Here is a 57,671-nt window from a genome sequence, read left to right on the forward strand (position 1 = left end):
CGCACCAGGGGATCGGGCGTCTTGGCCGGGCTGTGGTGCGGCCGCGAGCTGCGGTCGGCCATCCCGGCTTCGCCCTCGAGCCGGTAGCGCTCAGCCCATTTACGTGCTGTTCTGACCGAGGTCATGAACATTCTCGCGGCCTCGGCGGGACGCCAGTTCTGCTCGACGACCAGACGCGCCAGGCGCAGCCGGGCACGCGGCGTCAGCGCCGCGTTAGGGTGGGACACGAAGGCCTCCGGGTGGTGAAGCGGTTCCTAGACAGCTCCACTTCACATCCAGAGGCCTTCACCTGTCTTCACGACAGGCCGTCACCCGCCCAAACCGGAACAACGTCCCCGGACATCACATCTAGCGGGTGACGGTCAGCGTGAACGTCGTCGTGCCGGTCTTCCCGTCGGCCGAGGTGGCCTTGATGGTGATCGGGTAGGTGCCGGGCGGGGTGGAGAAGTTGGTGAAGATCCAGACGTTGCTGGTGCCGTTCTGGCCGATCGTGGCCGGGTTGAACGAGAGCTGCGCCCCCGTGGGCACCCCGGACGCGGTCAGCGTCAGGTTCCCGGTGCCGCCACCGGCCTTCACCGACGTCTGGGCCAGCAGGCCCTGCTTGACGCTCGCGGACGACGGCGTCGCGGTCACGGTGACCTCACCGGTCGGCGGTTCGCTGCCTTCCACCGTGAGCGAGACCGTTGTGGTGGCCGTCTTGCCCGCCGAGTCGGTGCCGGTGACCGTGATCGTCGAGGTGCCGGCGGTGGCCGTGGACGACACGTCCAGCGTCAGCTTGGACGAGCTTCCCGCACCGATCGAGGTGGGCTGGAACGTCGCCTTCACGCCGTTCGGCACACCGCTCGCGGACAGGGTGATCGTCTGGCCGTCACCGTTGCTCGACACGGTCGTGGAGACGTACTTGCCCTTGGCCGCCTTCACACTGCTCGGCGACGCGCCCAGCGTGAAGTCGCCCGGCTGCGGGTCGCCACCACCGGTGACGGTCAGCGAGTACTTGCCGGACGCGGTCTTGCCGCTCGAGGTCGTGCCGGTGATCGTGACCTCGTAGGTTCCGTTCGGTGCCGAGGTGGTGGCCTCGAACGTGACCTTGGCCGAGTTGCCGGTGGTGACCGACGTCGGCTGGAACACCGCCTTCACCCCGCTGGGCAGGCCGCTCGCCGACAGCGTGGCGTTCTCCGCGCCACCGGAACCGGCGGTCGTGGTGATGCCGGCGGACAGCGTCTTGCCCGCCGCCACGGAACCGCTGCCGGGCGCGACGGTCAGGCCGAAGTCGCCGACCGGGGGCTGCTCGCCGACCTCGTTCCTGACCCAGTCGCCCATCTCGTTGTCGAGGCGGCCGTAGATCGAGTACCACTTGAAGTCGGACCGGCTCCACGACGCGACGCCGTAGATCTTGCCGTCGACCACCAGCGGGCCGCCGCTGTCACCGGGCAGGATGGTGATCCGGCCGTCGGAGTAGCCCGCGCAGATCATGGTCGCCGACTTGAAACCCGCGCCCACGCCCTGGCAGACGCTGTCGCCGTTGACGATCGGCAGGCTCGCCTTGTCGAGGGTGACATCCGCCGACGTGTCGTTGAAGTCCTTCTTGCCGTAGCCGAACCCGACACCTGTCCTGCCTGGCGCCGCACCACCGGCATCGGCTGAGGTGGCGAACTTCGGGTACGCGGCGCCGCCCTTCAGGGCGATGTCGCGGTCCACGGTCACGACGGCGACGTCGTAGCCCTGGTCGAAGTTGACGTACTTCGGGTGCTTCTTGTAGCTGACGACGTTGACGGCGAACCCGGTCCCGTTGCCGCCGTTGAAGTCCTTCAGGTCGTCGAGGCCGTAGACGAACCTCTTCTCGCCCTGGGCGTCCGCGCAGTGGGCCGCGATCAGGATCTTGCGCGGGGCCACGACCGTGCCGGAGCACGTCTGGCCCTCCGGCCGGGTGCCGCCGGCGCGGATGCCGGCGATGATGCCGGGGAACTCGCTGACGGTGGCGTTCTGCCCGCCCGCGAAGAAGGGCGAGGCGTCACCGAGGTTCGCGGGGACGGTGTCCCCCAGGTAGTTCGCCGCAGGGGCGTTCGGCGGCGCGGCGTTGGCGACGCTGACGGGCGTCAGCACCGAGGCCGCGACCAGGGCCACCAGGCCCCATGACCGTGTTCTCGTCACGTTGGTTCCTCTCCGGATCTCAGGAACGCCCACCTCAGGGCAGGGACGGCGGCCGTTCGCTGCGATCACTGTCGGAGTGGAGCACGTGCGGAACAATCAGGGACCGCATCCGTAGGGGTACTGCTCTTTCTGCCTGGGACCCGGCCTACGACCTGCGGAAGATCGTGATGGAGTGGCCGACGACGTCGATCGGTGTGCTCGTGTCGACCAACGCCCGCAGCTCCGCGTCGGCCTTGGCGATGGCCGTGTTGGACACGATCAGCAGCCCCTTGACCTCGTCCGGCGGTGCCTCGCGCGGGTCGGAGGCATGGATCCCGTGGTGCTCGGGCACGCCGGCGCCCTTGTAGACGAGCCACTTCCGCTCGCCCAGGTAGCGCTTCAGCCGTTCGGCGAGCCTGCCGAGGTCCTGGCCCCAGTCGACGTTCGAGTCGTGCAGGTGCAGAGCCGTCTTGGACGGGCCGCCGAACACCTCGTTGGAGTACGGCAGGTAGTACGGGAACGTCCACAGTGAACTGACGGCGGCCAGTGCGACGGCGACCTTCGCGTACCGGCGGTGCGCGACCACCGCGGCGGCGACGGCGAGGAACATCGGCACGAAGATCGCGTAGCGGACGCCGAGGTCGCGGTTTCCCGTCATGGCCACGGCCAGCAGCGCGGCGGCCGGGGCGAGGACGTACGCGGCCGCCGGGTGCTTGACCAGGGCGGCGGTTCCGGCGGCCCAGAGCAGCAAAGCGCCCAGCGGTGTCTTCACCAGCAGGGCGGCCGGCAGGTAGTACCAGTGCGAGCCCTCGTAGTGCGTGCCGAAGAGGTAGCCGCCCCAGACGCGGTCCTCGAACGCCAGCTGGGCCCGGATGCCGTCGAGGTAGGCCCGCGGGAACGACACCGACGGGTCCACGGCCGCGTGCGAGATCCAGACGACGGCGATCGCGGTCAGCAGCACGCCGAGCGCGGCCCGCCACCGCGAGTGCCACCACACGAGCGCCAGCAGGACGGGAACCGCCGCGAGGGTGTTCGTCTTCGTCGCGAGGGCCGCGCCGAGCGCCAGTCCGGCCAGCGGCAGGTGCGGTGCGGGGCCGGTGCGCGCCCGCCACAGCAACCAGGCCGCCGTCAGCAGGAATCCGGCGGCCGGAACGTCCAATGTGGCCAGTGAGCCGTGCGCGATGACGTCGGGCGAGAACGCGTACAGCGCCAGGGCGGCGATGCCTCCGGTCCGGCTCTTCGAGATGTCGGTGGCAAACAGGAGGACGACCACGCCGAACAGGAGCGTGAGCACGATCATCGGCAGTCTGGCGGCCAGCAGGAGCGTGCCGGGGTCGTTGCCCGACTCGTAGAGCACGTGCCGGCCGAGTTCGGTCTGGTCGCCCCGGAAGTCCGGGTCCAGCCGCACGCCGGCGAACGCGAGACCGGTCGCCATGGCGAGTTTGCCGAGCGGCGGGTGTTCCGGGTTGTAGCGCAGGCTGTGCTGCTGCGCCTGGACGACCGCGGCGCCGATGTACACGGGCTCGTCGACGGTCGGCGTCTGCTGCACGGCCGTGGTGGTCATCGCGATCGCCATCTGGGCCAGGAGCACCGCCGCCACCAGCACGAACGGCCACCGCCGGGGTGCGGCGGCCCGCGCCGGCGGCAGGGGTGCCCCGGTGGGGCGCTGGATGGTGGCGAGCGACAAGACCGCTCGGTCCTCTCGAGTGGGGTGGACGAACCCGACACTTCCTGAACGCCGACGCCCGGCGGACGGGTTGCCTGGACATTTCGCTACAACTCGTCGCGGAAGCCTCTACCGCAATTGAGCTACACCTTGTAGCTTTACTGGCCCCCGGACGAGGGAGACCAGCCGTGACCACGTTGAACACCACCCGCTCGACGGCCGTCCTGGCGGCACTGGCCGTCACGATCGGCGCGCTCGAGAGCATCCCGTTCCCCGCGTTGCCGTTGCTGCAACGCGAGCTCGGCCTCGACCCCGCCCAGGCCGGCCTGCTGTCGACGACGCTGATCATCACGTCGGCCATCACCATGCCGGTCGTCGCGAAGATCGCCGACGACCGCGGCGGGCGCCGGACCCTGCTCGCACTGACCTGGTGCATCGTCGCGGGCGCCGTGCTGTCGGCGTTCGCGACGACGTTCCCGGTGATCCTGCTCGGGCAGTTCCTGCAGGGTCTCGGCGGCGGCGTGCTGCCCGTGTCGTTCGTCGTGGCGCGGCAGGTCTTCCGCGACTCCACACCGGTCGCGGTCGGGGTGCTCACCGGCCTGTTCACCGTCGGCACCGGCATGGGCGTGCTCGTCGCCGGACCTCTTGCGGACGCCCTGTCGCGGCAGTGGATGTTCCTGCTCCCGGCGCTCGTGGTCGCCGCCGTCGCGCTCGTCGCGCCGTTCGCGCTGCCCGGACCGGAGAACGTGCGGCGGGCGCGGCTGGACTGGCCGGGCGCGACACTGCTGGCGTTGGCGCTGGCCACGCTCATGCTGGCCCTTTACCTCGCGCCGCAGGCACCTCCCACGGCACTGGTGCTCCTGGCGTTCACCGCCGCACTCGGTGCCGGATGGGTCGTGGTCGAGCGGCGCGCCGCGCACCCGTTGGTCGACCTCGGCATCCTGCGCACGCGTGGGGTGTGGACGGCGAGCGTCACGGCAGGGGCGCTCGGCGCGAGTTACTCGGCGACCTACTTCCTGGTGCCCCAGCTGCTCGCCGGATCCGGCACCTCGGCGAGCGAGATCAGCCTGCTCCTCTTCCCCGCCGTGCTGGTGGCCCTGGTGGTGGGGCCGTCGTCCGGAGTGCTGGTCCGTCGCGCCGGGGCCCGTGCGGTCGCGGTGGCGGGTCTCGTGCTCGTGTTCGCCGGCACCTCGTTCGTGGCCTTCTGGCACTCCCCGTGGCAGATCGCCGTGGGTGTGCTGGTGGCGCTCGGCATCGGCGTCGGCACGGCGTCCACCGCCCTCTACACCGGCGCGATCGCGTCCGTCGGCGAGCAGGACACCGGCGTCGCCACGGCGGCGTGCGGCATCGCGCGGGCGATCGGCGCGGCCGTGGGGGTCCAGCTCGCGGCGGCGTTGCTCACGGGATCGGCCGGGACCGGCGTGTTCCACCTCGGGTTCCTCCTCGCGGCGGTCGTCGCGCTGGTGCCGCTGGCCGTGCAGCGGAAAATCCGTTTCAGCGACGCGGTGGCGCGGGGCTAGCCTGCGTCAATGTCGTTGGCAGACCTGGACAAGATCGCTCTCGAGACCGGCTTCTCCGGCGTGGTCCAGGTCGACCGCGCCGGGGAGGTCGAGTTCGCCGCCGCCTACGGCCTGGCGAACCGCGCGTACGGCGTGCCCAACACCGTCGACACCCGGTTCGGCATCGCCAGCGGTGGCAAGGGGTTCACCGCACTGGCCGTGCTGTCCCTGGTCTGCGAGGGCGGGCTCGCGCTCGACACCACCGCCCGCTCACTGCTCGGGGACGACCTCCCGCTGATCGCCGACGACGTGACGGTCGAGCACCTGCTCACGCACACGTCCGGCATCGGCGACTACCTCGACGAGGAGGGCGACTGGGCGGTGGACGACTACGTGTCCGGCGCGGTGCACGTGCTCACCACGACGGAGGCGTTCCTGCCGCTGCTCGACGGACATCCCGCGAAGTTCAAGGCGGGCGAGCGGTTCTGCTACTGCAACGGCGGTTACGTGGTCCTCGCGCTGCTCGCCGAACGCGCCGGCGGGCAGAGCTACCACGACCTGGTCCGCTCCCGGGTGCTCGCCCCGGCGTCGATGACGAGGACCGACTTCCTGCGCTCGGACGAACTGCCCGGCGACGCGGCCGTCGGCTACCTGGAGGGCCTCGACCGGACCAACGTCTTCCACCTGCCCGTCCTGGCGAACGGCGACGGCGGCATCCACACCACCGCGGGCGACATGTCGAAGTTCTGGCGCACGCTCTTCGCGGGCGACGACGCCGAGTTCGTCACGAGGCCGCGCCACGACGTCCCCGAGGAGTCGATGCGGTACGGGCTCGGCTTCTGGCTGCACGAGACCGACGACACCGTGATCCTCGCCGGGTACGACGCGGGCGCGTCCTTCAAGTCCGTGCACGACCCGCACACCGGCACCACGAAGACGGTCTTGTCGAACACCTCACCCGGCGCCTGGCCGATCGCCGCACTGTTCTGAACGGGTGATGGATGCGAACATGTGTTCGTGAGCACCCCGATCCTGCACGCCGACCTCGACGCGTTCTACGCGTCCGTCGAGCAACGGGACGATCCCCGGCTGCGGGGCCGTCCGGTGATCGTGGGCGGCGGGGTCGTCCTGGCCGCGAGCTACGAGGCCAAGGCGTACGGCGTGCGCACCGCGATGGGCGGCGCGCGAGCCAGGCACCTGTGCCCGCACGCCGTCGTCGTACCTCCGCGGATGTCGGCCTACTCGGCGGCGAGCAAGGCGGTGTTCGAGGTCTTCCGCGACACGACACCGCTGGTCGAGGGCCTCTCGATCGACGAGGCGTTCCTCGACGTGGGCGGCCTGCACCGGATCGCGGGCCCACCCGAGGTGATCGCCGCACGCCTGCGGGCGGACGTGCTGTCGCGGGCCGGCCTGCCGATCACGGTCGGGGTGGCGCGCACCAAGTTCCTCGCCAAGGTGGCCAGCGGGGTCGCCAAGCCGGACGGGTTGCTGGTCGTGCCGGCCGACCGCGAACTGGAGTTCCTGCACCCGCTGCCCGTCGAACGGCTGTGGGGCGTCGGCGAGGTGACGGCCGGCAAGCTGCACGGACTGGGGCTGCGGACGGTCGGTGAGGTGGCCGCGCTCGGCGAGGCCGCCCTGGTGTCGATGCTGGGACGGGCGGCCGGACGGCACCTGTTCGCGTTGGCGCACAACGAGGATCCGCGCCCCGTCCAGACCGGGCGACGGCGGCGGTCGATCGGGTCCCAGCGCGCCCTGGGGCGGCGGGAGCGGTCGCGGTCGGACCTGGACGCGGTGCTGGCCTCACTGGTCGACGGCGTCTCCCGCCGGTTGCGTTCGGGCGACCGCGCCTGCCGGACGGTGGTGTTGCGACTGCGGTTCGCCGACTTCTCGCGCGCCACCCGGTCCCACACGTTGCGCAGCCCCACCACGGAGACCTCGGTGCTGCTGGCCATGGCCCGGGAGTTGCTGGGTGCCGCGATGCCGCTCGTGCGCGGGCGGGGGATCTCCCTGCTCGGGGTGTCGTTCACGAACCTGCAGGACGACTCGCCCATGCAACTGGTGCTGCCGTTCGAGGAGCAGAAGCCCGCGGCCCTGGACGCCGCCCTGGACGGGGTGCGGGAGCGGTTCGGGGCCCGGTCGGTCACCAGGGCCGTGCTGCTGGGACGGGATCCCGGCGTGTCCGTGCCGCTGCTGCCGGACTGACGAGGTCCGGCTTTACACCCGATGGACCCTTGTAAACTGAAACGTGTTCTAGTTAGTCTACCGGCATGATCGCCACAGTGGTGTGGGGCACCGGGAACGTAGGTCGTGCCGCGATTCGCGCCGTCGAGGCCCATCCGGCACTCAAGCTGACGGCCGTCGTCGTCCACAACCCGGACAAGGTCGGCCGGGACGCGGGCGACCTCGCCGGACTGGATCACGAGCTGGGAGTCGCGGCCACCGCCGACATCGACGCCGTGCTGGCCACCAGCCCGCGGGCCGTCGTGTACGCGGCGTCGGGCGACATCAGGCCGGACGACGCGCTGGCCGACATCACCAAGGCGATCAGGGCGGGCGCCGTCGTCGTGACGCCCTCGCTGTACGCGCTCTACGACCATCGCAGCGCACCGCCCGAGTTGCGAGAACCGGTTCTAGCCGCGATCGCGGACGGGGGCGGGTCGCTGTTCGTCTCCGGGGTCGATCCCGGCTGGGGCAACGACGTGCTGCCGTTGATGGTCAGCGGGCTCGGCAGCACGATCGACGCGGTGCGGTGCCAGGAGATCTTCGACTACTCCACCTACGACCAGCCCGACGCCGTGCGGTGGCTGATCGGGTTCGGGCAGCCGCTCGACTACCAGGCGCCCATGCTGATGCCCACCGTGCCGACGATGGTGTGGGGCGGGCAGATCCGGTTGCTGGCAAGGGCTCTCGGGGTCGAGCTGGACGAGATCCGGGAGACCGTCGACCGGCGTGCGCTCGACGAGACCGTGACCACCCGGACCATGGGCGAGTTCGAGAAGGGCACGCAGGGCGCCATCCGGTTCGAGGTGCAGGGCATCGTCGGCGGTGAGCCGTTGATCGTGATCGAACACGTCACGCGCATCCACGCCTCGTGCGCCACGGACTGGCCCGTGCCGCCGTCCGGGGACGGGGCGCACAAGGTGATCATCGAGGGGCGGCCGAGGATCGAGGTGTCGGTCGAGGCCGTGGACGAGGGCGAGAACCGGTCCGCCGGCGGGAACGCCACTGCGGTCGGGCGGATCGTCAACGCCATCGACTGGCTCGCCGCCGCGGAGCCCGGGCTGTACGACGCGCTCGACGTCCCGCTGCGGCCCGTCGCGGGCAAGCTCGGAAGGAGCAGGCCGTGAACATCGACATCCCCGAGGGCAAGGACCCCATCGGGTACGTGTGGGGCGAGCTGGTGCCCGGCATCGGCATGGCCGCGGCCAACCTCTCGCTCGCCGTGTACCAGCACACGACACTGGGGCTGCGCGAGTTCGAGGCGGCGCGGCTGCGGATCGCGCAGATCAACGGGTGCATGTTCTGCCTCGACTGGCGGACCGAACGCGACGGCGTCAAGGTCGAGGACGACTTCGCCGACGCGGTGACCCAGTGGCGCACCACCGACGCCTTCGACGACCGGGCGAGGCTGGCCGCGGAGTACGCCGAGCGGTACGCACTGGACCACCACGGTCTCGACGAGGAGTTCTGGGCCCGGATGGCCCGGCACTACACGCAGGTGGAGATCGTGGAACTCACGATGAGCATCGGGGCCTGGCTGGTCTTCGGCCGGTTGAACAGGGTGTTCGGCCTCGACGCGATGTGCGTGCTGCCGAAGTTCTGACAGTCCACACGCGACAGGTCAGAAGTCGGTCGCGATGATCTTCTCGATGTTCCTCTCGGCGAGCGCCGTGATCGTGACGAACGGGTTGACCACGGTGCAGCCGGGGATCAGCGACCCGTCCGTGACGTACAGGCCCGGATAGCCCTGCAGGCGGCCGTAGTTGTCGGTCGCCTTGTTCAGCACGGCGCCGCCGAGCGGGTGGTACGTCAGGTGGTCGCCCCAGATCTTGTAGACGCCGAAGAGGTCGGTCCGGTAGATCGTCCCCTCCTTTGAGTTGATCTTGTCGAAGATGGTCTTCGCGGCGTTGATCGAAACGCTCTTCCAGGCGGTCTGCCAGTTCAGGTCGACCTTGCCCGCGGCGGCGTTCCAGGTGAACTGGGCGCGGTTGGGGGTCCTCGTGATCGACAGGTAGAACGACGCGTAGGTCTCGATGCCGGTCGGGAGCGGTGCCACCTCGGCGAAGGCGCCGCCCGCAGCCCAGTTGTCGATGCCCAGGGTCGGGATCGACGACTGCAGCGCGCCGGTCGGGTCCCACAGGTGGTTGGCGCGGCCGCACATCACGTTGCCGTTGTCGCCCCAGCCCTTGCCGACCTCGCCGTTCAGGTTCGGCAGCGCGCCCGTGGCCTTGAGCTTGACCAGGAGCTTGCTGGTGCCGACGCTGCCCGCCGCGAAGAACACCTTCGCCGCGGTCACCTCCTTGACGGCGATCGGGTCACCGGTGGTGTTGAGCTGCTCGATGGTGACCTTGTAGCCACCCGTCGCGGGCACCACCGACACGACCCGGTGCAGCGGCGAGATGGTGACGCGGCCGGTCGCCCTGATCTTGGAGATGTAACTCTTCTGCAGGGACTTCTTGCCGTAGTTGTTGCCGTAGAGGATCTCCCCCGCCAGCGCCGACTTCGGCACCGTCCCGGCGGCCTCCTGTTCCATGTAGTTCCAGTCGTACACGGTGGGCACGAAGACGTACGGGAAGTTCGACCGCTGGGCGTGCTTCCGGCCGACCCGCGCGTACTGGTAGGCGTCCGTGGTGTCGAACCACGCCGGCCGGATCAGGCCGACCCCGAGCTCCGCGTTGGCACGCGGGTAGTAGGTGTTGTACATCTCGTCCGGGTTCACCGTGGGCAGGACGTCGGCGAAGTTCTCCCGCTTCGGCGTCACGGCCATGCCGCCGTTCACGAGCGACCCGCCGCCGACACCGCGTCCCTGGTAGACGGTGATGCCGGCGAACTCCTCGGCGTCGAGGATCCCGGTGTACTTCGGGATCGTCTTGTCGATCGGGAAGCCGAGGAAGTTGCTCAGCGGCTGCTTCGTCCTGGTCCGCAGCCAGAAGGACCGCTGGTCCGGCGTGGTGGTGTTGGCGAAGATCTTCCCGTCCGCGCCGGGGGTGTCCCACGCCATGCCCATCTCGACCATGTGGACGTCGACACCGGCCTGGGCGAGGCGCAGGGCCGTCACTGAACCGCCGTACCCGGTGCCGATCACCAGTGCGGGCACGACCGCCGCGTCCGCGATCGACGTCGCCGCCCGTGCCACCGGAGCGACGCCACCGAGGGCCACAGCCCCGAGAATAGAACCTGTTCCAGCCATGAACGAACGTCGTGAAGGACCCTCGAAACCGTTGTCACACGTCGTTGTGTGGGTCATGTGATCTTCCTCACTGTGGGCGCATGAGAACAAGTTATACCGACGGTTGTAGATCAAGTCACTACCTGGTAGTCCCGGTTCCCTCGGGGAGCGCAGCGCAGGTCGCGGTCTCGGAGCCGCGATTCGGAACCGTCGCGGACGACCCGGACGGCCCAGCGCGAACACACGATCCGGGAATGTTCGGACACGCATGGTCGCCCGACAATCGAGCGATGCCAGAGGTATCCGGTGGTGAGGACGCGAGAGCGAGCGTCGTGGTGGTGGGTGCGGGGACGTCCGGCCTCGCGGCGGCGCGTGCGCTGCGCGAACGGGGTCATCCCGTCACGGTCCTGGAGGCCCGCGACCGGGTCGGCGGCCGGATCTGGACCGACGAGCACGGGGTGGACCTCGGCGCTCACTGGATCCACGGCACGGACGGCAACCCGATCACCGACCTGGTCGAGGAACTGGGGATCCCGTACAGCTACGTGGGCGGGGACAGTGCCTACACCGGCGGGTTCGACAGCCTCGACCTCTTCGGGGCCGACCGGCGGGCGATGAACCACCGCTACAAGAGCCGCACGCTCGCGCTGGCCGACGAGGTGCTGCACGAGCTGGAACACCGGGCGGCGTTGGCGCGCAAGGAAGACCAACCGGACACACCGCTGGGTGAGGCGGTGCGGCAGATCCTCGCTGGGCTCGACATGTCCTCAGAGGACGAACAGGCCGTGCGGTACCACCTGAACGTCATCCTGCGCGAGGACGCGGCGGAGGACCCGGACAAGCTCTCGCTGAAGCACTGGGAGGAGGGCTACCTCGTCTACGGCTACGGCGACAGCACGCTGCACCAGGGGTACCGGTCCGTTGTGGACGCTTTGGCCGAGGGTCTCGACATCAGGCTGGGGCACGTGGTCACGCGCGTCGAGCACGGCCGCGTGACGACGGACCGGGGCGTCTTCGAGGCCGACAAGGTGCTCGTCACGCTGCCGTTGGGGGTGCTGAAGGCGTCGGCCGTCGAGTTCGTGCCGCCCCTGCCCGAGGCTAAGCGGTCGGCGATCGCCCGGCTCGGCTACGGCACGCTCAACAAGATCGCGCTGCACTACGACGCGCCTTTCTGGCCCACGGAACAGTACGTCTTCGGCTACCTGTGCCGGGACACCGACCGCTACCCCACCGTCGTCATCAGCATGTGGAAGTCGCACGGCAAACCGGTCCTGGTGATGCTGCTCGGCGCCTCCCTCGGCCGCGAGGTGGAGACCTGGTCCGAGGACGTGGTCTCGGCGTACGCGGCCGATGTCGTCCAAGACCTCTTCGGCGAGAACGCGCCCGCCCCCCGCAGCGTCTCCCGCACCGCATGGTCCTCGGACCCGTACGCGCTGGGCTCCTACACCTGCATCGGCGTCGACTCGTCGGCCAAGGACATCGCGACACTCGCCGAACCGATGGGCGACAGCCTCTTCTTCGCCGGCGAGGGCACGAACCCGTACCACTGGGGCTGCGTGCACAGCGCCTACGAGTCCGGTCTGCGCGAGGCGGCGCGGATCAGCGGCGACCACGACCTCTACACCCCGCCGAGCGCCGGCAGGTCCCGCGCGCAGTCGCGCAACACCGACAGGATGCTGCGGTTCGTCAGGATGCGGATGAACCACCTCACCTCGTCCGAGCTCTCCGAACGGGTGGCGTGCCTGCGCGACAGCGTCGACCCGCACGGCGTCCGCCTCTTCGCCGCGCTCGCGGACTCCGAGCTCGAGACGCTCGCCTCGATGTTCGACGAGATCCCCTACAGCGCGGGAGACGCGCTCTTCCGCGAGGACGACGAGGCGCACGGCGTGTTCCTGGTCGCCGGCGGCCGGGTCGAGATCGACTTCGGCGGCATCTACGACCGCTCGGTCCTGGGCCGCGGCGGCCTGCTCGGGCACTACGACATGTTCTTCAACGCCCGCACCACGTCGGCGACGGCGGTGACGGACGACGTGATGGTGTTCTACCTCGACCACTACCGCTACCAGAACTTCCTGCACGCGTTCCCGGAGGTGATGATGCTGATGCTCTCGGACCTGGTGACGCGGTGGGAGCAGCTGGAAACGGTGCTGGGATCGACGATCCGGTTGACCGGTGGCGGTCCCGCCGTGAACCTCACCTCCGCGGCCGAGTGCTGAGCGCCCCTGTCAGGGTGGTGGCGACGCCGGGACTTCCACCGTGGACCAGTGCCTGACGGCGGGTCTGGTCGACGGCGTGCGTCATCAGGCGAACGGCAGCGGCGGTCCCGGGGTGCGCGCGACGATCGCGGCCGTGGCGATCAGGTCCCAGCCGGGTGCGTACTGGTTGCCGGTGCTCATGTGCGGGGCGTGCTTCTCGTAGCGGTCGAGCAACTCCCACACGGAGTCGAAGACCGCCTTGTGCGGGTGGCCGGACGGGACGTGGCAGCAGTGCCGGGCGAGGTCCAGCGTCTGGCCGGGGGACTCGCCGCGCTTCGTGGCCTCGACGCCCGCGGCCAGGTAGACGTAGAGCCTCTCCAGCAACGGGTCCAGCCTCGGGACGCGCATCGGCGCGGGCCCGAGGTCGGCGAGGTCGTCGCGGGCGATCAGCCTCCGCGTCTGTCCACCTAGGACACTCGCGACCTCCTGCGCGGTGAGGCCGGCGTACTGCGCGCAGCGGGCCGTCGCGTGCGCGCCCCACGTCGGCGTCGAGTACGGGACGTCGCTGCCGAACAACACCTGGCCCGGCGGGATGGTGCCGAGCGCCGTGACCAGGTCGGTGGGACTCCACCACGACGTGTCGAAGAACAGGTTCCGCCTGGGGTGGCCGGACAGCCACGCGAGGTCGGTCAGTCCGGCGTGCGCCAGGACGATCCGCGCACCGGGGAACCGTTCGAGGACCGCGAGCAGGGTGTCGCCGTAAGGGTTCACCTCCGGTCCCGCGTGGAGCACCACCGGCAGGCGGAGTTCGTGGGCGAGCCCGAGGACGCCGTCGAGCCGGTCGTCGCCGAGGTCGAACTCGTCGCTCGCCGGGTGGAGCTTGATCCCCGCCGCCCCGGCTTCCACGCAGCGCGCCGCCTCCCCCGGATCGTCCGGCGTGACGCGGCAGAAGGCGACCAGCACGTCGTCGGCCTCGGCGAGCACGGCGTCGTTGGCGGCGCGGTACCCGTCCGGTTCGGTCAGCGGGAACACCGCCGCGCGGGCGTCCAGAGTGGACAGGGCGGCGCGCAGCTGCGGCACGGTGGCGGAGAACCCGCTCGGGTCGTTCGTGCCGACGTGCGTGTGGACGTCGAAGAGCGGGTCTTCGACGCCCAACGCGTCCCACCAGGGCCTCACCAGATCGTCCGCGTACATCCGCTCTCCCGTCGTCACGGCCTGAATGCCCGGATGATCACCGGGCAAACCGCTGAGCCGTTCGCCAGTTGAGACGGTGCGCCAAGTGGCCTCTTGATCGCTCAACACGCGCACGCCAAGGTGAGGAAGGTTCAGCTACCTGAACACCTCGGAAGCCGACGGCGTCAGACGAGGAGCACGAATGCGGAAACGCACGACGATCGTCCCTCTGCTAGCCCTTCTGGGCCTGGTCCTCCCCGCACCCGCGACCGCCCAGCCGAACGGCACGGTCACGTCGGGACAGGCCAGGTTCCAGATCCTCTCCCCCACCCTCATCCGGTCCGAGTTCGCCGGAGACCGCGTCTTCGAGAACCAGGCGACTTACAACGTTGTAAACAGAACCTTCCCCCGCACGGCCTACAGCACCCGGACCGAGAACGGCTGGCTGGTCATCACCACCTCGGCGATGACCCTGCGCTACCGCGTCGGTTCCGGGCCGTTCCGCGCGGACAACATCGAGCTGAAGACCGGGAGCACGACCGCGTCCCCGTGGCGGCGGGTGGTCTGTGCGACCGGACAGCTGTGCGAGGCCGAGGACCAGCACCGCGAGGGCATGCTCGTCGCGGCGGACCACGCGGGCCACACCGGCTGGGGCTTCGTCGCCGGGTTCTCCTACGTCAACAACGGCGTCACGGCCACCGTGCGCGCGACCAGTGCGGGCAGGCACCGGGTCGTCGTGCGGTACGCGAACGGGCAGGGCGGCGACGGCAAGCACGAGAACCGCACGCTCGGCCTCAGCGTCGACGGGCAGGCACCGCGGCAGATCACGCTGCCGAGGACGGCGAACTGGGACGACTGGCAGCAGGTGGCCACCGAGGTCGACCTCTCGGCCGGTGAGCACCGCGTCTCCCTCACGCGCGGCGCCGGCGACTCGGGCAACGTCAACGTTGACAGCCTCGCCCTGCTCGCGGCCGGACAGGCCTATCCCACGACCAGAGCGGTCGACGACTGCCGGTTCGGCACCAGCTGCGAGGCCGAGAACGGGGTGATCGGCGGCCCGGCCAAGATCGCCGACGAGCACGCCGGCCACGCGGGCACCGGGTTCGTCGCCGAACTGCGGGGCGGCACGCTGCTGACCCAGCGCGTGAGCAGCGTCCCGGCCGCCGGCACGTACCCCGTGGTCCTGCGCTACGCCAACGGTGTCGGTGGCGACGGCAAGCACGAACCGCGGACCGTGTTCCTCAACGGCCAGGCGATCACGTTGCCCACCACGGCGAACTGGGCCACGTGGGCCACGGCGACCGCGCAGGTCCCGTTGCCCGCCGGCACCTCCGACCTGAACGTCACGTGCCCGGACAGCGGCTGCCACGTCAACCTCGACACCGTCGGGGTGAACAACTCGGCGCAGCACATCGCGCTCGGCGGGTACCGGCGGTCGCTCGACGGGTACACCGGCACCAACGGCGATCCGAAGCTGTACCCCGGCCTGATGTACCGCGACGGCTGGTACGCGCTGGACGACACGTCGTCCGCCCTGCGCAACGGGACCCCGCGCGCGGACCGGGGCGCGCAGCCGTACCAGGACGGTTACGTGTTCGGCTACGGCCAGGACTACAAGACCGCCCTGGGCGACCTCGCGACGCTGACCGGCGGGCCGAAGCTGTTGCCGCGCTGGGCCTACGGCGTCTGGTACTCCGAGTACATCGACAGGACCGCGGCGGACTTCCGCGACCGGATCCTGCCCGCGTTCCGGCAGCACGGCGTGCCGCTGGACGTCCTGGTGGTCGACACCGACTTCAAGGGCCACAACCTGTGGAACGGCTGGCGGATGGACTCGTCCAAGTTCCCGGATCCGCAGGGGTTCCTGGACTGGGCGCACGGCGAGGGTCTGCACAGCACCCTCAACATCCACCCGAGCATCCAGGGCGACGACCCGGACTTCGCGCGGGCGCAGGCCACCGCGAAGGGCAAGCTGGCCAAGGGCAACTGCGCGAACTGCTACCTGTTCGACTGGGGCGACCCGGACCAGCTGCGGGCCTACGTCGAGCTGCACAGCAAGATGCCGACCGACTTCTGGTGGCTCGACTGGTGCTGCGACGGCTCGGGTTCGTCGTTGCGCGGCGTCACGCCGGACACGTGGATCAACGAGCAGTACTCGAAGATGGGCTCGTTCGCGTTCTCGCGCGGCTTCGGGTCGTTGCAGGCGGGCGGTTACAGCGGCGCGGGTCCGCTGCCGACAGGGCCGTGGGCGGAGAAGCGCACGACGCTGCACTTCACCGGGGACACGTCCTCGACGTGGGGCGTGCTGAAGGGCACCATCGGCTACACCTCGGCCGAGGGCGTCTCGACGGGCATGTCGAACATCAGCCACGACATCGGCGGCCACAACGACACCACCGGGCTGCGCGGGTCGGAGCAGTACCTCGACAACGGCCAGCTCCGCTACACCACCAAGATGCCGGACGACATGTACGCGCGGTGGGTGCAGCTCGGCGCGTTCCAGCCGATCACCCGACTGCACAGCAACCACGGCGACCGGTTGCCGTGGCAGTACGGACCGGCCGCGCAGGCGTCGGCGACGAAGTTCCTGAACCTGCGGGAACGGCTCGTGCCGTACCTGTACACGCTGGCGGAGCAGGCGAACCGCACCGGTGTGCCGATGGTGCGGCCGGCGTGGCTCGAGCACCCCGGCAGCCCCGAGGCGTACTCCACTGTGGACAGCCAGTTCCTGCTCGGGCAGGACGTGCTCGTCGCGCCGATCACCACGCCCGGTGACGTCGGTGAGACGCGGGTCTGGTTCCCGCCCGGCAGCCAGTGGACGGACTACTTCACCGGCCGCGTGTACCAGGGCGGCACCTGGGCCACGGTCAGCGCGGGCTGGGACACCATGCCGGTGTTCCTGCGCTCGGGCGGGATCCTGGTGGAGCGCACGAACAACGTCGCCAACGACGCGAAGAACCCGGCCAACGAGCTCACCGTGCACGTGACGGCGGGTGCCAAGGGCGAGTTCACCCTGTACGAGGACAAGGGGAAGCGCACCCGGATCAAGCAGTCCGGTGACGTGCTGACCGTGCAGTCGCCCGCGTTCTCCAAGAAGAAGTGGACCGTGGTCGTGCACGAAGCCGACGGCTCGACCCGGACCGTGCAGGGCTCGGGGAGGCCGGTGATCAGTCTTCGGGCACCCAGGTGAGCAGCCGGACCTTCGCGACGGTCCGGACGTGCTTGCGCATCGCCGCGGCGGCCTTCTTCGGGTCGCCCGCGGCGATGGCCTCGTAGATCGCCGTGTGCTGCGCCAGTGACCGGGACGGGCGCCCCGGCTGGCGCAGCGACTCGGTGCGGCTCTCGGTGATCTGCCGGGCGATGGTCTTCATGAAGTCGGCCAGCAGCGAGCTGTGGGCGGCGGCGGTGACGGCGGCGTGGAAGCGGCGATCCCCCTCCACGCCGTTCTCCCCTCCTGCGATCTCGTCGCGCATGTAGTCGAGCGCCTCGCGGATCGTCTCGAGCTCGGCGTCGGTGCGGCGTTCGGCTGCCAGTTCGGCCAGCTTGGTCTCCAGGGCCTCGCGGGCCTCCAGCACCTCGGGCAGGCGCTTGCGGCGCTCGACGAGCTGCTCGACCGGCTCGACGTCGAGGGTGTCGCGCACCAGGTACGTGCCGCCGCCGTGCCGGGCCTCGACCAGGCCCTGGACCTCCAGGACCACGATCGCCTGCTTGACCGACGCCCTGCTCACGCCCAGGCTCGCCGCCAGGTCGCGCTCGGCGGGCAGCCTGTCGCCCGCGCTCAGCCCCGCCTCGGTGACGTACGCGCGCAGCCGTTCGAGCACCTGCTCGTACAGGCGGGACTTCACCATCGGCCGGAGCGCTTCGGACATTTCGTCAGGATAACCGTCCAAGTGGCTGAGCCACTAGGCCACCTCTTGACAGCCGCCGGACAACGGGCGGAAAGTGGCTCATCCACTCAGCCACTGGGACAACCCAACGACGGGAGCCCTGCCCATGTCCGCCGAACTGATCTCGATACTCGTGCTGGTCGTGGTCTTCGTCATCGCCACGACGCGATCGATCAACATGGGAGCGCTGGCCTTCGCCGCCGCCTTCGGTGTCGGCACGCTGGTCGCGGACATGAAGACCGACGACATCTTCAAAGGCTTCCCCGGCTCGTTGTTCGTCGTGCTGGTCGGGGTGACGTTCCTGTTCGCCATCGCCCGCGCCAACGGCACCACGGACTGGCTGGTGCACCGGGCGATCCGGCTGGTCGGCGGGCGGATCGCGCTGATGCCGTGGGTGATGTTCGCGATCACCGGCGTGCTGACGGCGATCGGCGCGGTGAGCCCGGCGGCGGTGGCGATCGTGGCGCCGATCGCGATGGGCTTCGCGGCCAAGTACAGGATCAGCCCGCTCCTGATGGGCGTGATGGTCGTGCACGGCGCGCAGGCCGGCGGGTTCTCCCCCATCAGCATCTACGGCACGATCGTCAACGAGATCGTGGACAAGGAGGGCCTGCCGGGCAACGAGATCGTGCTGTTCCTGGCGAGCCTCGTGGTGAACCTGCTGATCGCCGTCGCGGTGTTCGTGGTGTGCGGCGGCATGAAGCTCGCCCGGCAGCCGCTGGACGCACCGGCGCTGGTCCGCACCGGTGGCGGCGGTACTGGCCCTGAAGACGACGAGCCCGCGGAGGAGCGCGTCACCCTGACCGCGCCCCGCATCGCCACCCTGCTCGGCCTCGTGGCGCTCGTGGTCGCCGCCCTCGGGTTCGACCTCGACGTCGGCCTCGCCGCGATCACCGTGGCCGTGCTGCTCAGCGTCGTGTGGCCGGAGACCTCCAAGCAGGCCATCACCCAGATCACCTGGCCGACCGTGCTGCTGATCTGCGGCATCCTGACCTACGTCGCCGTCCTGCAGAGCATGGGCACGATCAAGTGGGCGGGCGACTCGGTCGCGGGTGTCGGCGCTCCGCTGCTCGCCGCGCTGCTGATCTGCTACATCGGCGCGATCGTGTCGGCGTTCGCCTCGTCGGTCGGCATCATGGGCGCGCTGATCCCGCTGGCCGTGCCGTTCCTGCTGCAGGGCGAGGTGAGCGCGGTCGGGCTGATCGCGGCGCTGGCCGTGTCGGCGACCGTGGTCGACGTGAGTCCGTTCTCCACCAACGGCGCCCTGGTGCTGGCGGGTGCGCAGGACGTCGACCGCGACAAGTTCTTCAAGCAGTTGATGGTCTACGGCGGGATCATGGTCGCGGCGGCGCCGCCGCTGGTGTGGCTCGCCCTCGTCGTCCCGGGAATCTGGTGAGTTGATGTTTGCCTTGCAGTCGGACCGCGTCGCCCTCCGCTTCGGCGACCGCGCCCTCACCCACGCCGAGCTCGCCGGGTGCGCGGGAGCTCTGGCCCAGCGGCTGTCCGGGCTCCCCCGCGTCGCCGTCTGGGCCACCCCGACCATCGAGACCTGCGTGGCGGTGGTCGCGGCCCTGCTCGCCGGGGTGCCCGCCGTGCCGCTCAACCCGAAGGTCGGTGAACGGGAGCTCGCGCACATCGTGGCGGACAGCGCGCCCGCCCTGGTGCTCGCGGCTCCCGGCGTCGAACTGCCGCCGGGACTGGCCTCGGTGCCCCGCCTCGACGTGACGCCGGACGGCACCTCCGACGCGGCGTTCGCCGATCCCGGCGACGAGGCACCCGCTTTGATCGTCTACACCTCGGGCACCACCGGCTCGCCCAAGGGCGTCGTGCTGCCGCGCCGGTCGATCGTGTCCACTTTGGACGCGGTGGCCGAGGCGTGGGAGTGGACCTCTGACGACGTGCTGGTGCACGCGCTGCCGCTGTTCCACGTGCACGGCCTCATCCTCGGCGTGCTCGGCCCGTTGCGGCGCGGCGGCACGTTGCACCACCTCGGCAGGTTCTCGACCGCGCAGGTGGTGGAGGCCCTGGACGGCGACGGCACGATGATGTTCGGCGTCCCGACGATGTACCACCGCATCGCCGAGGAGGTCGGCTCCGCGCCCGCGCTCGCGGCGGCGCTCGGCAAGGCGCGGCTGCTCGTGTCCGGCTCGGCGGCGTTGCCGGTGCGCGACCACGAGCGGATCGCGGCGGCGACCGGGCAGCGCGTGGTCGAGCGGTACGGCATGACCGAGACGCTCATGAACACGAGCGTCCGCGCGGACGGCGACCGCAGGCCGGGCGCCGTCGGCGTGCCGCTGCCGGGCGTCGAGGTGAGGCTCGTCGACGACGCCGGCGCGACGCTGGACGAGGCCGGCGCGATCGGCGAGATCCAGGTGCGCGGCCCGAACCTGTTCACCGAGTACCTGAACCGCCCCGACGCCACCGCGGAGGCGTTCGCGGACGGCTGGTTCCGCACCGGCGACGTGGGCACGCGCGACGAGGACGGCTACTTCCGCATCGTCGGCCGCAAGGCCACGGACATCATCAAGAGCGGCGGCTACAAGATCGGCGCCGGTGAGATCGAGAACACCCTGCTGGAGCACCCCTCGGTAAAGGAGGTGGCGGTCACCGGCGAGCCGGACGACGACCTGGGCGAGCGCATCGTCGCGTGGGTGGTGCCCTCCGGCCCCGAGCCCGCCGCCGGTGAGCTGGCCGACCACGTGGCGCGCCTGCTCACGCCGCACAAGCGGCCGCGGGTGGTGCGGTTCGTGGAGTCGTTGCCGCGCAACGACATGGGCAAGGTGATGAAGCGTGCCCTCGGGACGTGAGTCCGCCCGTGAGGTGATCGGGCGGGTGGCGTCGGCGTTCACGGAGCTGCCGGACGGGTTGCCGGGGTGGCCTGGGGGCGGCGAGGAGCGTGGTGGCTGCGAGGAGGGCGGCGGCGCAGGTCAGCCCGCTGGTGGGGACGACCCGCTCGGCGGACCTGGCCGTGTCGGCTCTAACAACCCACTCGGCCACCCCCACAACGCCGCCACCAACAGCCCTCCCGGCGGCCCCAGCCACACGGCCACCGACGGCCCGCCCGGCGAACCGCACCACACCGACACCGACAGCCCGCCCGGCGGCCCCAGCCACACCGGCCCCGACGGCCCGCTCGCCTGGCCCGGCTACGGCGACCAGCTCTCCCGCGCCACCGCGTCCACCGGCGAGCGAGAGTCCGTCGTCTGCGGCGTCGCCGACATCGGCGGCGTCACCGCGGTGGTCGTCGCGTTCGAGTTCGGGTTCCTGGGCGGCTCGCTCGGCACCCGCACCGGAGCCCGCATCGAGCAGGCCATCGCCCACGCCCGCGAGCTGCGCGTGCCGGTCGTGTCGCTGGTCGCGACCGGCGGCAGCCGCATGCAGGAGGGCACGCTCGCGTTGATGCAGCTGCCCCGGATCGCCCGCCAGCTCACGCTCACCCGCGAGGTCGGGCTGCCGCACGTCTCGGTGCTGCGCGACCCCACCACCGGCGGCGGCTGGGCGACCCTGGGCGCGGGTGCCGACGTCGTGCTGGGGCTGCGCGGCGCCCAGGTCGGGTTCGCCGGCTCGCGGGTGCGGCCGCCGGGGTACGCGGTGGCGCAGCAGTTCGAGGCCGGGCTGGTCGACCAGCTCGTCACGCCCGGCGAACTGCGCGCTCGGCTGGAGCGCTGGCTGCGCCTGCTCACCACCCCCGCTCACGGCCCGGCTCCCGTGCCCGACGCGCTCGGTGCCACGGCGGTGCCGAAGACCGGGTGGGACGCCGTGCTGCGGGCCCGCGCGGCGAGCCGGCCGCGTGCGCGGGACTACCTCGCCGCCTACTTCGACTGGTACGAGCCGATCAGCGGCGACCGCGCCGGTGGCGTGGATTCCGGTGTACTGTGCGGGTTCGGGCACCGGGACGGCCGGACGATCGCCTACGCCGCGCAGTGCGGCACGGCCACGCGGCCCGCCGGGTTCCGGACCGCGGCACGGCTGGTCGCGCTGGCGGACCGGCTCGGCGTCCCGGTGCTGACGCTCGTCGACACGCCGGGCGCGGCCAACGACGCGGCCGCCGAGGAGGCCGGGGTGGGTGCGGCGATCGCCGGGCTGTTCACCGCGATCGCCGCGGCGCGCGTGCCGGTGACGACGTTGCTGATCGGGGAGGGCGGCTCGGGTGGCGCGCTGGCGTTCGCCGCGCCCGACCGGCTGTGGGTGACGCCGGACAGCTACCTCGCGGTGATCTCACCGGAGCTGGCGGCCGCGATCCTCAAGCGGGAACCGGCGCAGGCCAGGCAGACGGCGGACCAGCTGCGGCTGCGGCCGCAGGACCTGGTCGAGCTGGGCATCGCCGCGGGCATCGCCCAGCTCGGCCGGTCCCCCGGTCAGGCGACCGCGATGTAGAGGAACGCCAGCAGCGAACTCGGGACGCAGATCGTCACGATCCCGATCACGCCGTAGAAGGGTTCCTTCTTGCGCACCATCGCGGCCATGGCGCCGATTCCGACGGCGACGGACGCGATGAGCAGCAGAAGAACGACATGAGACATGGCAAGGTCCTCGAGGGTCAGGGGTGGGTGGAGTCGGCAGCGGCCGCGTGCGGCGGTGCCCGGCTCGACCGGTGACCCGAGGTCGTCGCCTCGAAGCTGTCGGCGGTGGCCGCGACGACCGCGGCCCGTTCCTGCGGTGGACGTGGGCCCGTCACGGCACCGGGCAGCGCCCAGCAGGCGTCGGGTGACCCGGTCGCGTGCACGTGGACGGCCGAGACCGGGGCGTTGAGCCCCGATCCCGGCTGGTCGGCCGCGGTGTCGCGCGTGCTCGTGCCGACGAACGCCAGCAGCAGGGCCAGCAGGAGCGCCGGCCACCTCACCGGGCCGCGGCCCTCCTCCGCAGGAAGAACTCGCCGATCGGCTCCACGTACCGGGCCGCGATCGGGCCGATGATCGCCATCAGCAGCACGTACGCGGTGGCGAGGGCGGCGAGTTGCTCGCTCACGTGCCCGGACGCCACCGCCAGGCCGGCGATGACGATCGAGAACTCACCTCTCGCGACCAGTGCGGCGCCGGTGCGGGCCCGGCCCATCGGGCCGATGCCCTGCCGTCGTGCGGCCCACCAGCCCGTCGCGACCTTCGTCAGCGTCGTGATCACGGCCAGCAGCACCGCCATGCCGAGCACCGGCGGGATCGTGCGCGGGTCGGTGTTGAGGCCGAACACCACGAAGAACATCGCGGCGAACAGGTCCCGCAGCGGTTCCAGCAGGCGCGTGGCGTTCTCGGCGGTGGAACCCGAGATCGCGATGCCGAGGAGGAACGCGCCGACGGCGGCGGACACCTGCAGCTCGGAGGCGATGCCGGCGACGAGCAGCGCGGAGCCGAGGAGCTTGAGCAGGAACACCTCGTGGTCGGGGCTGTCGACGACGGCCGAGATGACCCGGCCGTACTTGAGCGCCACCACCAGGACGACGGTGATCGCGAGCAGCGAGATGCCGACCGAGGTGAGGCCGCCGAGGAAGCTCACGCCCGCCAGCACGGCGGTGAGCACCGGCAGATAGACGGCCATCGCCAGGTCCTCGAACACCAGCACCGAGAGGATCACCGGTGTCTCGCGGTTGCCCAGCCGGCCGAGGTCGCCGAGGACCTTCGCGATGATGCCGGACGACGAGATGTACGTGACGCCCGCCATCGCGAGCGCCCCGACCGGTCCCCAGCCGAGCAGCAGCGCGACGATCGCGCCGGGTGCCGCGTTGAGGACGATGTCGAGGACACCGGCCATCCACGACTTCTTGAGGCCGGTCGTGAGTTCCGACGCCGAGTACTCGAGGCCCAGCAGCAGGAGCAGCAGCACCACGCCGATCTCGCTGGCGAGGTGGGTGAACTCCTCGATGCCGTGCAGCGGGACGAGGCCGCCGGAGCCGAACGCGAGTCCGCCGACGAGGTAGAGCGGGATCGGCGAGATGCCGAATCTCCAGGCGAGGCGGCCGAGCAGGCCCAGTCCGAAGAAGACCGCACCCAGTTGGATCAGCGCGATCGTGGTGTCGTGCACAGGTTCAGCCGCCCGTCAGGATGTCCGCGGCGGTGTCGAGACCGTCCGCGGTGCCGACGACGACCGCGAGATCGCCGTTCTCGAAGAGGAAGTCGGGGCCGGGGGACGGGTGCGCGTTGCCCGCCCGCACCACGGCCACCACGGACGCACCGGTGCGCGTGCGCAGCGCGGTGTCGCCGAGCGTGCGGCCGGCGAACGCCGTGACCGGCAGCTGGCGGGTGCTGATGCCGGCGATGTCGCGGTGCTGCTTGTCGAGATGGGACACGAGCTGCGGCGCCCCGAGCAGCCCGGCGAGCGTGCCCGCCTCCTCCGGCGCGAGCGGGATCGACGCGGCGGTGGCGTCGGGATCGTCCTGTTTGGACAGGATGAGCTCGAACTTGCCGTCGCGGTAGGAGATCACGCCGATCCGGCGGCCGGAGCGGATGGAGAAGTCCTGCCTGACCCCTATGCCGGGCAGGGGCGTCACTTCGACGTTCACTCGAGTTTCCTAGGGTTCGATGAGCCCGGCGCGGATCGCGTACCGGGTGAGTTCGAGGCGGTCCTTGAGCCCGAGTTTCTGCAGCAGGTTGGCCCGGTGCCGCTCGACGGTCTTGACGCTGATCACGAGCATGTCCGCGATCTCCTTGGAGGAGTGGCCCTCCGCGACCAGCTTGAGGATCTCCTCCTCGCGGTCGGTGATCGCCTTGGCCGGGAAGCCGCTCCCCTCCCTGGCGCGGTCGAGGTAGTTGCGGATCAGCGAGTTCACCGCGCCGGGGTAGAGGAACGGCTCGCCGCGCATGGCGGACCGGCACGCCTCGACCAGGTCGCGGTCGGCGACGGACTTGAGCACGTACCCCGAGGCACCCGCCTTCAGGGCCTCGAAGAAGTACTGCTCGTTGTCGTACATGGTGAGGATGAGGATCCTCAGGTCGGGCTGGAGCCGCGACAGCTCGCGCGCCGCCTGGAGTCCGGTGAGGCGCGGCATGGCGATGTCGAGGATCGCGAGGTCCGGCTGGTCCTCGCGCGCCTTGCTGATCGCCTCGGCGCCGTCGCCCGCCTCGCCGACGACCTCGAGGTCGGGCTCGTTGTCGAGGATCATCCGGACACCGCGGCGGACGAGCGCGTGGTCGTCCGCGAGCAGGATGCGCACGGTCATTCGCCCGCCCCCTTCGCCTTGACGGTGAGCCGGACCTCGGTGCCCCTGCCGGGCGCCGCGCCGACTTCCAGGTCGGCGCCCACGAGCAGGGCGCGTTCCCGCATGCCCCGGATGCCCGCGCCCTCCTGGCTGGTGCCGATCCCCCGGCCGTTGTCCCGGATCGTGAGCTCCACCTGGGACGGTCGTGCCTTCAGGCTCAGCTCGGCCTCGTCGGCCCCGGAGTGGCGGATGGTGTTGGTGAGCCCCTCCTGCGCGACGCGGTAGACGACCAGCTCGGTCTCGGCGTCGAGCGGGGGGAGGTTCTTGTCGAACCGCCGCCGGATCGCGAGCCCGGTCGGTTCGGAGATCTCGTTCGTGAGGGCCTTGAGCGCGCTGACCAGCCCCAGTTCCTCCAGCACGCCGGGTCGCAGTCTGCGCGCGATGCGGCGGATCTCGTCGAGGGTGCTGCGCGTGGTCTCCTGCACCTGCAGCAGTTCCTCGCGCGTCTCCTGCGGCGACTGGTCCGCGACCCGCTTGAGGCTCAGCAGCACCGCCGTCAGCGACTGCCCCACCTCGTCGTGCAGTTCCTGCGCCACCCTGCGCCGCTCCGACTCCTGCGCCGACAGCGCGATGGCCGAGCTGTACCCCCGCTCGGCCTCCAGCCGGTCGATCATGCTGTTGAACGTCGTGATCAGCTCCGCGATCTCCCCGTGTCCCGTCGCCTGCAACCGCGGCCCCGGCTTGAGCAGGTCGATCGTGGTCATCGCGCGCGTCAGCCGCCCGAGCGGCGCCAGCCCCACCCGGATCAGCACGGCGTTCGCGATCAGCATCACCACCAGCCCCGACGCGAGCACCAGCACCTCGCGCGACAGCGCGGGCGTCGACACCGTCGCAGGCCCGAACACGAGCAGCGCGGCCGCCACCACGAGGACCAGGGCGTTCAGCAGGAAGATCCGCCCGAACAACGACACGCGCGCCGCCTCTCCGTGATCACTTCCCGCCACGCCTGCGAGGCTGACGGGCGAGGGCGCCACCTGTCCATCCGTGGCAACACCCATGTTGGCGGCGAGCGGGCGGGTGTGCCGGTCGGCGGGGTGGGGACGGGTGCCGGGGTGGGGATGGTCACGGCGGGGTGAGTGAGGTGGGTCTCGGCCCGGGTGGGGTCGCGGAAGGGCGCGTCAGGGAATCGAGACCGACCGGCGGCCGTCGTCGCGCCGCGCGGCGCGATACCGGCCGGGCGTCGCGCCGTGAGAACGGGCGAAGGCCCTGCTGAAGGCGGGGACCGACTGGTAACCGACCGCCACGGCCACGGCCTCGACCGGGTCCCACGTCTTGCTCAGGCGCACCGCGGCCAGGTCCATGCGCCACTGCGTCAGGTAGGCGGCGGGGCTCTGCCCGGTGGCCGCCGCGAACCGGCGGGACAGCGTCGCCCGGGACACGTCGAGAGCGGAGGCCAGCGTCGCCGTGGTCCATTGCCGTGCGGGCTCGGCGTGCAGGTGTTCCATCGCGCTGTGCACGAGCGGGTCTCCGAGCACTCCGAGCCAGGTGCCCCGATGTCCTGCCCGCGTGGGCAGCCAGGCCCGCACGAGCTGGACGAGCAGGACGTCGACCAGGCTGTTCAGCACCGCCCTTCCCGCCAGCCGCGGGTGGCTCAGTTCTCGCCCGAGCATCCGGACGGTGTCGTCGAAACCGGCCTCGCCCTGGTCCCCGCGGATGTGCACCACCTCCGGCAGCGTGCCGAGGATCTGGGTGTGCACGGTGTGGTCGCAGTCGTACCTGATGGTCAGGACGCGGGTGCGGGCGGGCTGCTCCCCGAAGCGGATCACCTCGCCCGCCTCGAACGCCTGGGCCACCACCGCCGGATCGACCGCCGGGCCACCCGCCCCCGGCGCGCTGCCGAGCACGTGCGGCGGCCCCGCCGGCATGAGGACCACGTCTCCCGCCGCCAGCTCGAGCCACGAGTCCCCGAGACCGAGCCAGGCGCTGCCGGCGGTGACCACGTGCAGGACCGCCGTGGTGCAGTCCGCCACCGGGACCGACCAGGTCCCGCTCGCCTCCATGCGGGCGCCGATCGTGCCCCGCACGCCGGAGATCTCGAGCACGTCCGCGACGAGGTCCATGCGGCCATGCTAGATGACGCAAACGAGCAAGAAGATGAGTTTTTCAGGCATCGACTGCTCATCAGCTGATCCATACGGTGAATTCATGACAACCGACACCATGCGGGCGCTCGTCGCGACCGGCTACGGCGATCCCGAACAACTCACGATCGCCGAACTGCCCGTTCCCCGTCCCGGCCCCGGCCAGGTCCTGGTGAAGATCGCCGCCTCGACGATCAACCCCACCGACCTGCGCGTCACCACCGGTGGCTACCGCGACCTGGTCGACCTGCGGTTCCCCTACACGCTCGGCAACGAGTTCGCGGGCACCGTCACCGAGGCCGGACCGGGCGTCACCCGCTTCCGCGCCGGTGACGAGATCTTCGGCCAGGCCCTCCCCCGCCAGCTGCGCGCCGCCGCCGACCCCGTGCGACCGTCCCTGAGCACCGGTGCGCTCGCCGACTACGCGGTCTTCGAGGCGGACACGCCGGCGCTGCACCACCGCCCCGCCGCCCTCGACGCGGAGCGGGCCGCGTCGCTGGTGATCGCGGGCGGCACCACGCTGGCGGTCGTGGACGCCGCGAAGATCCAGCCCGGCGAGTCGGTCCTCGTCATCGGCGCGACCGGGCCGGTCGGCCTCACGCTGGTCCCGGTCCTGAACGCCGCCGGCGCCGAGATCACGGCGACCGCCCGCACCGAGGAGGCGGCCGAGCTGCTGCGCGGCCTCGGCGCGCACCGCACGGTCGGCTACGACGACTACCCCGCGGGTGTCGACGTCGTCCTCAACCTGGCGCTCTTCCCCGACGGCCTGCCCGCGGCGGCACGCAGCCTGCGTCCCGGCGGCAGGCTGATCTCCATCATCTTCCCGGAACCGCGGCTGGAGCAGCTGGGACGCGACGACGTGGAGCTGGGCTTCGTGATGAACCCGGGCAACGGGGCGCACGGGGCCCAGGCCGTCGCCGAGGCCGCGATCGCGGGCCAGCTCTCCACGCCGATCGCCCGCCGCTACTCACTCGACGACGGTGTCGAAGCGGCGATCCACTACGCCCGCCGGCACCCGCTCGGCAAGGTCGTCGTGACCATGTGAGCAGCGGGACCGCGGTGGGCGACAGCCGCCGGCGCGAGGTCGCAGGACAGCAGGCCGGCGCCGTCGCGCGTGCCGCACGAGGGCCAACACCCACGCCGGGTGTCCGTCACCCCTGCACGGCACCGGCAGGTTGGGGGCTGCCCCCGATCGCCGAACCGGACAAATCCGGCGCATCCTGGAGCATGAGACGCCCTCGACCCCCAGGAGGCGCCCCGTGCCACCCACGACGACCCGCCGCACGCGGACCTGGCCCTTCCACGTCCTGGCCGCGGCCCTGGTGATCGCCGGCCTGCTCACACCCCACGCACTGCTGGTGGCGGCCGGCCTCATCCTGGCCGGCTCGGTGGCGCTCAGGCCTTCTTCGGCACGGTGAACACGCGCAGGAACGTGGCGAGCAGCTCGCGGCGGCCCCTCAGCTCCAGCGCGCCGTCCCTCGCCTGCGTGATGATCGCGCGGTAGGACGCCAGCTCGTCGTCGGTGAACGTGGTGATGATCGTCAGGTCCGGCTCCACCGGGGCGGGACCCAGGCCGGTGACCAGGGAGCCGTCGGTGATGACGGCGTGCACGACCACGTCGCGCACGTGGATCTCCCACGAAGCGGTCAGGCCGGCCGCCTGTTCGGCCTGGAAGACGGCGCGCAGGTTGAGCACGAGACCCTCCGGCGTGACGACGTCGCCCCGCTGCGGCTCGCCCAGTTGCGGCGCGCCCCAGCGGGCCAGCGCCAGCAGCACCGGCTCCAGGGACTGGCCGACCGGGGTCAGCGCGTAGACGACGCCACGGCCGGGCGCGGGGGCCACCTGGCGCTCCACGATGCCCGACTGCTCGAGCTCCTTCAGGCGCGTGGCCAGCACGTTCGTCGGGATTCCCGCCAGTCCGGTCTGCAGTTCGGTGTACCGCCGCGGGCGCACGATCAGGTTCCGGACGATCAGCAACGCCCAGCGCTCGCCGACGAGCTCCAGGGCCCGGGCGAGGCCGCAGTACTGGCCGAAATCGCGTCGCTTCACACCACTGACAGTAGCAAGCTTGCCTGAGCGCATCCAGCTGCGTGACGAAAAGCGCACTTGCAAAAAGCAAGCGAACCCGCTTACGGTCGTCGCGACCCACTACCCCGGACTTGAAGGACGTGCGATGACCGCACTGCTCGATCGCACCGACACGGCCGTGCGCCGGCCGTATGTGTCACGCGGCGTCGGCTTCGCGGGCATCTCGGCCGCGATGGTCGCGATCCTCGTGGCGGCCGGCGCGCCGACGCCGTTGCTGCCGATCTACCAGCACCAGTGGGGGTTCGCGCCGTGGGTGCTGACGCTCGCGTTCGGCATCTACGCGTTCGCGCTGCTCGTCTCGATCCTCGTGTTCGGGTCGTTGTCCGACCACGTGGGACGGCGGCCGCTCATGATCGCGGCACTGGGGCTCGACCTCGTCGCGATGCTGATCTTCCTCGCGGCACCGGACGTCGGCTGGATCATCGCGGCGCGGATCGTGCAGGGTGTCGCCACCGGGGCCGCGTCGAGTGCGCTGAGCGCGGCCGTGGTCGAACTGGCGCCCGAGCGGTTCAAGAAGCTCGGCGCGCAGATGACCAGCATGGCGCCGCTCGGCGGGCTCGCGATCGGCGCGTTGTTCGCCGGGCTGCTGGCCGAGTTCGCGGCGAACGCCGCGTTCGAGGTGTGGTTCGCGCTCGCCGTCGTCATGGCGGCCGGGACGGTCTTCGCGGTGTTCACGCCGGAGACGGCGACCCGCAAGCCCGGAGCGGTGAAGGCGCTGAACCCGCGCATCTCGTTGCCGCGCCAGGTGCGCAGGCTCTACTGGACGACGGTGCCCGGCATCGTCGGCGGGTTCACGACGATGACGTTGTTCATGGGACTCGTGCCCGCGCTGCTGGTCGCCGTGTTCGGCGTGCGGAGCCCGATCGTCGGGTCACTGCTGGCGTTCGTCGCGCTCGGGGCGGGCACCGCGGCCTCCGCGTTCTCGAGCGGCGTCAAGGCTCCCCGGCTCCGGTTCGCCGGGACGAGCGCGATGGTCGCCGGCGCGGTCCTGTTCGTCGGCAGCATCGGCGCCACCTCGCTGCCGCTGCTGTGGGCGGCCGCGGTCGTGGGCGGCGCGGGTATCGGCGCCTCGTTCGCCGGCGCCACGCGCGGGCTCGTGCCCGAGGTCGCGCCGCACGAACGCGCCGGGCTCTTCACCGCGATCTTCTTCGTCGGCTACCTCGCGATGGGCACGTCGGCGATCGTCGCCGGGATCTTCATCGGCGTCGCCGGCGCGGCGGCCACGGCCGTCGGGTTCGGGGTGTTCAACGCCGTCGTGACGCTGATCGGCCTGGTCGCGATCGCGCGGTTCAACCGGACGTGATCCTGTCCGCGTGGACGTGCGTGCGCACGCCCTGCGGGTCGAACAGGATCAGCAGTTCGACCGCGCCGCCGTCCGCGCTGCCCAGCCAGTGCGGCTTCGCGGTGTCGAACTCGGCGGCCTCACCCGGCGGCAACGTCAGGTCGAGGTCGTCGAGCACCAGCCGCAACCGTCCGTTGAGGACGTAGAGCCACTCGAACCCGTCGTGCGTCTTCAAAGCGGGTTCCAGCGGCGGCGACACGGCCGGGATCAGCATCTTGAACGACTGCACGCCACCCGGCCGCCGGGACAACGGCACGAACGTCATGCCGTACCTGTGGATCGGCTTGAGGTGGATGCGCGGGTCACCGGTCCGCGGGGCGCCGACGAGGTCGTCCAGCGGCACGTCGTAGACGCGCGACAACGGCAGCAGCAGTTCCAGCGTCGCCCGGCGCTGCCCGCTCTCCAGCCGCGACAGCGTGCTCTCGGAGATGCCGGTGGTCGTCGCGAGGTCGGCGAGGGTGATGCCGCGGTGCCGCCGCAACGTCCGCAGCCGCGCTCCCACCCCGTCGAGGACCTCGTCGGTGTCGCGGTTCATGAACCCGAGCTTGCCACATCGGCAAGTTTTCGTGCCAGGAGCAGCAACCGCGCCTCAAGCTCGTGACCATGAAACGTCTCGTGCTCGCCCTGCTGCTCCTGATCACGGCCTGTTCCGCTCCGCCCGAGCCCGAACCGCACACCGCGCTCACCCGGAACGACCCGGTGTTCCAGAAGACCTTCAGCCACGAGTTCGCGGACGTCGACGGCGTGCGGATGCACTACGTGAAGGGCGGCACCGGCAGCCCTGTCGTGCTCCTGCACGGCTGGCCGCAGACCTGGTACGGCTGGTGGCCGATCATGCCCGAGCTCGCCGAACGCCACACCGTCTACGCGCTCGACCTGCCCGGCCTCGGGGACAGCACCGGTACGCCGACCGGGTACGACAAGGCCACGCTCGCCCGGTACGTCCACGCGCTGACCGGCAGACTCGGCCTCCAGAACGCCTCGATCGTCGGCCACGACCTGGGCGCCGCCGTCGCGTTCCAGTACGCCAGCCAGTTCCCGCAGGACACGGCCCGGCTGGGTTACCTCGACCTGCCGCTGCCCGGCCCCGCCATCGACGCCCGCACCTACCGCGCGCTCAGCTGGCACATCGCGTTCCACTCGCAGCCCCGGGTTCCCGAGGCGGTCGTGCGGAACGACGTCCGCGACTACTTGGAGCTCTTCTACCCGCAGGTCTCCTACCAGGGCAGCGCTTTCGGCGGCACGTCGACGAAGTCCCCGTTCACCGACGACGAGATCACCGAGTACGCGCGCACCTACGACAAGACGCTGAAGAACGGCTTCGACCTGTACCGCGCCCTCGACCAGGACGTCCGCGACACCGAGGCCGCGAAGCCCGTGCGGGCGCCCACGCTGGTCATGGCCGCGGAGGGGCAGGCCGAGGCGATCAAGGGCACGGCGGCCCCGCGGATGACGAACATCGTGCGCGCGCTCGACGTCCCGAAGGCGGGCCATTGGCTCGTCGAGGAGAACCCGGAGTTCGTCACCGCGGAGCTGCTGCGCTTCCTCAGCTCATGACCGGGAACCGGTCGGCCCACGGCGCGGCTTCCTCCAGCTGCGCCGCGAGCTTGATCAGCACCGCCTCGCCGGCCAGCGGCGCCACGAACTGCACGCCGAGCGGGAGCCCGTCCGCCGTCCAGTGCAGCGGCAACGACAGCGCGGGCCGTCCGGTGAGGTTCGCGAGCTGCGTGTACGGCACCCAGCCCAGGTTGTCCCTGATCATGTCGTCGACGATCTTCGTGTGCTTGAGGAACCGGGCCGTGCCGGTCTTGAGCAACGCGTCGGTGGCCCGTTGCAGCGACACCGGCAGCTCGAACTGGCCGACCTCGGGCGGCGGGGTCGCGAGCGTCGGTGTGAGCAGCAGGTCGTACGACTCGAAGTACGTGGTCAGGCGGCTGGTGTGCTCGTGGCGCCGCTGCACCGCGTCCACGTAGTCGACGCTGCTCGTGGCCCGTCCGAGGGCGGCCATGAGCAGCGTGTCGCGTTCGAACGCGATGTCCGGCGCCCCGGTGAGGCGCTTGGCCTCGGCGACCCGCCAGGCGAGGTTCACGAACCACGTCAGCAGGAAGTCCTTGGCGAGGGCCGCGTCGTCGAACGGCGCCTGCGGCAGTTCCTCGACGTGGTGGCCGAGGCCGGTCAGCACGCGGACGGCCGACGCGACGGCCGCGACCGCCTCGGGGTGCGGGTCCGGGTTGATCGCCGACGGCACGCGCACGCCGATCCGCAGCCTGCCCGGGTCCTGCCCGACGAAGGACGCGAACGGCTCCGAGGGCAGCGCGGGTGAGAACGGCCCGGCGGGCTCACCGCCGCAGATGACGTCGAGCATCGCGGCCGTGTCGCGGACCGTGCGCGAGACGACCCCTTGCACCGCCGCGCCGTGCATCGTCTCGGCGGCGTCGGGGCCGAACGGCGTGAGCCCGCGGCCCGGCTTCAGCCCGACGAGCCCGCAGCACGCGGCCGGGATCCGGGTCGAGCCGCCACCGTCGTTGGCACCCGCGCACGGCACGATCCCGGCGGCGACCGCGGCGGCCGACCCGCCCGACGAGCCACCGGGTGTGCGCGTCAGGTCCCACGGGTTGCGCGCGGGACCCCAGGTGACGGGCTCGCTGATCGCCTTCGCGCCGAACTCCGGCAGGTTGGTCTTGCCGAAGATCACCAGGCCGGCGTCGATCCAGCGCTGCACGACGGTCGAGTGCGCGGTCGCGTTGTACCCCTTGAGCGACCGCGAGCCGTTCGAGGTCGGCAGTCCCGCGTAGTCCTGGCCGAGGTCCTTGATCAGGAACGGCACGCCGGCGAACGGACCCGTGAGGTCGTCGCCCGGCTCGGCCGGGACGTCGCGCACGATCGCGTTCAGGCGCGGGTTCACCTCGGCGGCGCGTTGCCGTGCCACGGCGAGCAGTTCGGCCGCGGACACCTGCTTGTCCGCGACGAGCCGGGCAAGCCCGGTGGCGTCGTACTTCCGGTACTCGTCGAAGTCCACGCGCTCAAACTAGTGGTGTGGCTCAGGACGTTGCCGGTGTATTCGCGGTCAGACGGGTGTGTCGTGGTGCCGCCCCCACGTTCTCGTACTGGTTGTACGGGGACGTGGGGGCGGTGCCGCGACGGATCCTGCTGAGCGCGGATGCGCCGCCAACGTCCTGTGTCACGCCACTAGCTCGATGACCCGGAAGACGGTGTCCCGCACCACCTCTGGTGACTCCTGCGGGATGAGGTGCCCCGCGTCCTCGACGACGACCAGCTCGCCCCGCGGTGCCGCGTCCGCCAGGGCCGCCGCGTACCGGTTGAACAGCGGGCGCCACTCACTCATGCCGCGTTCGACGAGGCCCGCCTGCAGGTAGACCACCGGAACGTCCGGTGTTCCCTTCTCCTGCACCCGGCGCAGCAGCGGCAGGGACGCCTCGATCTGCAGCGCTTCGCGGCTGGCGGCCTTCATGGCACGTGCGGTGGCGAAGTCGCGCGTCATGACCTCCACGTCTGCTGCGGAGATCTCCGGTGAGAGGCCGTTGCGGAACGTCTGCCGCTTGATCAGCCCCTTGCCGCCCAGGCGCGCGACGAGCGCCATCAGGGTGAAGAACCTCGCGGCGACCTTCGCGTTGCGCGTCGACATGATCTCGGCGAGGGACGCGTCCACGAACACCATGCCCGCCACGCGGTGCGGGTGCCGGTCGGCGAAGACGCGGATGACCGGCCCGCCCCAGCTGTGCCCGACGAGCACGACCGGGCCGGTCTCGCCGAGCGCGTCGAGCAGCGCGGTCAGGTCGTCGGTGATCCGGTCGAGCGTGCGGTCGTGCGGGTCGACGTCGCTGCCGCCGTAGCCCGCGCGGTCGTAGGACAGCGTTCGGCAGCGGGCGCCGACCTCGCGCTGGGTGTGGATCCAGGACGAGCCGGGCGCGCTCATCCCGGCCTCGAAGACGACCAGCGGCCCCGGTCCGTCGCCCGCGGTCACCGCGCGGATCGCCCGCCCGTCCGGCAGGGTGACGCTCTTCTCCAGCGTCGGCGCGTCCCTCACTCGTGCCAGCTCGGCGGGTGGAGCTCTTTCCAGAGTTGTGCGCTCTCCAGTTGTGCGGCGAGGGCGAGCAGTTCGGCGTCGTGGCGGTGGCGGCCCACGAGGTGCACACCGTGCGGCAGTCCGTCGTCGTCCACATGCGACGGAAGCGAGATCGCGGGGACTCCGGCGAGATTGGCCCACGGCGTGTGGCACGACCATTTGAGCATCAGGTCGGCTTCGTCGCCGACGAAGTGGCCGATCGGGACCGGGGCACCGTTCGTCGTCGGGGTGAGCACCACGTCGTAGTCGTGGACCTTGCTCAGGAACGTGCTGGCGTAGCGGGCGAGGACGGCTTGGGAGGACACGATGTCGTTGGCGGACAACGTGTCGTTGATGTCGAGCAGGTGCCGGGTGTACGGCCGCAGCAGATGGGTACTTCCTGCTGGCACCGTCATCCGCGCCACGGCGCCCACCTGGTAGGCGAACCAGGTCAGGATCGCGCGGCTCACGGACTCGTCGTAGCGGGCGGGCAGCGGGATCTCCCGCACCTCGTGGCCCAGTTCGGCGAGGACGTCCGCGGTGCGCCGCACGGCCAGTTCCGCCTCGGGGTCGACGGCCTGGTCGAGCCCGGTGTCGGTCCAGAGCGCGATGGTGAGCTTCCGGTCGAGCGTGCCGTGGAGGGGTCTGGCGGGGTGCCAGCCGTACAGGTCGCCGGGCGCCGGTGACGCCATGACGTCGAGCAGAAGTGCCGCGTCCGCCACGGTTCGCGCGATCGGGCCCTCGATGCTCGCCGACAGGAACGACGTGGCGGGCGCCGGGCTGACCAGCCCGCGGCTCGGCTTCATCCCCACGAGGTGACAGGTCGCCGCGGGCGTGCGGATCGACCCCGCCCCGTCGCTGGCGTGCGCGACCGGCGACAGCCCCGCCGCGACCGCCGTGGCCGCTCCCCCGCTGGACCCGCTCGAGTAGCGCGTCGGGGCGTAAGGCGTCACGGCCGGCTTCTCGGTCACGTCGTTCTCGGTGTAGCAGGTGGCGCCGAACTCCGACGTGTTCGTCTTGCCCAGCACCACCGCGCCCGCCTGCCGCAGCAGCCGGACCGTCCAGGAGTCTTCGAGCGGCACGAAGTCCTTCAGCGCCGCCGACCCGAACGTCGTGCGGATCCCCGCCGTGGCGGCGAGGTCCTTGACGCCCAGCGGCAGCCCGAGCAACGCCGCCCGGTCACCTGACGCTCGCCGTCGGTCGGCCTTCGCGGCCTCTTCGAGCGCGTTCTCGTTGACCGTCACGAACGCGCCGAGTTCTTTGTGCCGTTCGATCCGGTCGAGGTAGTGCTCGGTCAGCTCTCTCGAGCTGATCTCGTTGTCGTTGAGGGCTTCCAGCTGCTGGGCGGCCGTGAGCTCGTGCGGCTTCACGGCGTCACCGAGGTTCCGGTCAGCAGCCGGTGCACCGACCCCGTCACCACGTCGAGCTCGTCGGACGTCAACGGCGCGCCGCCGAACATCCGCCGGTGCATCAGCGGCCCTTCGAGCAGGTTGCCGACGAACGGCAACTCCGGCACCTCGGCGATCTCCCCGCGCCGCACCGCCCGCGCGATCGCGTCGACCAGGGGCTGCGACCGCCGCGACACCAGCGCGCGGAACGTCTTTTCGGCCTCACCGTCCCCGCGCAGGTCCGCGAGGAACCCGACGAGCCCGTCGTTCCACGGCTCGTCCCAGGCCCCGGCCAGGTCCCGCGCGAACGCCCGGAGGTCGCCGAGCAGCGTGCCGGTGTCCGGGTCGGGCACCGGCGGCAGGTACGCGTCGAGCACGTCCGCCACCAGCCGCACCTTGCTGCGCCAGCGCCGGTAGACGTCGGTCCGGTGCGCGCCGGACTGGGCCGCGACCTGCGTCAGCGTCAGCGCGTCGTAGCCGTTCGAGGTCAGCAGCGACCACGCCGTCGCCAGCAGGCGCTGTTCGAGCTCGGGATCCCGCGGACGCCCCGCCACCGGCGGCCCTCCAATTCGCAACAGGTTGTTGCGAATAAGGTAGGGGGCCGGGCGGGCGCGCACAAGAGGGCCGCGGGAGAGGCGAGCAAAGGCTCGCGGCGCTGGGGCAGGCGCTCACCGGCACCGACGCGGCGAGGGCAGCACGCCCCCGGCAGACGCAGTCGGCCACCCACCAGCCCGGCCGAGCCGGGTCAGCGGCTCGCCCCGACCCCGATCCCACACGCCCAACCCCGCCGGCCTCAGCGCCCCACCCCCACGACCCCGCCCAAGTCGCGCATCGCCGCCTCCACCCCCACGTCCAGCGCCTCCTGCATCACCCGCGGCCGCCTCTCCGTCCGCCCGATCACCGCACTCCCGAGCGGCGGCCGGATCTGCAGGCACGCCGGGTGCGAGGCGAGCAGCTCCTCGTCCTGCGCCCGGATCGCCTCCCGCCCGAGCCAGTTCGCCACGACCCCCGGCGCGTGCCGGGCGAACCAGCGCGACAGCACCATCCGCTCCCCGCGCGACGGCGGCACGCCCAGGAACTCGTCCTCGCGCCTCGTGCGCAGGGCGACGACGTGCGTGGCCTTCTGGTCCAGCGCCGTGCCGACGGGGATCGTCTCGCTCAGGCCCGCGTCGACGTACGGGCGGCCGTCGATCACCACCGGGTCGCCCGCGAGGAACGGCATGGCGGCCGACGCGCGCAGCGCGGTCTGCAGGCTCAGCGTGTCGCGGACGTACCCGTGCAGGTCGGCCGCCTCGCCGGTGAGGCCGTCGGTGGCCATCGGGTGGAACTCGACGGGGTTGTCGAGGACCTCCTGGAAGCCCATGGGCACGACCTGCGTGTAGATCGTGTGGACGAGGTGGTGCGTGTCGACGACGGGGCGGCGGGTGAAGGCGCGCCTCGGGTTGATCGTCGTGCGCATGACGGCCGGGTCCCACCACGCGTGCTTGCTGTGGTCGGCGCGGCCGCAGAGCAGCCACGCGGCGTTCAGCGAGCCGGCCGAGCTGCCGTAGACGGCGTCGAACAGCGGCAGCAGGCCGAGTCGTTCGATCGCGACGGTCATGCCGCTCGAGTAGACGCCGCGCGAGCTGCCGCCTTCGACGAGCAGGACCAGGCGGGCGTCGTCGTTCCGTTGTCCCGGAACGCTTTGCTGGTGCCTGCGCTCGCGCAGCAACTCGAGAACGGTCATGCCGAAAACCCTATCTGCGGAGGCGTGGGGACGCTGCTACTGTGGACGGCGAGATCACTCCGCTCGATCGAGGAGCCCGGCGTGCTGGTGGGTGAAGACGACATCTCAGGGTGAGCCCTGGATGTGACAGGCCATCGCGAGAGATGGCCTTTTCGTCGTCCCCTTTTCTCCCACACGCGCGGCAGTGGTCCGCGCGCGGCACATCCTGAGGTCTCACAGCCATGTCCGACGCATTCATCGTCGTGTCGTCCCTGTCCTTCTCCTGGCCGGACGACACCCCCGTGTTCGACGGCCTGTCCGTCTCGGTGCCCGGCGGGCGCACCGGTCTCGTCGCCCCGAACGGCGCCGGCAAGTCGACGCTGCTCAAGCTGATCGCGGGTGCGCTCACGCCGTCCGGCGGCAGCGTGTCCGTCGAGGGCGTGCTCGGCTACCTGCCGCAGGACCTGCCGCTCACGGCCGGGCTGACCGTGGCCGAGGTGCTCGGGGTCGCGGACGTGCTGCGCGCCATCGCGGCCGTCGAGTCCGGTGACGTCGCCGAGGAGCACTTCACCACCATCGGCACCGACTGGGACCTGGAGGAGCGCACGCGGGCCCAGCTCGACCGGCTCGGGCTCGGTGACCTGGCGCTCGACCGGGTGCTCGGCACCCTGAGCGGCGGGCAGGTCGTGTCGCTCGGGCTGGCGGCGCAGTTGCTGAAGCAACCCGACGTGCTGCTGCTCGACGAACCGACCAACAACCTCGACCTCGACGCGCGGCACCGGCTGTACGACGTGCTGGACGACTGGCGCGGGTGCCTGCTCGTGGTGAGCCACGACCGGGCGTTGCTCGACAGGATGGACCGGATCGCCGAGCTCGACGGTGGCGAGGTGCGGTTCTACGGCGGCGACTTCAGCGCCTACGAGGAGGCGGTGGCCGCCGAGCGCGAGGTGGCGGAGAAGAACATCCGCAGCGCCGAGCAGGAGGTCAAGCGCGAGAAGCGGGAGATGCAGCAGGCCCGTGAACGTGCCGCGCGCCGTGCCTCCAACGCGCAGCGGAACCTGTCGAACGCCGGGCTGCCGAGGATCTTCGCGGGCAACATGAAGCGCAACGCCGAGGTGTCGGCGGCCAAGGCCGACGGCACGCACGCGGCACGGCTCGGTGCGGCCAAGTCCAAACTGGACCAGGCCGAGCGGGCGCTGAAGGACGAGCAGAAGATCAGCCTGGAGCTGCCGCAGACCGCGGTCCCGGCCGGGCGCACGCTGTTCCTCGGTTCGGGCATCCGGGTGCGGGACCTGTTCTCGGACCTGGACTTCGCCATCCGCGGGCCGGAGCGGATCGCCCTGTCCGCGCCGAACGGGGCCGGCAAGTCGACGTTGCTGCGCGTGGTCGACGGCTCGCTGGAACCGGACGGCGGTGAGGTGAGGCGGGCCGACGGCCGGATCGCGTACCTGTCGCAGCGGCTCGACCTGCTCGACGACTCCCGCACGGTCGCGGAGAACCTGGCCGACGCGGCCCCGGCCATGCCGCCCGCCGAGCGGATGAACCTGTTGGCGCGCTTCCTGTTCCGGGGCGCCCGCGCGCACCTGCCGGTCGGGGTGCTGTCCGGCGGCGAACGGCTGCGGGCGACGCTCGCGTGCGTCCTGTTCGCCGAACCCGCACCCCAGCTGCTGCTGCTCGACGAACCGACGAACAACCTCGACCTGGTCAGCGCCGGACAGCTGGAGAGCGCGCTCAACGCGTACCGGGGCGCGTTCGTCGTCGTCAGCCACGACGAGCGGTTCCTGAGCGAGGTGAAGATCGACCGCCGGCTGCGCCTCGACGGCGGCAGGCTGCTGGAGGCCACGCATGGCTGACGCACTGGTCGCCACCGAGCTGGTGCGCGGGTTCGGGGGCAGGCGCGTGCTCGACGGGGTGTCGCTCACGGCGGCACCCGGCAGGCGCATCGGGCTGATCGGCGAGAACGGCGCGGGCAAGTCGACGTTGCTGCGCCTGCTCGCGGGCGCCGACCAGCCGGACGGTGGTGTCGTGCGGCGGCCGCCGGACCTGGGTTTCCTGCGGCAGGAGATGCCGTTCCCGGACTCGGCCACCGTGGCGGAGGTCCTGGACGACGCGCTGGCCGAGGCGCGGGAGGACCTGGCCGAGTTGGAACGGCTGGGCGCGTTGCTCGGTGCGCAGGACGTGGAGGCGGAGTACGCCGAACGGCTGGAACTGGCGCAACGGCACGAGGCCTGGGACGCGGACCGCCGCGCCGACATCGTCCTCAGTGGACTCGGTCTTGGCGACGTGGGCCGGGAACGCGCTCTCGGGTCGTTGTCCGGCGGGCAGCGGCGCCGGCTGCACCTGGCCGCGCTGGTGATCCGTCGGCCCACGGCGTTGCTGCTCGACGAGCCGACCAACCACCTGGACGACGACGCGGCGGCGTTCCTGGAGGAGCAGCTGCGGTCGTTGCCGGGCATCGTCGTGCTGGCGAGCCACGACAGGGCGTTCCTCGACGCGGTGTGCACGGACCTGGTCGACCTCGACCCGGCGGTGGAGGGGCCGGTGCGGTTCGGCGGCACCTACAGCGAGTACCTGGGCCTCAAGCGCGCCGAACGCGAGCGCTGGGAACGCCGTCACGCCGAGGAGCAGGAGGAGATCGCCGAGGTCCGCGACTCGCTCGGCCTGATCGCGGGCCGCGTCGCGCCGAACAGGCTCATGCGCGACAACGAGAAGATGGGCTACGGCGTGCGGGCGAACCGCGTGCAGAGCCAGATCTCCCGCCGCGTCCGCAACGCCACCCGCCGCCTCGAGGAACTGGAACGCGCCGCCGTGCCCGCTCCCCCGCGCCCGCTGCGGTTCGCACCGGACGTCGTGGCGGTGCAGGGCGAGGACCTGGTGTCGCTGCGGGAGGTCCGGGTCCCCGGACGGCTCGCGCTCGGCCTCCTCGACGTCCGCGACGGCGACCGGCTGCTGGTGACCGGCCCGAACGGAGCGGGCAAGTCGACGCTGCTGCACGTGCTGGCCGGTCGGCTCGAAGTCCCTGGCGTGCAACGACATCCGGGCGTCCGCGTCGGGTTGTTGGACCAGGACACGACGTTCGCGAACCCCCGCCTCACCGCGCGGGCCACCTACGGCCGCGCCCTGGGTGCCGAGCGGATCGCGCAGGTGCCGCTGGAGTCGTTGGGCCTGCTGCACAGGTGGGACCTCGGCAAGGCGGTCGGCACGTTGTCCGTGGGCCAGCGGCGCCGCCTCGCCCTGGCGCTGCTGGTCGCGAACCCACCACACCTGCTGCTCCTCGACGAGCCGACGAACCACCTGTCGCCGACGTTGTGCGACGAGCTGGAGGACGCGCTGGGGCCGGGACCGGGCGCGATCGTGGTGGCGAGCCACGACCGGTGGTTGCGGAAGCGGTGGCGTGGTGCGGAGATCGGGTTGTGAGAATTCGGTGGACGGCCTGCCGATGATGGTCCGGTGGTGGTGTTCGAGTGCGTGGCGTGCGGTGCGGAGCTGACGGTTCCGCTGAGACGGGTCGACTGGCCCGACCACGCGGGGCGCACGGTCGGGAACGGTGTGACGGAGATGCCGGTCCTGATGGAGGCCGGCACCTATGCCACCAATTCGCAAGTGGTGGAAATCGCACCCGGAGACGTGCGGGGTGTCTCATGGGCCACTGACCTGTTCGACACCACCTCCTGTTGCGGACTCGCCGGCTACGACGCCCCGAACCTGTGGTGCGCGTGCGGACAGCCGGTCGGGTCGCGAGTCGACGACTGCTCGGCGTGGCAGGGGGTGCAGCTCGACGACGCCGCCGTGCGGCCGGTGGGTGAGGCGGAACCGGTGGCGGGTTGGGAAGCGTTCGAGTGGGACACCGCCTTGCTCGACGGCGCGGACGTGTGGTGGCATGACCGGGTGGCGATCGCGGCGGGTGTCGCGCTCGCCCTCATCGTGATCGCGGCCGGGGACGCGACGGTGGCCGTGCCGGACGGGCCTGTCGCCGAGGTGTTCCGGAGCCACCTCGACGAACTGCTCCCACCCGCGCCCGAGGTGAAGACCCTCGCGCTCGCAGGCCCCGGTCTCCGGGCGGAGGCGGACCTCCTGCTCGTGCCGAGGCATCCGGAGTCCGGTGAGCCGTGGCCGGTGGAGGGGACGGCGGTGCCGATCTCCGCGGAGCTGTGGCGCTGGCTGGCCAACCCCGACCAGCAGCCCTGCGTCCCCGCGACCGGTGGTCGGTGGCCCTTCCTGGACGACGACCCACTGCCCCGGCGTCCCGAGCGCATCGCGCTCGACCGCTGGGTGTCCCGGAGCGAGATGTCGAGACGGTCCTGACGGCTTCGACACAGGTGTGCAAGTACCGCACACACGTGGAGGACTGATCATGACCGGACGACCGCCCGTCACCGACCTCGCCACCTGGCAGAAGGCCCGCGACGAGCTGCTCGCGCGCGAGAAGGCCCACACCCGCGAGGGCGACGCGATCGCCGCCGAGCGCCGCAGGCTGCCGATGGTCGAGTTCGACGGCACGGTGCAGGTGGTCGGCGGGAACGGCCCCGTGCCGTTCCTCGACCTGTTCCAGGGGCGCGACGAGCTCGTCGTCTACAAGCACATGTGGTGGGACGGCGCCCCGCACCAGGGGCAGTGCGAGGGCTGCACGCACGTGCCGTGGCACTTCGACGACGCCTCGTACCTCAACGCGCGCGGGGTCTCGTTCGCCGTGCTGACGGTCGGCGTGTGGGAGGAGGTGGCGCCGTTCGTGCAGTTCATGGGGTACGCGCAGCCGTGGTACTCGGTGCGCGGGCTGGACGAGCCCGTGGGTGGCGAGATGGGCCACCTCACCAGTTACCTGCGCGATGGGGACCGCACGTTCCTCACGTACTCGACGACCGGGCGCGGGTGTGAGCGGGTCAACGGGTCGCTGGCGCTGCTCGACATGACCGTCCGCGGGCGTGGCGAGGCGTGGGAGCGGCACCCGGAGGGGTGGCCGGAGGCGCGGCAGGCGGGGTGGTTCTGGCGGTCGAACGCCGCCGGTGAGCCGGGCTGGGGTGAGGACACCAGGCCCGTGCCGCAGTGGACGCGGCCCGGTGCGGTGGCGGTGCAGACGCTCGGCAGGCAGGGCCACTGCCACTGACCCGAGCCGGCCGAGGCGGGTGCGCTGTCCTCGCACGGCGCATCCCTGGGGCTCAGCGCGGCTTGGCCGCCGTCGCGAGGACGCGGCGCTTCCGGTCGAACCCGGCCAGGACGCGCCGCGCCTCCTCCTGCATCGACACCACCGCGGGGTCGGGCTCCTCGACGGCGAGCGCCGCCTCCCACAGGCGCCGCTCGTCCGTCCGCCACGCGGGCCTGTCGGCCACCTCGACGTCCGCGAACCCCGCCTCGGGCAGCTGCCGTTCCAGGTCCAGCTCGCGGATGCGGCCCCAGACCCGCTCGTCGCCGGGGTCGGCCGCCTGCCAGCAGGTGATGGCCAGGCGTCCGCCGGGGCGCAGCACCCGCAGGCACTCGCGCAGCGCGTCCGGCTTGGACTCCGCGAACTGCAGCGAGTCCACGACGAGCACGGCGTCGACCGAGTTCGCGTTGAGGCCCGTGGCTGTGAGAGTGCCCACGCGGAAGTCGCCGCCGCTTCTCGACCTGGCCTGCTCGACGGCGACCCTCGAGAAGTCCACGCCCACCAGGCGGCAGCCGGTGCGCCGGGCTATCTCCAGGCCGTAGCCGCCCCGGCCGCACGCCAGGTCGAGCAGCACCCGGCCCGGCGCGAGGCCGAGGGAGCCCGCGACCTCGTCGAGGCCGGCGCCGCCGAGCAGGCTGGTCGACTCGAGACCGTCGGGGAGACCGAGGACCTGCCGGACCAGGTCGTCGGCCCGCTTCGACGCGGTCCGGTCGGCGTACCAGCGGTCGAAGTCCTCAGCGCTCGTCACGATCAAGACCCTGCCAGACGGCGGCGGGAACCACGCTCCGTCCCCGGCCGGACGCACTCCGCACAGATCAACACCTGGACCAAAGTATGACGGCGAGTTAATCCCAGGTATGACGACGCGCGAGCGGCGACGTCGTTATTGTCCGTTCCGATGGACATCATCAGCTCGTAACCCCTTTCCGCCGAAGGGCAGCCGCGTCATGTGGGAAGTTCTGCAGTCAGCGACCGACGTCCGGTCGCGCGTGACCGAGTGGATGGGGAAGCGGTTCCTCGCACACCTCAGCAAGACCGGGTTCGACCTCGAGTCGTCCTGGTTCGTGCCCTCGCGCGTGCTCGCCCCGCTGCGGCGCAACGGGCTCGACCCCGTGCCGGAGATGGCGCGGATGCAGGCCCAGGCACCGCTGACGCGCCTGCCGCTGCCGGTCACGGTGTGGCTGGTGACGGGCTACGAGGCGTCCAAGCAGGTGCTCGTGGACTCGGAGGCGTTCAGCAACGACTTCGGCCACCTGCGCGAGCTGGGGCTCTTCTCGGACGAGGCGCCGGGCGGGCTCGGCTTCAGCGACCCGCCGGAGCACACGCGGCTGCGCAAGGTGCTGACGCCCGAGTTCACCATGCGGCGGCTCTCCCGGCTCGTGCCGCGGATCGAGCAGATCGTCGCGGACCAGCTCGACCTGATGTCCATGAAGGACGGCCCGGTCGACCTGGTCGAGCACTTCGCGATGACCGTGCCGGCGCTCACGATCTGCGAACTGCTGGGCGTGCCCGCCGATGAGCGCGAGGAGTTCCAGCGGCGCAGCGTCTCGCGGTTCGACCTCGGCGGGGCGGCCACGACGTCGCTGTCGGCCGTGTCCGAGTCCATCGTCTACTTCCGGGAACTGGTGCGCTCCCAGCGCGCGAACCCGACCGACGGGTTGCTCGGCGAGCTCGTCCGCAAGCACGGCGACGACCTCGACGACGACGAACTGGCGGGCCTCGCGGACGGGCTGCTCACCGGCGGGTTCGAGACGACGGCCAGCATGATCTCGCTCGGCACGCTCGCGATGCTGCGCGACCCCGCGCTCCGCGAGCAGGCGCTGGGCGACGACAAGGCCGTGAACGGGCTGGTCGACGAGCTGCTGCGGCACCTCAGCGTCGTGTCGGTGGCGTTCCTGCGCATCGCGCGCCGCGACATCGAGATCGCCGGGGTCAAGGTCAAGGCGGGCGACATCGTGGCGTGCTCGCTGTCGCAGGCGAACCGCGACCGCGGCGTCTACGACACCCCGGACGTGATCCTCCCGGAGCGTCCCGCGAGCCAGCACCTCGCGTTCGGCTACGGCGCGCACCGCTGCATCGGCGCGGAGCTCGCGAAGATGGAGCTGCGGATCGCCTACCCGGCGCTCGTGCGCAGGTTCCCGGAGATGCGGCTCGCGGTGCCGCCGGGCGAGCTGTCGTTCCGCAAGCTCTCGATCGTCTACGGGCTGCACTCGATGCCGATGCACCTCGGCGTGCAGCCCAGCCCGATCCAGCAGGTCCTCTGACGTGGCGGGGGCCGCTCTCGCGAGCGGCCCCCGGCACGTTCACTCCCGGACGCCGATGGCGTCGATCGGTTTGGCGCGCAACGACACCCGCGTGGACACCGCGATCGACACCAGGCCGAGCAGCGCCGCCCCGGCGAGCGCGCCCAGGTAGACCCCGATCGGACCGGCGGGCACCGGCGTTCCGGTCAGGCCGATCGCGAGCACGACCAGTGGCACCGCGGCGACCAGCGACCCCAGCACCGCCGCCAGCCCGACCGTGAGCAGCGCCTCGGTCCGCATCATCCGGACGACCTGCCGGCGTCCGGTGCCGACCAGGCGCAGCAGGGCGAACTCGCGGCGCCGCGCGGCCGTCGACATCACGAGCGTGTTCGACACCGAGATCGCGACGTACCCGAGGATCACGCCGACCGCGACCAGGTTGAGCAGGAACTGGGTCCGCTCGGCGCCGCGGTCCTGCGCCGCCACCCCCTCGGTCACCCGCAGTCCCGGGTAGCGGCTGGTCAGGGCCTGGAGAGCGGTGGCGTCGGAGCCCTTCACGAGCACCGCGCTGTCCATGCCCGCGTTGGTGTGCGCACGGGCGTCGGCGGCAGACAGCACGTAGTCGCCGAACGCGAGGTCGTGCTCGTAGGTCGCGACGACGCGCAGCTTCGCCTGCTGGCCGTCCGCGAACCAGAACTCCACGGTGTCGCCGACGTTCTTGTTCTCCCACGACGCGTGGCCGGCGCTCAACGCCACCGTGCCCGGCCGGAGGTCGTCGATGCTGCCGGAGACGACACCGAGGTCGACCATGCCGCTCGCCGTCGGGTCGAGACCGTTGGCAGGCCGGCTCTGCACCTCGACGGAGTCGCCGGTCGTGCTCGCGGTGATCACCTGGGTGCGCACCAGCGACGTGGCCGTCCCGCCGGAGACCTGCCCGACGACCTCGGCCGGCACGCCCGCGACACCGGTGATCACGTGGTCGGCGGTGATCGACCGCTCGTTCTGCTGCTGCACTGCGGCCGTGAGCGTCGTCTGGCTGTAGAAGTTGACCACCGCGAACCCGATGGCGAGCATCAACGGCGTCACCGCGGCCGCGAGCCGGCGCGAGTTCTTCCGCACGTTCGCGGCGGCGAGGTACCCGCTCACCCCGGACGACCTGGCGAGCACCGGCGCGACCACCCGCACCGCCGCCCCGACCACCCGAGGCCCGGTCAGCGCCAGGCCGATGATCAGCACGAGCGCCGCCATCACCGACATCGCCGCGCCGAGCTGCCCGCCGAGGAACAACGGCACCGCCGTCGCGCCGAGGCCGAGCGCGACCAGCGCCCAGCCGATCGCCAGCCGGACCCGGCCGACGTCCCGCTTCTGCACCGCGGCCTCGCCCAGCGCCTCGACGGGGCTGATCGACGACGGCCTGCGCGCCGCGCTCCACGCCGCCACGCGTGCCGCTCCGACCCCGATCAGCAGCGCCGCGGCCAGCGGGATCGGGGAGATCGACAACGCGAAGTCGTCCGGGACCACACCGATCCTCGCGAACGCCGCGCGCAGGCCCAGGCTGACCGCGATGCCGAGCAGGCTGCCGAGCACGCCCGCCACCACCGAGACGACCGTGGTCTCCACGCCGATCAGTCGGCGCACCTGCCGCGGCGTCGCTCCCACGGCCCGCAGCAGGGCGAACTCGCGGCGGCGTTGCTCGACGGTCAGGGCGAGCGTGCTGGCCACGACGAAGATCGCGACGAGGACCGCGTACCCGCCGAACGAACCGGCCAGGATCGCGAGGATCGACTTGGTCTGGCTGACGTCGTCGAACTCGGCGGCGCTGCGGTCGGCACCCGACGACACGGTGACGTGGTCGCCGGCGAGGGCGGCCTCCACGCGGCCGGCGTCGGCGCCGAGCACACCGATGGCGCTCACGCGGTCAGGGCGTCCGGCGAGCTCGCCGGCCACGGCCTCGCTGAAGAAGAGCGACGCCTGCCGTCCGGAGCCGGAAGCCTCGGCGACACCGGCCACGCGGTAGGTCACCGGGGCCGACCGCACCATCACTGCCACCTCGCCCCCGACGCGCACCCCGGCCTGGGCCGCGAGCTCTGCGTCCAGCACCACCTCGCCGTTCTTCGGCGCGCCGCCCTCCTTCAGGCTGAACGGCGCCAGCACGGCGGAGTCCCAGTTGTGGCCGAAGGACGGCTTGCCCGCGAGGGGCTGCCCGTCCGGTCCGACCACCACGGCCGGGAACGTCTGCTCGGCGACCGCCCGCGCACCCGGCACCGCGGCGATCTTGGCGACCAGCGACGCGGGGATCGACGGCTGTTCGGCGGCGTGCTCGAACGCGAGGACGTCGGCACCGGGCGGCCGGACGGTCCGGTCACCGGTGACCACCACGTCGACGGCCGCGTAGCGCTGCGTCGGCACGCCGCCGCGGAAGCCGGACTCCATCAGGATCCCGCAGGCCGCGACGATCGCGGTGCCGCAGAGGATCGCGACGAACGCCCCGATGAACCCGCTGGTGCGGGCCTTGACGGTCTGCCAGGCGAGGGTCAGCACGGCTCACCACTCCCCGAGGTGCGTCATGCGCTCGGCGACCTTCTCGGGCGTCGGCGCGACCAGTTCGCCCGCCAGTCGTCCGTCGGCCAGGAACAGCACGCTGTGCGCGGCCGAGGCGGCCACCGGGTCGTGCGTGACCATCAGGACCGTCTGGCCCATCTCGTCCACGATGGACCGCAGCAGCCCCAGCACCTGCTGTGCCGTGCGCGAGTCGAGTGCGCCGGTCGGTTCGTCGGCCAGCACGACCTCGGGCCTCGCGACCAGCGCGCGGGCGATCGCGACGCGTTGCTGCTGGCCGCCGGAGAGTTCGGCGGGCAGCCGGTCGAGCCGTCCGTCGAGGCCGACCCTGCCGACCACCTCGCGCAGCCACGCCTGGTCGGCCGCACGCCCGGCGAGGCGCAGCGGGAGGGTGATGTTCTGCTCGACGGTCAGCGACGGCAGCAGGTTGTAGGCCTGGAAGACGAACCCGATGCGGTCGCGCCGCACCTGCGTCAGCGCGGCCTCCTTCAGGCCGCCGAGGTCGGTGTCGCCGAGCAGCACGCGGCCGGACGTCGGCCGGTCCATGCCCGACGCGCAGTGCAGGAAGGTGCTCTTGCCCGAGCCGGACGGTCCCATCACGGCGGTGAACGTGCCCCGCCGGACGGCGACGGTGACCTCGTCCAACGCGGTGACGGCGCCACCCCCGGAGCCGTACACCTTCCGCACCGCCTGCAGCGACAGCGCGTCTGCCCTCATCACGTTCTCCTTGACTCGCAACGACTTCTGACCGAAAACGTAATTTCGCGGGGCGCGGCGATCGATCACGCAGGCTGCCCGGAACCAGGTGGAGCAGGCTCTACCCCCGAGTGGGTTCGTCCGCCCGAACAGATCACCGGCGCCAGATTCGTCGGCCGCGACGAAGAGTCGGCGGGGGCCCGAACCTAGGTTTGCCGGTGACCGGAGTCACGTCGACCTGGATGGGGCGCGATGTCCAAGCTCAACGAGATCAACGGGTGGCTGCAGGAGAACCTGCCCCGGCTGGTGGCCGAGCACGGGGTGCCCGGAGCGGCGGTGGCGGTCACCGTCGGCGACGACGTGGCCGAAGCCGCGGCCGGCGTGCTGAACAAGAACACCGGGGTCGAGACGACCACCGACTCGGTGTTCCAGATCGGGTCGATCACCAAGGTCTGGACGGCGACGCTCGCGATGCAGCTCGTCGACGAGGGCCTGCTCGACCTCGACTCGCCCGTGCGGACCTACCTGCCCGAGTTCCGGATCGCCGACGAGGACGCCGCCGCGCGGATCACCGTGCGGCAGTTGCTGAACCACACGGCGGGCTTCGAGGGCGACCTCTTCACCGACACCGGCCGCGGCGACGACTGCGTGGAGAAGTACGTCGCCACGCTGCACGACACGCCCCAGCTCTTCGGGCCCGGCGAGATGTTCAGCTACAACAACGCGGGCTACGTCGTGCTCGGCCGGGTCGTGGAGGTGTTGCGCGGCAAGCCCTACGACGACTGCCTGCGCGAGCACCTGTTCGCCCCGCTGGGCCTGACGCACGCCGCCGCGGACGCCTACGAGGCGATCATGCACCGCGCCGCCGTCGGCCACCTCACGCCCGACGAGGAGGCAGGGCCGCAGGTCGCGCCGGTCTGGGCGCTCGTCCGCTCCAACGCCCCGGCCGGTTCGGTCCTCGCCATGAGCGCCCGCGACCTGCTGAAGTTCGCGCGGATGCACCTGAAGAACGGTGACGGCGTGCTGTCGGAGGCCGGCGCCGAGGCGATGAAGCAGGTCCAGGTGAAGGTGCCCGACCTCGCGCTGATGGGTGACGCCTGGGGCCTGGGCTGGGAGCTGTTCCACTATCCACAGGGGACGGTCATCGGTCACGACGGCGGCACGATCGGCCAGAACGCCTTCCTGCGCCTGGTTCCCGAGCACGGCGTCGCGATCGCGTTGCTGACCAACGGTGGCAAGACCATCGACCTGTACGAGGCGGTCTTCCGGCACGTGCTGCGCGAGCTCACCGGTGTCGAGCTCCCCGCGATGCCCGAACCCGCCGCGGAACCCGCGCCCCTCGACGGCAAGCGCTTCACCGGCGTGTACGTCTCGTCGGTCGGCGAGCGGGTGGTCACGCAGGACGAGGACGGCCGCATCTGGGTGGAGCTCGTGCCCAAGGGGATCATGGCCGAGCTGAGCCCGGAGTCGGCGGGCAGGACCGAGCTGGTGGCGTGGCGCGACGACACGCTCGTCGCGGCGGAACCGGTGCACGGCATCCACATGCCGCACGCGTTCGTCGGCGACGACGGCGACGGGCGGGCCCTGTTCCTGCACACCGGACGCGCGGACCGCCGGGTGGCCCCGTGATCGCCGAGGCCTTCGCCGACGCCGGTGTGGAGGGTTTCGTCCACGCCCGCGAGATCGGGGTGGGTGGCCGGGAGTTCTGCCACGGCGCGGACGACCGGGTGGTGCTCGCGTCGGTGTTCAAGATCGCGGTGGCCGTCGCGTTCGCGGACGAGGTGGCGGCGGGACGGCTCGACGCGAGCGAACGCACGCGCGTCACGTCCCGCTACCGCATCGGCGGGATCGGCACCGCGGGATGTGCCGACGACGTCGAGATGAGCTGGCGCGACCTGGCGTCGTTCATGATGACGATGAGCGACAACGCCGCGACCGACGTCCTCTTCCACCGCGTCGGCCAGGCCGCGGTCGACGCCGTGCTCACGAAGGCCGGTCTGGAACGCACCCGGATCCTGGGCTGCTGCGAGGACCTGTTCGCCTCGGTCGTCGCGGACCTCGGCACCGAGGACGTGGAGGGTGCCCTCACGGATCCGGACCTCGTACCGAAGCTGTCCATTGTGGACCCGGAGCGCACGACCTCCTCGACGCCGAGGGAGATCACGACGTTGCTCGACGCGATCTGGACCGACCGCGCGGCGGCGCCGCAGGCGTGCGAGGAGGTCCGGGAGGTCATGAGCCGGCAGGTCTGGCCGCACCGGCTCAGCTCGGGCTTCCCCTCCGAGGTCCGGGTCGCCGCCAAGACCGGCACGCTGCCGACGGTGCGCAACGAGGCCGGCGTCGTCACCTACCCCGACGGCCGTTCCTACGCCGTCGCCGTGTTCACCCGCTCCTCCTCGCCCGACCTCCGCGACCCCGCCGCCGACGCGGTGATCGGTCGCGCCGGGCGTCTCGCCGTCGACCACCTCCGGAGGACCCCATGAAACGCACGGCAGCTCTGCTCACGGCCGTTGTCCTGGCCGGATGTGGCACGGCCGGGACGACCGGCAGCCAGAACCTGGCGCAGGGCGGGACCTTCACGATGTCGGTCGGCGGGGACCCCGGTTCGCTCGACCCCGCGCTGACGGTCCTGTCGGTGGCGCGAGTCGTGGGCCGGTTCCTCTACGCCAGTCTGGTCGACCGCACGGCGGACGGCACGATCGTCTCCGGTCTCGCGGAGAAGTGGGACGCCACCGTCACCTCCGCCTCCTTCACACTGCGCCAGGGCATCACGTGTTCCGACGGTGCCCCGCTGACGGCCGCCGACGTCGCCGCGAACATCACGTTCGTCGGAGACCCCGCGAACAAGTCGCCGCTGGCGGGCATCCAGGTCCCGCCCGGCACCACGGCCACGGCGGACGAGGCGACCCGCACCGTCACCGTGACGAGCGGTGCGCCGGACGCGTTCCTGCTGACCAACGTCGGCACCCTGCCGATCGTGTGCGGCAAGGGCATGACCGACCGCGCGCTGCTCGCGAAGGGCGAGCAGGGCACCGGCATGTTCAAGATCTCCGAGATCGTGGCCAACGACCACTACACCCTGGAACGGCGCAAGGACTTCGCGTGGGGCCCCGGTGACTGGAAGGCCGACCAGCAGGGCCTGCCGGACAAGGTCGTGGTCAGGGTGATCCCGAACGAGACGACCGCCGTGAACCTGCTGATGTCCGGCCAGCTCACCGCCGCGACGGTCGCGGGTCCCGACCAGGAACGCCTGCTGGCGCAGAAGTACGAGCACGTCGACCTCGCCTCGCCGCTGGGCACGCTGTCGTTCAACCAGGCCGCCGGGCATCCGGGCGCCGACCCGGCCGTGCGCCGCGCGCTCCTGCAGGGCCTCGACCTCGCGCAGGTGGGCAAGGTGCTCACGAACGGCAAGGGCAGGCCGTCGCAGAGCGCGGTGACGGTCGCACCCCGGCCGTGCACGGGCGACAACGTCACCCCGCACCTGCCGAAGTTCGACAAGGCGGCCGCGACCGCCGCGCTCGACGCCGCGGGATGGCGCGCCGGAGCCGACGGCACGCGTGCCAAGGACGGTCAGCCGCTGGCGGTGAAGCTGCTCCAGCCCACCGTCGCCGGCCCGACGCTGACCGCGACGGCCGAGCTGATCCAGCAGTCGTGGCAGGGCATCGGCGTGAAGGTCGAGATCGCGCCGGTCGACACGGCCGGCGTCAACCAGACGCTGTTCGGCACGGGCGCGTGGGACGTGTCGATGGTGCCGCTGTCGTTGTCGCTGCCGAGCCAGCTCGTGTCGTTCGTGTCCGGCCCGGTGCCGCCGCAGGGCGTGAACTTCGGCCACATCAAGAACGCGGAGTACGAGTCGGAGTCGAAGCTGGCGGCGTCCAAGGCCGGCGCGAACGGCTGCGACAACTGGAACAAGGCCGAGGCCGCCCTGGTCGAGGACGCCAGTTTCGTGCCGTACTACGACTCGGTCGTGTCGACGTTCGTCAAGGGCGCGAAGTTCACGATGAGCGACAGCATCGACCCGACCTCGATCAGGATGTTGTCCTCATGACCACGCTGGAACGGGTGCGGGGCAGCAGCTGGCTGCCCTTCGCCCGGCGGCGGGCCCTGCGGTTCCTGACCTCGCTGTGGGTGCTCGTGACCGCGGCGTTCCTGATGATCCACCTGATCCCCGGCGACCCGGTCCGCGAGTCCCTGGGCCTCACGGCGACCCCGGAGGTCGTCGCCGCCCGCCGCGCCGCGCTCGGCCTCGACGACCCGTTGCCGGTGCAGTACTGGCACTACGTCAGCGGCCTGTTCCGCGGCGAGTTCGGCACCTCGCTCATCAGCGGCACCCCGGTCGCCGACCTGATCGGCGACCGCCTGCCCGCCACCGTGCAGCTGGCGGTGCTCGCCTTCCTGGTCGTGGTCGTCGTCGCCGTGCCGGTGGGCGTGGTGATGGCGGTGCTCACCAAGGGCGGCCGCCGACGAGGTGGCGAGCTCGCGTTCACGTCGGGGAGCGTGGTGCTGGCGGCGATCCCGGAGTTCCTGCTCGCCGTCGGCCTGGTGAGCCTGTTCGCCGTGCAGCTCAACCTGTTCCCGGTGGCGGGCAACGACGCCGCGGGGTCGTGGGTGCTGCCGGTGCTCGCGCTGGCGATCGGCCCCACCGCGATCCTCGCCCGGATCGTGCGGGTGGAGCTGCTCGCGGTGCTGGGCAACGACTTCGTGCGCACCGCCCGCGCCAAGCGCCTGCCCGCGAGGCTCGTGTACCTGCGGCACGCGCTGCCCAACGCCGTCACCGCGACCCTGACGATGGGCGGCATGATGCTCGCCGCCCTGGTGGCCGGGACCGTGCTGGTGGAGAACGTGTTCGCGTGGCCGGGTCTCGGGTCGACCATCGTCGGCTCGATCCAGCAGAAGGACTACCCGGCGGTGCAGGGGATCGTGCTGGTGTACGGGGCCGGGGTGCTGCTGGTGAACCTGGTGGTGGACGTGGTGCTGGCCGTGCTCGACCCGCGTTCGACGATCAGGGAGGCGTGATGGCCCAGGCCTTCGGCACGTCCGCCGGGCGCGGCGGCCACAGCGCGTGCGGCTCACCACCCGGCGCCCACCACCCGGCCACGCACGGCAGCCGCACCGCTTACGACTCACCACCCGGCGGCCACCACCCGGCCACGCTCGGCAGCCGCGCCACGTACGACTCACCACCCGCCGCCCACCACCCGGCCGCGCGCCTGCCGGCCGTTCCGCTGTCCACCACCGAGGAGGTCGCATGCGCCGCCTAGCCGTCCTCCGCTCCCCCGTCGGCGCGTCCTCCGCCGTCCTCCTCGCGATCCTCGTCGCCCTGGCGGTGTTCGCCCCGATCCTCTGGGGTGACCGCGCCGCCGCCATCGACACCGACGCCCTGCAGCAGGGTCCGTCCGCCGAGCACCTGCTCGGCACCGACCAGCTGGGCCGCGACATCTTCTTCCGCGTCCTGGTGGCCACCCGGCTGACGATCGGCCTGGCCCTGCTCGCCACGGTCATCGGCGTGGTGGCGGGCCTGTTCCTCGGCTCGATCCCGTCCGTGCTCCCGAGGTGGGCGGCCAGGACCGTCACGTCCGCGGTCAACATCGCCGTCGCGTTCCCCGGGCTCCTCCTCGCCCTGTTCTTCGCCGTCATCTTCGGCACCGGCACGATCGGGGCGGTGCTCGCCATCGCGTTCGCGATCACGCCGTCGTTCGCGCGCCTCACGCAGACCCTCACGGCGTCCGTCAGCGGGCGCGACTTCATCAAGGCCGCACGGGTGTGCGGGGTGGGGCGGTTCCGGCTGCTCACCCGGCACGTCCTGCCCAACATCGCGGAACCGCTGGTCATCAACGCGACGCTGGCGGCGGGGTCGGCGCTGACGGCGTTCGCCGGGTTGTCGTTCCTCGGGATCGGTGTGCAGGCGCCCTCCTACGACTGGGGGCGGCTGCTCGGCGAGGGGCTCAACCGCATCTACGTCACGCCCGCGCCCGCGTTGGGGCCGGCGGTCGCGGTGGTCGTCGCCGGGCTCGCGTTCAACCTGTTCGGTGAGGCCGCCGCGTCGGTGCACCGCAACCAGCAGCGCGGCGCGGCCACCCCGCCGCACGCGCCCGTCGACGACCGGTCGGAGGGTGGGCTGCTGACCGTCCGGAACCTGCACGTCACCTTCCCCGGCGACGTGCGGCCGGTGCGCGGGGTGTCGTTCACCGTCCACCACGGCGAGATGATCGGCGTGGTCGGCGAGTCCGGCTCCGGCAAGAGCCTCACCGCGCTGGCCGTGTCGCGCCTGGTCGAGCACCCCGGCAGGGTCACGGCGGACCGGCTGGAGTTCAACGGCAAGCCCGTCACCGCCACGCCGGACCGGGAGCTCGGCACGCGGATGGCGATGGTGTTCCAGGACCCGATGACGTCGTTCAACCCCACCCGGCGCATCGGCAGCCAGCTCGCCGAGGTGTCCGAGGTGCACCAGGGGCTCACGCGCAGGGCCGCGCTCGCCAAGGCGGTCGACCGGCTGGAGGCCGTGCGGATCCCGGAGCCGGAGCGCAGGGCCAAGCAGTACCCGCACGAGTTCTCCGGCGGCATGCGGCAGCGGGCGATGATCGCGATGGGGCTGATGGGCGAACCGCAGCTGGTCATCGCCGACGAACCCACCACCGCGCTCGACGTCACCGTGCAGAAGGAGGTGCTCAGGCTCCTCGCGCGGATCCGGCAGGACAGGGACGCGGCGGTGTTGCTGATCAGCCACGACATCACCGTCGTCGCGCAGACCTGCGACCGGGTGCTCGTGATGTACGCGGGCCGGATCGTCGAGGAGCTGCCGACCGACGAGCTGTTCACGGCCGCGCGGCACCCGTACACGACGGCGCTGCTCGAGGCGGTTCCCGACCTCGACACGGACCGGGACGCGCCGCTCGCCGTCATCCCCGGACGGCCGCCGGAACCCGGTGAGATCCGCCAGGGGTGCCCGTTCGCGCCGCGCTGCCCGCTCGCCGACGACCAGTGCCGGACCGAGGAGCCCGAGCTGACGACGTTCGCCGAGGGCCACCGGGTCGCGTGCTGGAAGTCCGAGAGCGAACTGGTGGGTGTGCGATGAGCGGGCTGCACTTCACGGACGTCACCGTCCGCTTCGGGCACCACACGGCGGTCGACGACGTCAGCCTCACGGTGCCTGCGGGGCAGGTCGTCGGACTGGTCGGCGAGTCCGGGTCGGGCAAGTCGACGCTCGCCGCCACCGCGGTCGGCCTCGTCGAGCCCACCGCGGGCCACGTGCGGGCGGACGGCAAGGTCCAGATGGTCTTCCAGGACCCGTACTCGTCGCTCGACCCGAGGATGAGCATCGGCAACTCCATCGCCGAGGCCATGCCGCGGGGCACCGACAGGAAGGCCGAGGTCGCGAGGCTGCTCGAACTGGTGAACCTCGACCCCGGCCGGGCGACCGCGCTGCCGGCGAGGCTCTCGGGCGGCCAGCGCCAGCGGGTCGCCCTCGCCAGGGCGCTCGCCGGGAACCCGGAGGTGGTCATCGCCGACGAGATCACCTCCGCGCTCGACGTGTCCGTGCAGGGCGCCGTGCTCAACCTCGTGCGCGACCTGCAACGCCGGCTCGGACTGTCCATGCTGTTCATCTCGCACAACCTCGCGGTCGTGCGGTACGTGAGCGACCGCATCGCGGTGATGAAGGCGGGCAGGATCGTGGAGGAGGGACCGGCGGCACAGGTGCTCGGGGACCCACAGCACGAGTACACGCGCGAGCTGCTCGCGGCCGCGCCGAGGCGCCACACCAGGCTGGAGGTTTCATGATCGACGATCTGCACGGGCGCAGCGTCGTCGCCGACACCCACAACGACCTGCTCGACGCGATCGCGCACCGGCCGGTCGAGCGGTGGGTGCCGCACTTCCGCGAGCGGTGGCTGCCGCAGCTCCAGCAGGGCGGGGTGAACCTGCAGGTGCTGCCGGTGTTCGTCGACGACGTGTTCCGCCCCGAGGGCGCGCTGCGCCAGACGCTGCGCATGATCGAGGCCGCCCACCGCATCGCCGCGGCGAGCCCGGAGACGAGGCTCTGCTCCACCGGCGCCGAGATCGACGAAGCCCTGGCGCACGACCAGATCGCGCTCGTGCTCGCGCTGGAGAGCGCACCGGGCGTCGGTGAGGACGTGGAGCTGCTCGAGACCCTGTACCGGCTGGGCGTGCGGATCGCCTCGCTCGCGCACTTCGGCCGCACCGCGCTGGCCGACGGCAGCGGCGAGGACGGCACCGGCAGCAGGCTGACCAGGGCCGGGGTCGCCGCGCACGCCGAGATGGAACGCCTCGGCATGATCTTCGACGTCAGCCACCTGGGCGCGGCGGGCGTGGAGCACGTGCTGGAGCTCTCGACCCGTCCGGTGATGGCCACCCACTCGTCCGCGCGGGCGTTGCGCGACCACCACCGCAACCTGACCGACGCCCAGCTCAGGGGCATCGCGGACACCGGTGGCGTGGTGTGCGTGAACTTCTTCGCGCCGTTCCTGCACGAGTCCGACTTCACGATCGACCGCCTGGTCGACCACATCGAGCACATCGCGGGCGTCATGGGCGTCGAGCACGTCGGTCTCGGGCCGGACTTCGTCAAGGAGGTCCTCGAGGACGTCACGCCGCCGTGCTGCGAGGTCCGGGAGATCGAGGGCGTCCCGACCGACCGGTTCCTGCCCGGGCTGGAGGGTCCGGCGGGGTTGCCGCTGGTCACCGAGGCACTGCAGAAGCGCGGCTGGCCCGAGGAGGACGTCGTCCGCGTCCTGGGCCAGAACGTGCTCGACCTGTTCCGAACCGAGCTGAGGGGATCCGCATCGTGACCACCATCGAGGACCTGTACGGCTACGCGCTGCCCGAGCAGCCGGCCCTCTCCCCGGACGGATCCGAGGTCGTCTACGTCCTGCGCACCACGAACCGCGAGAACGACCGCGACGAACGCGCTCTCTGGCGGGTCGTGGACGGCACCGCGAAACAGCTCACCAGGGGCCGCTCCGACACGTCACCGGCCTTCTCGCCCGACGGCAGGCTCGCGTTCCTGCGCGCCCAGGACGGCCCGGCCCAGATCTGGCTGCTCGACGGCGAACCGGAGCAGCTCACGACGCTCCCGCTCGGCGCCGGCGCGCCCGTGTGGAACGCGGACGGCACGAAGCTCGCGTTCACCGCACCCGTCGACATCGCCGACGCCTCCGCGCCGATCGTCACGCGCCGCCTCGACCACAAGGCCGACGGCGCGGGCTACCTGCGCAGC

General features: G+C 71.6%; 50 protein-coding genes and 1 pseudogene (1 of these 51 running past the window's edge). 28 read left to right on the forward strand and 23 right to left on the reverse strand.

Annotated features, from left to right (window positions below; all coding sequences use genetic code 11):
* From BMY74_RS05440 to BMY74_RS05450, 3 genes are all read right to left on the reverse strand, one after another.
* Positions 1-227 (reverse strand): leucine zipper domain-containing protein (locus tag BMY74_RS05440; RefSeq protein WP_143091456.1); only part of this gene is annotated, 227 nt, incomplete at its 3' end.
* Between the two features lie 121 nt (positions 228-348).
* Positions 349-2,151, reverse strand: coding sequence for a trypsin-like serine protease (locus tag BMY74_RS05445; protein ID WP_089910583.1), 1,803 nt, complete (start codon positions 2,149-2,151; stop codon positions 349-351).
* A gap of 145 nt (positions 2,152-2,296) precedes the next feature.
* Positions 2,297-3,817: a phospholipid carrier-dependent glycosyltransferase gene (locus tag BMY74_RS05450; RefSeq protein WP_245785920.1), complete on the reverse strand. Its 1,521-nt coding sequence runs from the start codon at positions 3,815-3,817 to the stop codon at positions 2,297-2,299.
* 167 nt (positions 3,818-3,984) lie between these two features.
* Here BMY74_RS05450 and BMY74_RS05455 point away from each other — a divergent pair, with 167 nt between their 5' ends.
* From BMY74_RS05455 to BMY74_RS05475, 5 genes are all read left to right on the forward strand, one after another.
* Complete coding sequence (locus BMY74_RS05455) at positions 3,985-5,316, forward strand: MFS transporter (RefSeq protein ID WP_177229588.1); 1,332 nt, start codon at positions 3,985-3,987, stop codon at positions 5,314-5,316.
* Between the two features lie 9 nt (positions 5,317-5,325).
* Positions 5,326-6,285 (forward strand): serine hydrolase domain-containing protein, encoded by a 960-nt coding sequence (locus BMY74_RS05460; RefSeq protein WP_177229589.1) that lies wholly within the window; start codon positions 5,326-5,328, stop codon positions 6,283-6,285.
* 21 nt (positions 6,286-6,306) lie between these two features.
* Entirely contained in the window at positions 6,307-7,497 is a 1,191-nt protein-coding gene (gene dinB, locus BMY74_RS05465; RefSeq protein ID WP_089910589.1) for a DNA polymerase IV, read from the forward strand.
* A gap of 65 nt (positions 7,498-7,562) precedes the next feature.
* A complete protein-coding gene (locus tag BMY74_RS05470) occupies positions 7,563-8,642 on the forward strand; it encodes an NAD(P)H-dependent amine dehydrogenase family protein (RefSeq protein ID WP_089910592.1) in 1,080 nt (359 codons plus the stop codon).
* Complete coding sequence (locus BMY74_RS05475; protein WP_089910595.1) at positions 8,639-9,118, forward strand: carboxymuconolactone decarboxylase family protein; 480 nt, start codon at positions 8,639-8,641, stop codon at positions 9,116-9,118. The genes BMY74_RS05470 and BMY74_RS05475 overlap by 4 nt, the downstream gene beginning before the upstream one ends.
* An 18-nt stretch (positions 9,119-9,136) precedes the next feature.
* Here BMY74_RS05475 and BMY74_RS05480 read toward each other — a convergent pair whose 3' ends face one another.
* Positions 9,137-10,675, reverse strand: a complete 1,539-nt coding sequence (locus BMY74_RS05480; RefSeq protein WP_483867898.1) for a GMC oxidoreductase — start codon at positions 10,673-10,675, stop codon at positions 9,137-9,139.
* A gap of 299 nt (positions 10,676-10,974) precedes the next feature.
* Between BMY74_RS05480 and BMY74_RS05485 the strand changes: the two genes are divergently transcribed.
* Positions 10,975-12,900 (forward strand): FAD-dependent oxidoreductase, encoded by a 1,926-nt coding sequence (locus BMY74_RS05485; protein ID WP_089910602.1) that lies wholly within the window; start codon positions 10,975-10,977, stop codon positions 12,898-12,900.
* Positions 12,901-12,984: 84 nt separating this feature from the next.
* Here the strand turns inward: BMY74_RS05485 and BMY74_RS05490 are convergent, their stop codons facing one another.
* On the reverse strand, positions 12,985-14,073 hold the full coding sequence (locus tag BMY74_RS05490) for an amidohydrolase family protein (protein WP_089910606.1): 1,089 nt from the start codon (positions 14,071-14,073) through the stop codon (positions 12,985-12,987).
* Between the two features lie 181 nt (positions 14,074-14,254).
* Between BMY74_RS05490 and BMY74_RS05495 the strand changes: the two genes are divergently transcribed.
* Entirely contained in the window at positions 14,255-17,242 is a 2,988-nt protein-coding gene (locus BMY74_RS05495) for a TIM-barrel domain-containing protein (protein WP_089910609.1), read from the forward strand.
* Here the strand turns inward: BMY74_RS05495 and BMY74_RS05500 are convergent.
* Positions 17,220-17,921 (reverse strand): FadR/GntR family transcriptional regulator, encoded by a 702-nt coding sequence (locus BMY74_RS05500; protein WP_089910611.1) that lies wholly within the window; start codon positions 17,919-17,921, stop codon positions 17,220-17,222. The two genes, BMY74_RS05495 and BMY74_RS05500, sit on opposite strands and share 23 nt — an antisense overlap.
* A gap of 124 nt (positions 17,922-18,045) precedes the next feature.
* Here BMY74_RS05500 and BMY74_RS05505 point away from each other — a divergent pair, with 124 nt between their 5' ends.
* Genes BMY74_RS05505 through BMY74_RS05515 form a run of 3 tightly spaced genes read left to right on the forward strand, consistent with a single transcriptional unit; the run spans position 18,046 to position 22,316 of the window.
* On the forward strand, positions 18,046-19,335 hold the full coding sequence (locus BMY74_RS05505) for an SLC13 family permease (protein ID WP_089910614.1): 1,290 nt from the start codon (positions 18,046-18,048) through the stop codon (positions 19,333-19,335).
* Between the two features lie 4 nt (positions 19,336-19,339).
* Positions 19,340-20,746 carry an acyl-CoA synthetase gene (locus tag BMY74_RS05510; RefSeq protein ID WP_089912418.1) on the forward strand — a complete coding sequence of 469 codons (1,407 nt, stop codon included), beginning with the start codon at positions 19,340-19,342 and terminating at the stop codon, positions 20,744-20,746.
* A complete protein-coding gene (locus tag BMY74_RS05515; protein ID WP_245785921.1) occupies positions 20,730-22,316 on the forward strand; it encodes a carboxyl transferase domain-containing protein in 1,587 nt (528 codons plus the stop codon). Before BMY74_RS05510 ends, BMY74_RS05515 begins: the two co-directional genes overlap by 17 nt.
* Here the strand turns inward: BMY74_RS05515 and BMY74_RS44815 are convergent.
* The 7 genes from BMY74_RS44815 to BMY74_RS05545 form a co-directional block, all read right to left on the reverse strand.
* Complete coding sequence (locus BMY74_RS44815; RefSeq protein ID WP_177229590.1) at positions 22,298-22,462, reverse strand: hypothetical protein; 165 nt, start codon at positions 22,460-22,462, stop codon at positions 22,298-22,300. The genes BMY74_RS05515 and BMY74_RS44815 overlap by 19 nt on opposite strands.
* A gap of 17 nt (positions 22,463-22,479) precedes the next feature.
* A complete protein-coding gene (locus BMY74_RS05520; protein ID WP_089910616.1) occupies positions 22,480-22,782 on the reverse strand; it encodes a hypothetical protein in 303 nt (100 codons plus the stop codon).
* On the reverse strand, positions 22,779-23,954 hold the full coding sequence (locus BMY74_RS05525) for a cation:proton antiporter (RefSeq protein ID WP_089910619.1): 1,176 nt from the start codon (positions 23,952-23,954) through the stop codon (positions 22,779-22,781). The genes BMY74_RS05520 and BMY74_RS05525 overlap by 4 nt, the downstream gene beginning before the upstream one ends.
* Before the next feature lie 4 nt (positions 23,955-23,958).
* Complete coding sequence (locus BMY74_RS05530; RefSeq protein WP_089910622.1) at positions 23,959-24,432, reverse strand: cation:proton antiporter regulatory subunit; 474 nt, start codon at positions 24,430-24,432, stop codon at positions 23,959-23,961.
* A gap of 9 nt (positions 24,433-24,441) precedes the next feature.
* The gene (locus BMY74_RS05535) at positions 24,442-25,089 is read right to left on the reverse strand and encodes a response regulator (protein WP_089910625.1); all 648 of its coding nucleotides are present in this window, start codon (positions 25,087-25,089) and stop codon (positions 24,442-24,444) included.
* The gene (locus BMY74_RS05540) at positions 25,086-26,072 is read right to left on the reverse strand and encodes a HAMP domain-containing sensor histidine kinase (RefSeq protein ID WP_245785922.1); all 987 of its coding nucleotides are present in this window, start codon (positions 26,070-26,072) and stop codon (positions 25,086-25,088) included. The genes BMY74_RS05535 and BMY74_RS05540 overlap by 4 nt, the downstream gene beginning before the upstream one ends.
* 174 nt (positions 26,073-26,246) lie before the next feature.
* A complete protein-coding gene (locus BMY74_RS05545; protein ID WP_177229591.1) occupies positions 26,247-27,188 on the reverse strand; it encodes an AraC family transcriptional regulator in 942 nt (313 codons plus the stop codon).
* Between the two features lie 85 nt (positions 27,189-27,273).
* On the opposite strand from BMY74_RS05545, the gene BMY74_RS05550 reads away from it, so the two are divergent.
* A complete protein-coding gene (locus BMY74_RS05550; RefSeq protein WP_218159526.1) occupies positions 27,274-28,254 on the forward strand; it encodes an NADP-dependent oxidoreductase in 981 nt (326 codons plus the stop codon).
* Positions 28,255-28,468: 214 nt separating this feature from the next.
* Complete coding sequence (locus BMY74_RS44820) at positions 28,469-28,627, forward strand: hypothetical protein (protein WP_177229592.1); 159 nt, start codon at positions 28,469-28,471, stop codon at positions 28,625-28,627.
* Here BMY74_RS44820 and BMY74_RS05555 read toward each other — a convergent pair.
* Positions 28,605-29,258 (reverse strand): winged helix-turn-helix transcriptional regulator, encoded by a 654-nt coding sequence (locus BMY74_RS05555; RefSeq protein ID WP_089910634.1) that lies wholly within the window; start codon positions 29,256-29,258, stop codon positions 28,605-28,607. The two genes, BMY74_RS44820 and BMY74_RS05555, sit on opposite strands and share 23 nt — an antisense overlap.
* Positions 29,259-29,382: 124 nt before the next feature.
* Here BMY74_RS05555 and BMY74_RS05560 point away from each other — a divergent pair, with 124 nt between their 5' ends.
* The gene (locus tag BMY74_RS05560; RefSeq protein ID WP_089910638.1) at positions 29,383-30,600 is read left to right on the forward strand and encodes an MFS transporter; all 1,218 of its coding nucleotides are present in this window, start codon (positions 29,383-29,385) and stop codon (positions 30,598-30,600) included.
* Here the strand turns inward: BMY74_RS05560 and BMY74_RS05565 are convergent.
* Complete coding sequence (locus BMY74_RS05565; RefSeq protein WP_089910641.1) at positions 30,587-31,174, reverse strand: helix-turn-helix domain-containing protein; 588 nt, start codon at positions 31,172-31,174, stop codon at positions 30,587-30,589. The two genes, BMY74_RS05560 and BMY74_RS05565, sit on opposite strands and share 14 nt — an antisense overlap.
* A 68-nt stretch (positions 31,175-31,242) precedes the next feature.
* On the opposite strand from BMY74_RS05565, the gene BMY74_RS05570 reads away from it, so the two are divergent.
* A complete protein-coding gene (locus BMY74_RS05570) occupies positions 31,243-32,196 on the forward strand; it encodes an alpha/beta fold hydrolase (protein WP_089912427.1) in 954 nt (317 codons plus the stop codon).
* Here BMY74_RS05570 and BMY74_RS05575 read toward each other — a convergent pair.
* From BMY74_RS05575 to BMY74_RS05595, 5 genes are all read right to left on the reverse strand, one after another.
* Entirely contained in the window at positions 32,186-33,658 is a 1,473-nt protein-coding gene (locus BMY74_RS05575) for an amidase (RefSeq protein ID WP_089910644.1), read from the reverse strand. The two genes, BMY74_RS05570 and BMY74_RS05575, sit on opposite strands and share 11 nt — an antisense overlap.
* A 162-nt stretch (positions 33,659-33,820) precedes the next feature.
* The gene (locus BMY74_RS05580; RefSeq protein ID WP_089910648.1) at positions 33,821-34,687 is read right to left on the reverse strand and encodes an alpha/beta fold hydrolase; all 867 of its coding nucleotides are present in this window, start codon (positions 34,685-34,687) and stop codon (positions 33,821-33,823) included.
* Positions 34,684-36,075: an amidase gene (locus tag BMY74_RS05585; protein WP_089910650.1), complete on the reverse strand. Its 1,392-nt coding sequence runs from the start codon at positions 36,073-36,075 to the stop codon at positions 34,684-34,686. The genes BMY74_RS05580 and BMY74_RS05585 overlap by 4 nt, the downstream gene beginning before the upstream one ends.
* The gene (locus BMY74_RS05590) at positions 36,072-36,647 is read right to left on the reverse strand and encodes a TetR/AcrR family transcriptional regulator (RefSeq protein WP_177229593.1); all 576 of its coding nucleotides are present in this window, start codon (positions 36,645-36,647) and stop codon (positions 36,072-36,074) included. Before BMY74_RS05590 ends, BMY74_RS05585 begins: the two co-directional genes overlap by 4 nt.
* 239 nt (positions 36,648-36,886) lie before the next feature.
* Positions 36,887-37,819, reverse strand: coding sequence for a patatin-like phospholipase family protein (locus tag BMY74_RS05595; RefSeq protein ID WP_089910656.1), 933 nt, complete (start codon positions 37,817-37,819; stop codon positions 36,887-36,889).
* Positions 37,820-38,040: 221 nt separating this feature from the next.
* Here BMY74_RS05595 and BMY74_RS05600 point away from each other — a divergent pair, with 221 nt between their 5' ends.
* From BMY74_RS05600 to BMY74_RS05615, 4 genes are read left to right on the forward strand one after another with little or no spacing between them, the layout of a single operon-like run.
* Entirely contained in the window at positions 38,041-39,651 is a 1,611-nt protein-coding gene (locus tag BMY74_RS05600; RefSeq protein ID WP_089910659.1) for an ABC-F family ATP-binding cassette domain-containing protein, read from the forward strand.
* Positions 39,644-41,215, forward strand: coding sequence for an ABC-F family ATP-binding cassette domain-containing protein (locus BMY74_RS05605; RefSeq protein WP_089910662.1), 1,572 nt, complete (start codon positions 39,644-39,646; stop codon positions 41,213-41,215). The genes BMY74_RS05600 and BMY74_RS05605 overlap by 8 nt, the downstream gene beginning before the upstream one ends.
* A 33-nt stretch (positions 41,216-41,248) precedes the next feature.
* Positions 41,249-42,103, forward strand: a complete 855-nt coding sequence (locus tag BMY74_RS05610; protein WP_089910665.1) for a hypothetical protein — start codon at positions 41,249-41,251, stop codon at positions 42,101-42,103.
* Positions 42,104-42,152: 49 nt separating this feature from the next.
* On the forward strand, positions 42,153-42,902 hold the full coding sequence (locus BMY74_RS05615; protein WP_089910668.1) for a DUF899 family protein: 750 nt from the start codon (positions 42,153-42,155) through the stop codon (positions 42,900-42,902).
* Between the two features lie 52 nt (positions 42,903-42,954).
* On the opposite strand, the gene BMY74_RS05620 is transcribed toward BMY74_RS05615, so the two are convergent.
* On the reverse strand, positions 42,955-43,686 hold the full coding sequence (locus BMY74_RS05620) for a class I SAM-dependent methyltransferase (protein WP_177229594.1): 732 nt from the start codon (positions 43,684-43,686) through the stop codon (positions 42,955-42,957).
* Between the two features lie 199 nt (positions 43,687-43,885).
* Here BMY74_RS05620 and BMY74_RS05625 point away from each other — a divergent pair, with 199 nt between their 5' ends.
* Complete coding sequence (locus tag BMY74_RS05625; protein WP_089910674.1) at positions 43,886-45,202, forward strand: cytochrome P450; 1,317 nt, start codon at positions 43,886-43,888, stop codon at positions 45,200-45,202.
* Positions 45,203-45,241: 39 nt separating this feature from the next.
* On the opposite strand, the gene BMY74_RS05630 is transcribed toward BMY74_RS05625, so the two are convergent.
* A complete protein-coding gene (locus BMY74_RS05630; protein WP_089910677.1) occupies positions 45,242-47,722 on the reverse strand; it encodes an FtsX-like permease family protein in 2,481 nt (826 codons plus the stop codon).
* Positions 47,723-47,725: 3 nt separating this feature from the next.
* Positions 47,726-48,457 (reverse strand): ABC transporter ATP-binding protein, encoded by a 732-nt coding sequence (locus BMY74_RS05635; RefSeq protein ID WP_089910679.1) that lies wholly within the window; start codon positions 48,455-48,457, stop codon positions 47,726-47,728.
* Between the two features lie 231 nt (positions 48,458-48,688).
* Here BMY74_RS05635 and BMY74_RS05640 point away from each other — a divergent pair, with 231 nt between their 5' ends.
* From BMY74_RS05640 to BMY74_RS05680, 9 genes and pseudogenes are all read left to right on the forward strand, one after another.
* Positions 48,689-50,065: a serine hydrolase domain-containing protein gene (locus BMY74_RS05640; RefSeq protein ID WP_089910682.1), complete on the forward strand. Its 1,377-nt coding sequence runs from the start codon at positions 48,689-48,691 to the stop codon at positions 50,063-50,065.
* Positions 50,062-50,919, forward strand: a complete 858-nt coding sequence (locus BMY74_RS05645; protein WP_089910685.1) for a serine hydrolase — start codon at positions 50,062-50,064, stop codon at positions 50,917-50,919. The genes BMY74_RS05640 and BMY74_RS05645 overlap by 4 nt, the downstream gene beginning before the upstream one ends.
* A complete protein-coding gene (locus tag BMY74_RS05650; protein ID WP_089910688.1) occupies positions 50,916-52,484 on the forward strand; it encodes an ABC transporter substrate-binding protein in 1,569 nt (522 codons plus the stop codon). Before BMY74_RS05645 ends, BMY74_RS05650 begins: the two co-directional genes overlap by 4 nt.
* Positions 52,481-53,452: an ABC transporter permease gene (locus tag BMY74_RS05655; protein ID WP_089910691.1), complete on the forward strand. Its 972-nt coding sequence runs from the start codon at positions 52,481-52,483 to the stop codon at positions 53,450-53,452. Before BMY74_RS05650 ends, BMY74_RS05655 begins: the two co-directional genes overlap by 4 nt.
* Positions 53,452-53,697, forward strand: coding sequence for a hypothetical protein (locus BMY74_RS05660; RefSeq protein WP_089910694.1), 246 nt, complete (start codon positions 53,452-53,454; stop codon positions 53,695-53,697). The genes BMY74_RS05655 and BMY74_RS05660 overlap by 1 nt, the downstream gene beginning before the upstream one ends.
* Positions 53,685-55,511 carry a dipeptide/oligopeptide/nickel ABC transporter permease/ATP-binding protein gene (locus BMY74_RS05665; protein ID WP_089910697.1) on the forward strand — a complete coding sequence of 609 codons (1,827 nt, stop codon included), beginning with the start codon at positions 53,685-53,687 and terminating at the stop codon, positions 55,509-55,511. The genes BMY74_RS05660 and BMY74_RS05665 overlap by 13 nt, the downstream gene beginning before the upstream one ends.
* Positions 55,508-56,203 (forward strand): annotated as a pseudogene (locus tag BMY74_RS05670) (ABC transporter ATP-binding protein); the annotation flags it as partial. The gene BMY74_RS05665 and the pseudogene BMY74_RS05670, both read left to right, overlap by 4 nt.
* An 8-nt stretch (positions 56,204-56,211) precedes the next feature.
* Positions 56,212-57,243: a dipeptidase gene (locus BMY74_RS05675; RefSeq protein ID WP_089910703.1), complete on the forward strand. Its 1,032-nt coding sequence runs from the start codon at positions 56,212-56,214 to the stop codon at positions 57,241-57,243.
* Positions 57,240-57,671: the start of a serine hydrolase gene (locus BMY74_RS05680; protein ID WP_245785923.1), read on the forward strand. 2,790 nt of this gene lie beyond the right edge of the window; only the first 432 of its 3,222 coding nucleotides appear in the window; its start codon is at positions 57,240-57,242; the stop codon falls past the right edge of the window. Before BMY74_RS05675 ends, BMY74_RS05680 begins: the two co-directional genes overlap by 4 nt.

Origin of the sequence: Lentzea albida, from assembly GCF_900111005.1 — a bacterium.
GTDB lineage: Bacteria > Actinomycetota > Actinomycetes > Mycobacteriales > Pseudonocardiaceae > Lentzea > Lentzea albida.

Excerpts from the sequence above, each read along its gene's own strand:
- BMY74_RS05510 (WP_089912418.1), top strand. The coding sequence starts at position 19,340 with ATGTTTGCCTTGCAGTCGGACCGCGTCGCCCTCCGCTTCGGCGACCGC.
- BMY74_RS05635 (WP_089910679.1), bottom strand. The coding sequence starts at position 48,457 with ATGAGGGCAGACGCGCTGTCGCTGCAGGCGGTGCGGAAGGTGTACGGC.
- BMY74_RS05600 (WP_089910659.1), top strand. The coding sequence starts at position 38,041 with ATGTCCGACGCATTCATCGTCGTGTCGTCCCTGTCCTTCTCCTGGCCG.
- BMY74_RS05625 (WP_089910674.1), top strand. The coding sequence starts at position 43,886 with ATGTGGGAAGTTCTGCAGTCAGCGACCGACGTCCGGTCGCGCGTGACC.
- BMY74_RS05570 (WP_089912427.1), top strand. The coding sequence starts at position 31,243 with ATGAAACGTCTCGTGCTCGCCCTGCTGCTCCTGATCACGGCCTGTTCC.
- BMY74_RS05660 (WP_089910694.1), top strand. The coding sequence starts at position 53,452 with ATGGCCCAGGCCTTCGGCACGTCCGCCGGGCGCGGCGGCCACAGCGCG.
- BMY74_RS05490 (WP_089910606.1), bottom strand. The coding sequence starts at position 14,073 with ATGTACGCGGACGATCTGGTGAGGCCCTGGTGGGACGCGTTGGGCGTC.
- BMY74_RS05655 (WP_089910691.1), top strand. The coding sequence starts at position 52,481 with ATGACCACGCTGGAACGGGTGCGGGGCAGCAGCTGGCTGCCCTTCGCC.
- BMY74_RS05595 (WP_089910656.1), bottom strand. The coding sequence starts at position 37,819 with ATGACCGTTCTCGAGTTGCTGCGCGAGCGCAGGCACCAGCAAAGCGTT.
- BMY74_RS05560 (WP_089910638.1), top strand. The coding sequence starts at position 29,383 with ATGACCGCACTGCTCGATCGCACCGACACGGCCGTGCGCCGGCCGTAT.
- BMY74_RS05545 (WP_177229591.1), bottom strand. The coding sequence starts at position 27,188 with ATGGACCTCGTCGCGGACGTGCTCGAGATCTCCGGCGTGCGGGGCACG.
- BMY74_RS05615 (WP_089910668.1), top strand. The coding sequence starts at position 42,153 with ATGACCGGACGACCGCCCGTCACCGACCTCGCCACCTGGCAGAAGGCC.
- BMY74_RS05675 (WP_089910703.1), top strand. The coding sequence starts at position 56,212 with ATGATCGACGATCTGCACGGGCGCAGCGTCGTCGCCGACACCCACAAC.
- BMY74_RS05640 (WP_089910682.1), top strand. The coding sequence starts at position 48,689 with ATGTCCAAGCTCAACGAGATCAACGGGTGGCTGCAGGAGAACCTGCCC.
- BMY74_RS05550 (WP_218159526.1), top strand. The coding sequence starts at position 27,274 with ATGACAACCGACACCATGCGGGCGCTCGTCGCGACCGGCTACGGCGAT.
- BMY74_RS05565 (WP_089910641.1), bottom strand. The coding sequence starts at position 31,174 with ATGAACCGCGACACCGACGAGGTCCTCGACGGGGTGGGAGCGCGGCTG.
- BMY74_RS05535 (WP_089910625.1), bottom strand. The coding sequence starts at position 25,089 with ATGACCGTGCGCATCCTGCTCGCGGACGACCACGCGCTCGTCCGCCGC.
- BMY74_RS05665 (WP_089910697.1), top strand. The coding sequence starts at position 53,685 with ATGCGCCGCCTAGCCGTCCTCCGCTCCCCCGTCGGCGCGTCCTCCGCC.
- BMY74_RS05495 (WP_089910609.1), top strand. The coding sequence starts at position 14,255 with ATGCGGAAACGCACGACGATCGTCCCTCTGCTAGCCCTTCTGGGCCTG.
- BMY74_RS05460 (WP_177229589.1), top strand. The coding sequence starts at position 5,326 with ATGTCGTTGGCAGACCTGGACAAGATCGCTCTCGAGACCGGCTTCTCC.
- BMY74_RS05485 (WP_089910602.1), top strand. The coding sequence starts at position 10,975 with ATGCCAGAGGTATCCGGTGGTGAGGACGCGAGAGCGAGCGTCGTGGTG.
- BMY74_RS05605 (WP_089910662.1), top strand. The coding sequence starts at position 39,644 with ATGGCTGACGCACTGGTCGCCACCGAGCTGGTGCGCGGGTTCGGGGGC.
- BMY74_RS05470 (WP_089910592.1), top strand. The coding sequence starts at position 7,563 with ATGATCGCCACAGTGGTGTGGGGCACCGGGAACGTAGGTCGTGCCGCG.
- BMY74_RS05650 (WP_089910688.1), top strand. The coding sequence starts at position 50,916 with ATGAAACGCACGGCAGCTCTGCTCACGGCCGTTGTCCTGGCCGGATGT.
- BMY74_RS05500 (WP_089910611.1), bottom strand. The coding sequence starts at position 17,921 with ATGTCCGAAGCGCTCCGGCCGATGGTGAAGTCCCGCCTGTACGAGCAG.
- BMY74_RS05505 (WP_089910614.1), top strand. The coding sequence starts at position 18,046 with ATGTCCGCCGAACTGATCTCGATACTCGTGCTGGTCGTGGTCTTCGTC.
- BMY74_RS44815 (WP_177229590.1), bottom strand. The coding sequence starts at position 22,462 with ATGTCTCATGTCGTTCTTCTGCTGCTCATCGCGTCCGTCGCCGTCGGA.